Source organism: Denitratisoma sp. agr-D3, assembly GCF_054658675.1.
In genome coordinates this window covers 56,283-113,953 of record NZ_BAAGIA010000001.1, presented here as the reverse complement: position 1 = coordinate 113,953, position 57,671 = coordinate 56,283, and the positions used below count along the sequence as shown (strand labels likewise).

General features: G+C 64.7%; 46 protein-coding genes, 4 tRNA genes and 1 pseudogene (1 of these 51 only partly in view). 29 read left to right on the top strand and 22 right to left on the bottom strand.

Annotated elements, in window-relative coordinates; genetic code table 11:
* From ACYQ2U_RS00520 to ACYQ2U_RS00495, 6 genes are all read right to left on the bottom strand, one after another.
* On the bottom strand, positions 1-399 hold the 5' portion of the coding sequence (locus tag ACYQ2U_RS00520) for an NAD-dependent epimerase (protein ID WP_459948378.1). The gene continues 609 nt to the left of window position 1, outside the view; 399 of the gene's 1,008 nt are visible here — the first part of the coding sequence; the start codon lies at positions 397-399; the stop codon falls past the left edge of the window.
* A gap of 91 nt (positions 400-490) precedes the next feature.
* Positions 491-1,216 (bottom strand): tRNA (guanosine(46)-N7)-methyltransferase TrmB, encoded by a 726-nt coding sequence (gene trmB, locus ACYQ2U_RS00515; protein WP_459948377.1) that lies wholly within the window; start codon positions 1,214-1,216, stop codon positions 491-493.
* Positions 1,213-1,812, bottom strand: a complete 600-nt coding sequence (locus tag ACYQ2U_RS00510; protein WP_459948376.1) for a hypothetical protein — start codon at positions 1,810-1,812, stop codon at positions 1,213-1,215. The genes trmB and ACYQ2U_RS00510 overlap by 4 nt, the downstream gene beginning before the upstream one ends.
* The gene (locus tag ACYQ2U_RS00505; RefSeq protein ID WP_459948375.1) at positions 1,809-2,597 is read right to left on the bottom strand and encodes a thiazole synthase; all 789 of its coding nucleotides are present in this window, start codon (positions 2,595-2,597) and stop codon (positions 1,809-1,811) included. Before ACYQ2U_RS00505 ends, ACYQ2U_RS00510 begins: the two co-directional genes overlap by 4 nt.
* 61 nt (positions 2,598-2,658) lie before the next feature.
* Positions 2,659-2,862 (bottom strand): sulfur carrier protein ThiS, encoded by a 204-nt coding sequence (gene thiS, locus ACYQ2U_RS00500; RefSeq protein ID WP_459948374.1) that lies wholly within the window; start codon positions 2,860-2,862, stop codon positions 2,659-2,661.
* 55 nt (positions 2,863-2,917) lie between these two features.
* Positions 2,918-3,754: an ABC transporter substrate-binding protein gene (locus ACYQ2U_RS00495; RefSeq protein ID WP_459948373.1), complete on the bottom strand. Its 837-nt coding sequence runs from the start codon at positions 3,752-3,754 to the stop codon at positions 2,918-2,920.
* Between the two features lie 207 nt (positions 3,755-3,961).
* On the opposite strand from ACYQ2U_RS00495, the gene ACYQ2U_RS00490 reads away from it, so the two are divergent.
* The 5 genes from ACYQ2U_RS00490 to dapA all read left to right on the top strand — a co-directional run bounded on the left by ACYQ2U_RS00490 (position 3,962) and on the right by dapA (position 7,348).
* Positions 3,962-4,035 (top strand) — tRNA-Gly (locus ACYQ2U_RS00490).
* Positions 4,036-4,146: 111 nt separating this feature from the next.
* A tRNA-Lys gene (locus tag ACYQ2U_RS00485) sits at positions 4,147-4,222 on the top strand.
* Positions 4,223-4,271: 49 nt separating this feature from the next.
* Positions 4,272-4,347, top strand: a tRNA-Lys gene (locus tag ACYQ2U_RS00480).
* 343 nt (positions 4,348-4,690) lie between these two features.
* Entirely contained in the window at positions 4,691-6,370 is a 1,680-nt protein-coding gene (locus tag ACYQ2U_RS00475; protein WP_459948372.1) for a methyl-accepting chemotaxis protein, read from the top strand.
* Between the two features lie 99 nt (positions 6,371-6,469).
* A complete protein-coding gene (dapA, locus tag ACYQ2U_RS00470) occupies positions 6,470-7,348 on the top strand; it encodes a 4-hydroxy-tetrahydrodipicolinate synthase (RefSeq protein WP_459948371.1) in 879 nt (292 codons plus the stop codon).
* 94 nt (positions 7,349-7,442) lie between these two features.
* On the opposite strand, the gene ACYQ2U_RS00465 is transcribed toward dapA, so the two are convergent.
* A complete protein-coding gene (locus ACYQ2U_RS00465) occupies positions 7,443-8,615 on the bottom strand; it encodes an HPP family protein (RefSeq protein WP_459948370.1) in 1,173 nt (390 codons plus the stop codon).
* Between the two features lie 70 nt (positions 8,616-8,685).
* Positions 8,686-9,462 (bottom strand): ferredoxin--NADP reductase, encoded by a 777-nt coding sequence (locus ACYQ2U_RS00460; protein WP_459948369.1) that lies wholly within the window; start codon positions 9,460-9,462, stop codon positions 8,686-8,688.
* 102 nt (positions 9,463-9,564) lie between these two features.
* On the opposite strand from ACYQ2U_RS00460, the gene ACYQ2U_RS00455 reads away from it, so the two are divergent.
* From ACYQ2U_RS00455 to yjjJ, 7 genes are all read left to right on the top strand, one after another.
* The gene (locus ACYQ2U_RS00455; RefSeq protein WP_459948368.1) at positions 9,565-10,491 is read left to right on the top strand and encodes a LysR substrate-binding domain-containing protein; all 927 of its coding nucleotides are present in this window, start codon (positions 9,565-9,567) and stop codon (positions 10,489-10,491) included.
* Positions 10,488-10,859, top strand: coding sequence for a GIY-YIG nuclease family protein (locus ACYQ2U_RS00450; protein WP_459948367.1), 372 nt, complete (start codon positions 10,488-10,490; stop codon positions 10,857-10,859). The genes ACYQ2U_RS00455 and ACYQ2U_RS00450 overlap by 4 nt, the downstream gene beginning before the upstream one ends.
* A gap of 28 nt (positions 10,860-10,887) precedes the next feature.
* Positions 10,888-12,264 carry a sensor histidine kinase gene (locus ACYQ2U_RS00445; RefSeq protein WP_459948366.1) on the top strand — a complete coding sequence of 459 codons (1,377 nt, stop codon included), beginning with the start codon at positions 10,888-10,890 and terminating at the stop codon, positions 12,262-12,264.
* Positions 12,261-13,178: a LysR substrate-binding domain-containing protein gene (locus tag ACYQ2U_RS00440; RefSeq protein ID WP_459948365.1), complete on the top strand. Its 918-nt coding sequence runs from the start codon at positions 12,261-12,263 to the stop codon at positions 13,176-13,178. The genes ACYQ2U_RS00445 and ACYQ2U_RS00440 overlap by 4 nt, the downstream gene beginning before the upstream one ends.
* A gap of 153 nt (positions 13,179-13,331) precedes the next feature.
* Positions 13,332-14,651, top strand: coding sequence for a hemolysin family protein (locus tag ACYQ2U_RS00435; protein WP_459948364.1), 1,320 nt, complete (start codon positions 13,332-13,334; stop codon positions 14,649-14,651).
* A gap of 207 nt (positions 14,652-14,858) precedes the next feature.
* On the top strand, positions 14,859-15,800 hold the full coding sequence (locus ACYQ2U_RS00430; protein ID WP_459948363.1) for a DUF4238 domain-containing protein: 942 nt from the start codon (positions 14,859-14,861) through the stop codon (positions 15,798-15,800).
* A 309-nt stretch (positions 15,801-16,109) separates the two neighbouring features.
* On the top strand, positions 16,110-17,450 hold the full coding sequence (gene yjjJ, locus ACYQ2U_RS00425) for a type II toxin-antitoxin system HipA family toxin YjjJ (protein ID WP_459948362.1): 1,341 nt from the start codon (positions 16,110-16,112) through the stop codon (positions 17,448-17,450).
* Positions 17,451-17,521: 71 nt separating this feature from the next.
* Here yjjJ and ACYQ2U_RS00420 read toward each other — a convergent pair whose 3' ends face one another.
* The 4 genes from ACYQ2U_RS00420 to ACYQ2U_RS00405 form a co-directional block, all read right to left on the bottom strand.
* Positions 17,522-18,238 carry an ABC transporter ATP-binding protein gene (locus ACYQ2U_RS00420; protein ID WP_459948361.1) on the bottom strand — a complete coding sequence of 239 codons (717 nt, stop codon included), beginning with the start codon at positions 18,236-18,238 and terminating at the stop codon, positions 17,522-17,524.
* A gap of 11 nt (positions 18,239-18,249) precedes the next feature.
* Positions 18,250-20,205, bottom strand: coding sequence for a branched-chain amino acid ABC transporter ATP-binding protein/permease (locus tag ACYQ2U_RS00415; RefSeq protein ID WP_459948360.1), 1,956 nt, complete (start codon positions 20,203-20,205; stop codon positions 18,250-18,252).
* A 4-nt stretch (positions 20,206-20,209) separates the two neighbouring features.
* Positions 20,210-21,088: a branched-chain amino acid ABC transporter permease gene (locus tag ACYQ2U_RS00410; protein WP_459948359.1), complete on the bottom strand. Its 879-nt coding sequence runs from the start codon at positions 21,086-21,088 to the stop codon at positions 20,210-20,212.
* Between the two features lie 65 nt (positions 21,089-21,153).
* Entirely contained in the window at positions 21,154-22,395 is a 1,242-nt protein-coding gene (locus ACYQ2U_RS00405; RefSeq protein ID WP_459948358.1) for an ABC transporter substrate-binding protein, read from the bottom strand.
* Positions 22,396-22,584: 189 nt separating this feature from the next.
* Here ACYQ2U_RS00405 and ACYQ2U_RS00400 point away from each other — a divergent pair, with 189 nt between their 5' ends.
* Together ACYQ2U_RS00400 and ACYQ2U_RS00395 are read left to right on the top strand one after the other, a co-directional pair.
* Positions 22,585-23,940, top strand: a complete 1,356-nt coding sequence (locus tag ACYQ2U_RS00400) for a cache domain-containing protein (RefSeq protein ID WP_459948357.1) — start codon at positions 22,585-22,587, stop codon at positions 23,938-23,940.
* On the top strand, positions 23,937-24,566 hold the full coding sequence (locus ACYQ2U_RS00395) for a response regulator (protein ID WP_459948356.1): 630 nt from the start codon (positions 23,937-23,939) through the stop codon (positions 24,564-24,566). The genes ACYQ2U_RS00400 and ACYQ2U_RS00395 overlap by 4 nt, the downstream gene beginning before the upstream one ends.
* Before the next feature lie 16 nt (positions 24,567-24,582).
* On the opposite strand, the gene ACYQ2U_RS00390 is transcribed toward ACYQ2U_RS00395, so the two are convergent.
* The gene (locus tag ACYQ2U_RS00390) at positions 24,583-25,119 is read right to left on the bottom strand and encodes a shikimate kinase (RefSeq protein WP_459948355.1); all 537 of its coding nucleotides are present in this window, start codon (positions 25,117-25,119) and stop codon (positions 24,583-24,585) included.
* Positions 25,120-25,201: 82 nt separating this feature from the next.
* On the opposite strand from ACYQ2U_RS00390, the gene ACYQ2U_RS00385 reads away from it, so the two are divergent.
* Positions 25,202-26,425, top strand: coding sequence for an MFS transporter (locus ACYQ2U_RS00385; RefSeq protein ID WP_459948354.1), 1,224 nt, complete (start codon positions 25,202-25,204; stop codon positions 26,423-26,425).
* Positions 26,426-26,438: 13 nt separating this feature from the next.
* Positions 26,439-27,356, top strand: a complete 918-nt coding sequence (locus ACYQ2U_RS00380; protein ID WP_459948353.1) for a VTT domain-containing protein — start codon at positions 26,439-26,441, stop codon at positions 27,354-27,356.
* 72 nt (positions 27,357-27,428) lie between these two features.
* On the opposite strand, the gene ACYQ2U_RS00375 is transcribed toward ACYQ2U_RS00380, so the two are convergent.
* The 7 genes from ACYQ2U_RS00375 to ACYQ2U_RS00345 all read right to left on the bottom strand — a co-directional run bounded on the left by ACYQ2U_RS00375 (position 27,429) and on the right by ACYQ2U_RS00345 (position 40,451).
* Positions 27,429-30,872 carry a pyruvate carboxylase gene (locus ACYQ2U_RS00375; RefSeq protein WP_459948352.1) on the bottom strand — a complete coding sequence of 1,148 codons (3,444 nt, stop codon included), beginning with the start codon at positions 30,870-30,872 and terminating at the stop codon, positions 27,429-27,431.
* Between the two features lie 148 nt (positions 30,873-31,020).
* Positions 31,021-32,805: a methyl-accepting chemotaxis protein gene (locus tag ACYQ2U_RS00370; protein WP_459948351.1), complete on the bottom strand. Its 1,785-nt coding sequence runs from the start codon at positions 32,803-32,805 to the stop codon at positions 31,021-31,023.
* Between the two features lie 81 nt (positions 32,806-32,886).
* Positions 32,887-34,536, bottom strand: a complete 1,650-nt coding sequence (gene lldP / locus ACYQ2U_RS00365; protein WP_459948350.1) for an L-lactate permease — start codon at positions 34,534-34,536, stop codon at positions 32,887-32,889.
* 43 nt (positions 34,537-34,579) lie between these two features.
* Positions 34,580-37,462, bottom strand: coding sequence for an FAD-binding and (Fe-S)-binding domain-containing protein (locus ACYQ2U_RS00360; RefSeq protein ID WP_459948349.1), 2,883 nt, complete (start codon positions 37,460-37,462; stop codon positions 34,580-34,582).
* A 12-nt stretch (positions 37,463-37,474) separates the two neighbouring features.
* Positions 37,475-38,938: a LutB/LldF family L-lactate oxidation iron-sulfur protein gene (locus ACYQ2U_RS00355; protein ID WP_459948348.1), complete on the bottom strand. Its 1,464-nt coding sequence runs from the start codon at positions 38,936-38,938 to the stop codon at positions 37,475-37,477.
* A complete protein-coding gene (locus ACYQ2U_RS00350) occupies positions 38,935-39,618 on the bottom strand; it encodes a LutC/YkgG family protein (RefSeq protein WP_459948347.1) in 684 nt (227 codons plus the stop codon). Before ACYQ2U_RS00350 ends, ACYQ2U_RS00355 begins: the two co-directional genes overlap by 4 nt.
* Positions 39,615-40,451, bottom strand: a complete 837-nt coding sequence (locus ACYQ2U_RS00345) for a (Fe-S)-binding protein (RefSeq protein ID WP_459948346.1) — start codon at positions 40,449-40,451, stop codon at positions 39,615-39,617. Before ACYQ2U_RS00345 ends, ACYQ2U_RS00350 begins: the two co-directional genes overlap by 4 nt.
* Before the next feature lie 94 nt (positions 40,452-40,545).
* Between ACYQ2U_RS00345 and ACYQ2U_RS00340 the strand changes: the two genes are divergently transcribed.
* Positions 40,546-41,271, top strand: coding sequence for a FadR/GntR family transcriptional regulator (locus ACYQ2U_RS00340; protein ID WP_459948345.1), 726 nt, complete (start codon positions 40,546-40,548; stop codon positions 41,269-41,271).
* Positions 41,272-41,281: 10 nt separating this feature from the next.
* On the opposite strand, the gene trhA is transcribed toward ACYQ2U_RS00340, so the two are convergent.
* Positions 41,282-41,920 (bottom strand): PAQR family membrane homeostasis protein TrhA, encoded by a 639-nt coding sequence (gene trhA, locus ACYQ2U_RS00335; RefSeq protein WP_459948344.1) that lies wholly within the window; start codon positions 41,918-41,920, stop codon positions 41,282-41,284.
* A gap of 196 nt (positions 41,921-42,116) precedes the next feature.
* On the opposite strand from trhA, the gene ACYQ2U_RS00330 reads away from it, so the two are divergent.
* Positions 42,117-45,956, top strand: coding sequence for a DUF3683 domain-containing protein (locus ACYQ2U_RS00330; RefSeq protein ID WP_459948343.1), 3,840 nt, complete (start codon positions 42,117-42,119; stop codon positions 45,954-45,956).
* 75 nt (positions 45,957-46,031) lie between these two features.
* On the opposite strand, the gene ACYQ2U_RS00325 is transcribed toward ACYQ2U_RS00330, so the two are convergent.
* Positions 46,032-46,108, bottom strand: a tRNA-Arg gene (locus tag ACYQ2U_RS00325).
* 131 nt (positions 46,109-46,239) lie between these two features.
* Here ACYQ2U_RS00325 and ACYQ2U_RS00320 point away from each other — a divergent pair.
* The 11 genes and pseudogenes from ACYQ2U_RS00320 (at position 46,240) to ACYQ2U_RS00270 (ending at position 57,591) form a co-directional block, all read left to right on the top strand.
* Positions 46,240-47,475, top strand: coding sequence for a multifunctional CCA addition/repair protein (locus tag ACYQ2U_RS00320; RefSeq protein WP_459948342.1), 1,236 nt, complete (start codon positions 46,240-46,242; stop codon positions 47,473-47,475).
* Between the two features lie 49 nt (positions 47,476-47,524).
* Positions 47,525-48,355: an alpha/beta hydrolase gene (locus ACYQ2U_RS00315; protein ID WP_459948341.1), complete on the top strand. Its 831-nt coding sequence runs from the start codon at positions 47,525-47,527 to the stop codon at positions 48,353-48,355.
* Positions 48,356-48,452: 97 nt separating this feature from the next.
* Positions 48,453-48,767 carry a DUF1840 domain-containing protein gene (locus ACYQ2U_RS00310; protein WP_459948340.1) on the top strand — a complete coding sequence of 105 codons (315 nt, stop codon included), beginning with the start codon at positions 48,453-48,455 and terminating at the stop codon, positions 48,765-48,767.
* 233 nt (positions 48,768-49,000) lie between these two features.
* Positions 49,001-50,089 carry a hydrogenase small subunit gene (locus ACYQ2U_RS00305; RefSeq protein ID WP_459948339.1) on the top strand — a complete coding sequence of 363 codons (1,089 nt, stop codon included), beginning with the start codon at positions 49,001-49,003 and terminating at the stop codon, positions 50,087-50,089.
* A gap of 2 nt (positions 50,090-50,091) precedes the next feature.
* Positions 50,092-51,894 carry a nickel-dependent hydrogenase large subunit gene (locus ACYQ2U_RS00300; RefSeq protein ID WP_459948338.1) on the top strand — a complete coding sequence of 601 codons (1,803 nt, stop codon included), beginning with the start codon at positions 50,092-50,094 and terminating at the stop codon, positions 51,892-51,894.
* Between the two features lie 177 nt (positions 51,895-52,071).
* A complete protein-coding gene (gene cybH, locus ACYQ2U_RS00295; RefSeq protein WP_459948337.1) occupies positions 52,072-52,779 on the top strand; it encodes a Ni/Fe-hydrogenase, b-type cytochrome subunit in 708 nt (235 codons plus the stop codon).
* A 25-nt stretch (positions 52,780-52,804) separates the two neighbouring features.
* On the top strand, positions 52,805-53,194 hold the full coding sequence (locus ACYQ2U_RS00290) for a HigA family addiction module antitoxin (RefSeq protein ID WP_459948336.1): 390 nt from the start codon (positions 52,805-52,807) through the stop codon (positions 53,192-53,194).
* An 80-nt stretch (positions 53,195-53,274) separates the two neighbouring features.
* Positions 53,275-54,069, top strand: coding sequence for a hypothetical protein (locus tag ACYQ2U_RS00285; protein WP_459948335.1), 795 nt, complete (start codon positions 53,275-53,277; stop codon positions 54,067-54,069).
* 187 nt (positions 54,070-54,256) lie between these two features.
* Positions 54,257-54,466, top strand: a pseudogene (locus ACYQ2U_RS00280) (VF530 family protein); the annotation flags it as partial.
* Positions 54,467-54,555: 89 nt separating this feature from the next.
* On the top strand, positions 54,556-56,211 hold the full coding sequence (locus ACYQ2U_RS00275) for an ABC-F family ATP-binding cassette domain-containing protein (protein WP_459948334.1): 1,656 nt from the start codon (positions 54,556-54,558) through the stop codon (positions 56,209-56,211).
* A gap of 231 nt (positions 56,212-56,442) precedes the next feature.
* A complete protein-coding gene (locus ACYQ2U_RS00270) occupies positions 56,443-57,591 on the top strand; it encodes a YaaC family protein (protein ID WP_459948333.1) in 1,149 nt (382 codons plus the stop codon).
* Positions 57,592-57,671: the final 80 nt, after the last annotated feature.

Here is a 57,671-nt window from a genome sequence, read left to right as displayed (position 1 = left end):
GCCGCCATAGACGCTGGAACTGCTGGCATAGACCAGGTGGGCCACGCCGTTGTGGCGGCAACCTTCCAGCACGTTCACGAATCCGATCAGGTTGCTGTCGGCGTAGGCGTGGGGATTCTTCAGGGAATAGCGCACGCCGGCCTGGGCCGCCAGATGGATCACCCGCTCGGGCCGCTCCTGGGCGAACAGGTCGGCCATGCCGGCCCGGTCGGCGATGTCGAGTCGATGGAAGGCGAAGCCCGGTGCCGGACGCAGGCGGTCCAGGCGGGCTTCCTTCAGGGCCACGTCGTAATAGTCGTTCAGGTTGTCCACGCCGACCACCAGGTCGCCCCTGGCCAGCAGGCGCTCGCAGACGTGCATGCCGATGAAGCCGGCGGCGCCGGTGACGAGAATTTTCATGGCTCAACAGAATGGGAAAAGGAAGGGACGACGTCCCGGAAACCCGCCTCGGAACGCCGAATCGGGCGGCATTCTCGCATAGTCGTCCGGTTCATGGCCGGCGGCGGAAAACCAGGTCCCACACCCCGTGACCGAGACGGACGCCGCGCTGCTCGAACTTGGTCAAGGGACGATAGTCGGGCCGGGGCGCGTAATCCGCCGCGGTGTTTGCCAACAGGGGCTCCGCTCCCAGCACCGCCAGCATCTGCTGGGCGTAGTCCTCCCAGTCCGTGGCACAGTGAAGATAGCCACCGGGTGCCAGGCGCCGGGCCAGCTCGTGCACGAAGGGCCCCTGGAGCAGGCGCCGTTTGTTGTGGCGCTTCTTGTGCCAGGGATCGGGGAAAAAGACATGGATGCCCGCCAGGCTATCCAGGGGAATCATGTCCCGCACCACCTCCACGGCATCGTGCTGCACCACCCGTTGATTGGTGAGGTTGCGGGTGGCGATTTCCTTGAGCAGGGCGCCGACGCCCGGGGTGTGCACCTCGATGCCGATGTAGTCGTGCTGGGGATGGGCGGCGGCGATGGCGGCCGTGGTCTCGCCCATGCCGCAACCGATTTCCATGAAGACCGGGGCGTTGCGACCGAACACGGTGGGCAGGTCGAGCAATTGCGGGCGATGGGGCAGACCCCACTTGGGCATCTCGGCGTCGTAAAAACGCCGCTGGGCCTCGGAAACCCGGCTCTGGCGCAGGACGAAGCTGCGGATCGGGCGGTGGGGCGGCTCGCTGGCCGGGCTCGTGTCGGCGTCGGGCGCCTGCTTGTCGTGGTCGGTCATGGTTGTCCTTCGTTGTCCGGCGTGGCCCCGCTTGCGGTGGACGCGGATTCCGCTTCGGCGGGCGTCGCGATTGCGTCGGCGGGCTCCACCCAAATGGCGCCGGGGAAGTCCGGGTCGCCTTTTTCTATGGCGGCCCGACGGGCGGCGTAAAACTTTTCCAGGTCGTAGCGTTCCTGCTGCAAGGCCCGGGGCAGGGATGCGCAGGCCGCCGCCAGCAGTTCGGGCGGCGTGTCCAGGGTCGGCTTCAGCAACAGGGCCGCCGAGATGGCCTCGGCGGATGCCCGCTCGCGCTTGAAGTAGTGGCGGGCCAGATCCCGCTCGGCGGCGTGGATGCGTGCCTGCTGCCGCTCCAGCCACGCCACGTAGGCCTCCGCTGCGGTCGTGTCGCCCCGTTCCTGGCAGGCCAGGCCCAGCAGCCGCACGCCATGGAAGATGCCCCACACCAGTTGCTGGGCCAGTAATTGGGGATTGGCAAAAACGTAGCCGCTGGGCTGACCCGACGTCTCATCGCGGACTACCGGCCGGGGCGGCAACTCCCTGGCCAAGGCCGGTGCGGCCAGGCAAAGCAGGAGCAGGGAAAGCGCCCGCCCCCTCACGAACCGATCAGCCCGCCGGTGGGGGAGCTGGGGGAGGCGGTGTAATACTTCTTCGCCATGCGGCCCGCCAGATAAGCCTCCCGTCCGGCTTCCACGGCCTTCTTCATGGCACCGGCCATCAGCACCGGGTCCTGGGCCAGGGCGATGGCGGTATTCATCAGCACACCGTCGCAGCCCAATTCCATGGCGATGGCGGCGTCGGAGGCAGTGCCCACGCCGGCGTCCACCAACACCGGCACCTTGGCCTGGTCGATGATCAGCTTGAGGTTCCACGGATTGAGAATGCCCATGCCAGAACCGATCAGGCTGGCCAGGGGCATCACGGCGACGCAACCCAGGTCTTCCAGCATGCGCGCCTGGATCGGGTCGTCGGCGCAATAGACCATGACCTTGAAACCGTCCTTGACCAGAATCTCGGCGGCCTTCAGGGTTTCCGGCATGTTGGGGAACAGGGTATGGCTGTCGCCCAGCACCTCCAGCTTCACCAGATCGTGGCCGTCCAACAGTTCCCGCGCCAGGCGCAGGGTGCGCACCGCTTCCTCGGCGCTATAGCAGCCGGCGGTGTTGGGCAGGTAGGTGAACTCGCTGGGCGGCAGGGCGTCGAGCAGGGAAGGCTGACCCGGTTCCTGGCCGATGTTGGTGCGGCGAATGGCGACGGTGACGATGCTGGCGCCGGAGGCGATCACGGCCTCCCGGGTCTGGGTGAAATCCTTGTATTTGCCGGTGCCCACCAAAAGGCGGGAAGCGTAGGTCTGGCCGGCAATGGTGAGGGTGTCCTGGCTCATGGCTTGGTTCTGTCAACAAAAAGGGGGTCCGGCATCCGGCCGGACGGGAATCGGTCCGGCGTCAACCGCCGCCCACGGCCACCACGATCTCCAGCCGATCGCCGTCGTGCAGCGAGGTGGCGGCATGCTGGGACTTGGGCACGATCTCGCCGTTGCGCTCCACGGCAACGCGCTTGCCGACCAGGGACAACTGGCTGAGCAAATCGGCGACCGTCAGGGGAGCGACGAATGGGCGGGTTTCGCCGTTGACGCGGAGGAAAATCATGGCGGCGATTTTATCAGGCGCGACGCCATCCCTCCCACGCCCGTTTGCTGGGCCCTCAGTCCGGCACCACCAGCGGGTCCAGCCGATGGCGCCGGGCCGCCGTCAGCAAGCGGCCATCCTTCTTGACGCTGCTCATGAAATATTCGACCCGGGCGTACCAGCGATCGTCTCCGGGCTGGACGGCCCAGGCGTAAGGCGTCACGTGATAGGACGCCGGCGGGGAAATCAGGCGTGCCCAGTCCGTCAGTTCCAGCATGCGCAGGCTGTAGGGATAGTCGGTCATGAACACGTCGGCGCGGCCAGCCTCCACCTCCTGCTCCCGGGCGAAATGGGAATCCACCACCAGCAGGCTGGCGTGCTTCAGGCGTTCCCGCATCAAGGCTTCGTGCAAAGTACCCTTGGTGACCGCGACCACGTTCCCCTTGCGGTCAATATCCCCCCATTCCCGAATGCGGTTATTGCCGCGGCTGGCCACGGCGTACACATCGCTGCGCAAATGGGGCCGGGTAAACCGCAGCTTCTCCGCCCGGGCCGGGGTGATGCCGATGGCGAACATGGCCACGTCGCAGCGGTCCTGACCGAGGTCATCCGCCAGCTTGGCGAAGGAGGAATCCACGAACCTCACCGCTACCCCCAGGTCCCGGGCCAGTTCCCTGGCCAGGTCCGCATCGATGCCCGACACCACGCCGCTGCGGGGATTGCGATAGGAAACACTATAGTAATCAGGCCAGATGCAGACCCGCACTTCCCGGCTGACGCGAATCCGCTCCAAGTGCCCGCCCTCGTCGGCCTGGGCCGAAAGGCAAATACCCAGCATGGCCATGACGACCAGCCGCGCGCAATGCCCGCCGGCCAGAAGGACGGCCCTGGCCGCCCCGATTGTTCGCAACATGAAGAACCCCGGCAAAAAGCCCACCACGGCAGCCGCAAACGGCGACACCATGGACCAAGCTTAGGATATATAACGAAAGTTATCCAAGATTAATGCCTGGTGGATTTTTTGGCGACCCCGCATGCGTCACATTGCCAGGAAATCCATGACTGCACGGCGCCGCACTTCCTTCCGCGTCCGGTTACGCATAGAATCCGTGCCTCGATTGCGGGTGTAGTTCAATGGTAGAACGGAAGCTTCCCAAGCTTCATACGAGGGTTCGATTCCCTTCACCCGCTCCAATCGCCCTTCCCAGCCCGTTTCCACTCTGCCGCCCCACCCCGGTTGGCCTCATTGCCCGTGCGTTTGACAGGGTTAGGGGGGCTACCTATAATCCGCCCTCCTTTTTCTGGGGGTCGGTAGCTCAGTCGGTAGAGCAGCGGACTTTTAATCCGTTGGTCGCGAGTTCGAGTCTCGCCCGACCCACCAAGTCAGGAAATTGGCGCAAGTTTCAGCTATAATGTGCGCCTTCGCTTTTGGGCTGTTAGCTCAGTTGGTAGAGCAGCGGACTCTTAATCCGTAGGTCGAGTGTTCGAATCACTCACAGCCCACCAAAATCCAAACGGCTCTCCCTCGGGAGGGCCGTTTTCATTTCCGCCCCCCTCCCCTATTTCCATTTGCCGCACAGCAGCGCCAGGACGGATATCGTCCGCCGCTCCCCCGGCAAATGCCCTGGTGACGGTCGGCAGCGACACGCTGCGCCGCACCAATCCTGGGACAGAAGCCCACACCACCGTTGCCGTGCTATAGAAACAGTCAGCGGGCTCGCTGGGACGCTGCTAATATCATGACTTATATAAGACCAGACGATAGTCATAGCATGACAAATGCAGGTCAGAAACAAATACACGAGGAGACAATTCAATGAGCACCCCACCCAGAGGAGACGCATCCTTATTGCGATGGCTCCTGTCACCCCTCACCCTGGGCCTGTTGGCCGGGGGAGGCGCCATTCTGCTGTGCCGCCTAGCCGGTGCCGGGCTCGGACCCGAGGCCTGGGGCGGCGCGGCGCTGCTGGCCGTGTTGGTGGGATTGGCGGTGCGCGCCCAATACAAGCTGACCCTGGTGGGCCCCGGTGACCGTCTGCGCCAGACCATCAGCGCCACCTACGCCGACGGCGACCTGACCCGCCGCGCGCCCCTGGAGGGCCCCCTGGCGCCAGTGGCGGAGGAATACAACAAACTGATGTTCGCCCTGCAAGGCATCATCGGCCGGGTGATCTTCAACTCCCACCAAGTGGATTCGGTGGCGAAAAAACTCATCGAGGAAGCCCAGGTCACCGTCTCCGGTTCCGAGCAACAGAACTCCGCCGCCAGCGCCGCCGCCACGGCGGCAACCAGCATGGCCGACGGCGTTTCCGAGGTGGCGGTCAACACCGAGGAAACCGCCAATATCGCCGAGGCCGCGCGGGTCCATTCCTCCCGCGGCGCCGAGATCGTCCAGCAGGCCTCCGCCGAGATCCGCCGCCTGGCCGAGCTGGTGGAAAACTCCGCCAGCGTGGTGTCCGCCCTGGGCGAACGCTCGGAAGCCATTTCCGCCATCGTCCAGACCATCCGCGAGATCGCCGACCAGACCAACCTGCTGGCCCTGAACGCCGCCATCGAAGCCGCCCGGGCCGGGGAACAAGGCCGGGGTTTCGCCGTCGTCGCCGACGAAGTACGCAAGCTGGCGGAACGCACCACTGCCGCCACGGCGGAAATCGGCGGCATGATTTCCTCGATCCAGAGCGAGACCAAGAGCGCCATTTCCACCATCCGCGAGGGATCGGTCCAGGCCCGCCACGGCGCGGTGCTGACCGAGCAGGCGGCGGAGGCTCTGATCGAGATCAATCGGGGCGCCGACGAAACCCTGTCCAAGGTACGGGCCATCGCCGAGACCATGACGGAACAAAGTCATCAGGCCCAGCACATCGCCGACCAGGCCAACGACATCATTTCCCTGGCCGACCGCAACGCCCAGGGTGCGCGGGACACCCTGGCGGAAGCCAAGCAACTGGACGTGCTGGCCACCAACCTGGACGAAATCGGCCAGGTGTTCAAGCTGGGTGCCGCAGGCGAGGAAGCCCTGCGCATCCACGCCTCCATGCCCCAGGCGGTGGTGGCCATGGCAGCGGACATCACGCGCATTCTTGAGCAGGCGGTGGACAGCCGCCAGATCAGCCTCGACGACCTGTTCGACACCAATTACGTGCCCGTCCCCAATACCCGGCCACAGAAATACAACACCAAGTACGACGCCCTCACCGACCGGATCTTCCCGCCGGTGCAGGAATCCTGGCTGGAAAAGGTGCCGGGCTGCGTCTTCGCCATCTCCACCGACATCAACGCCTACGTCCCCACCCACAACAAGCGCTTCGCCGATGCCCCCACCGGCAACGACAAGGTGGACATGGTCAAGAGTCGCAGCAAGCGCCTCTACGGCGACAACGCGACCCTGAAACGGGCCAGCGTCAACACCCTGCCTTACCTCAGCCAAACCTATCGCCGCGACACCGGCGAGGTCATGCACTGCATTTCCGCCCCCGTATTCATCAAGGGCCGCCACTGGGGCGCGGTCAACATCGCCTACCTGGCCTGACGCCAAGCTCGGCCACCGCCTCCGTTTCCCCGGAGGCGGTCGGGGCGCGGTGGTAAACTGCGCTTTTGCTCACGCCATCACCATATTTCAGGAGTCACCATGATTCAGGGTTCCATCGTCGCCATCGTCACCCCCATGGCCGAGGACGGTAGTCTCGACCTCGCCGCCATGCGCAACCTGGTGGATTGGCACGTCGCGGAAGGCACCGACGCCATCGTCGTCGTCGGCACCACGGGCGAATCGCCCACGGTGAATGTGGAAGAACACTGCGCCCTGATCGAAACCGTGGTCAAACAAGCCGCCGGCCGCATCCCCGTCATTGCCGGCACCGGCGCCAACTCCACCAGCGAGGCCATCGAACTGGCCGAGTTCGCCAAGAAGGCCGGCGCCGACGCCCATCTGTCCGTGGTGCCCTATTACAACAAGCCCACCCAGGAAGGTCAGTACCGCCACTTCAAGGCCATCGCCGAGAAGGTGGAACTGCCCATGATCCTCTACAACGTGCCCGGCCGAACCGTCGCCGACATGCACAACGACACCGCCATCCGCCTGGCCGCCGTGCCCAACGTGATCGGCATCAAGGACGCCACCGGCGACATCAACCGGGGCACCGATCTGTTGCTGCGCGCCCCCGCCGACTTCGCCGTCTACAGTGGCGACGATCCCACCGCCGCCGCATTGATGCTGTTCGGCGGCAAGGGCTGCATCTCCATCACCGCCAACATCGCCCCCAAGCTGATGCATGAGATGTGCGCCGCCGCCATCGCCCGCGAGGTGGACAAGGCCGTGCAACTCAACTTCAAGCTGCTGCCCCTGCACCGGGCCGTGCTAGCCGAGCCCAACCCCATTCCCGCCAAGTGGGCATTGAACAAGATGGGCAAGATCCCCGCCGGTCTGCGCCTGCCCCTGGTGCCCATGACCGACGCCGCCGTCGGCACCGTCACCAGCGCCCTGGCCCACGCCGGCATCAAGATCTGACGTCAACAACGTACGCCCCAGACGACAAAGCCCGGCAATGCCGGGCTTTGTTTTTGGCCAAGGGGATGGGCCGCCCAAGGGGATGCCGCCACGACTAGGCCAGGCGCACTTCCTCCAGGGCCTGGCGGTGATAAAGGGCCGCCAAGATATCCCGTGGCCGCAGCAGGCCGACGAACTTGCCCCGCCCATCCACCACCGGCAGATCGGCCTGACCCGTCCCTGCCAGCAACAGACTGGCAGCCTGGGACAGATCGTCGTCCTCGCGCACCGTCGTGAACCGTTCGGTCATGATCTGGCCCGCCACCTCTGCCTTGGCGGAATTCGGCCCCGGCGTCGGCAACAGGAAACGCCGCAAACGCTCGGCCAGTGGCGCCTCGCCCACGGGCACGTGGCGCATCAGGCCTTCCAGCGTGACCAGGCCGATCATGCGCCCGGCCCGGTCCAACACCGGCAAGGCAGCTCCCGCCTCGCCCTGGAACAAGCGCCACAGGGTGTCAAGTTCGGTGGCGAACTCGACGCAAACCACCTCCCGCTCCATCAGGTCGCCGCAGGTCTGGTGATGGCGGCGGCGAAAGGCGTTCTCCGCGGCATGACCGAACACCGTCACCAGGTCGGACTCGGTGATGTCCAGATAACTGTCCACCCGGGCCAGGGCCACCGCCAGATCCTGGTGGTCGATCACCGTCGGCGGCGCACTCTCCGCCTCGCGGCGAAATACCGGCCTGGCCGGCTGCGGCGCCGCGCACTGGGGATACTGGCGGCGCCCGACGATATTGTTGAGCATCATCGCCGCCAAGAGCAGGCCCAGCACATTGAACGCCACCGCGCCCATGGCCTCCCAACCGGCGTGTTGACTGGCCATCACGATGGCCAGGGCGCCACCCGGCGGATGCAGGCACCGCAGCGCCGCCATGGCCCAGATGGCGATGGCCACTGCGCAGGGAATGGCCAGCCAGGAAGGGTGCAGCCAGCGGCCGCAGGCGATGCCGGCCGCGGCCGACAGCAACAGGCCGCCGGCAACGGACCAGGGCTGACCCAGGGGGCTGTGGGGCAGGCAGAAGAGAATGACGGCGGAAGCCCCTGCCGGTGCCAACAGGCGCCGGGTCTCGGCATCCACCGGCACCACCGTCAACAGGGCCTGCATCAACAGCAGGCCGAACAGGCCGGCCAGGGCGGAACGCCAACGCTCCCGCGCCGAGAGGGGCGCCGCGTCGGCGATCAGGTAGCTACGGGCGAAACGGGCAAGGGCGTGGGCTGGGGCGATCATGGACAATCCTGAAAACGGACCGCGCCCTGGCGCGGCCCCGGCCCGCATTATGGCCGGTCCAGCGCCGATCCTACTTCTCGACGAAGGCCCGTTCGATCACGTAGTCACCGGGAACGCCGATGCGGGGTGACACCTGGAAGCCACGCTTGTCCAGCAGGGCGCAACTGTCCTCCAGCATGGCCGGGCTGCCGCAGATCATCACCCGGTCCACCGCCGGATCCAGGGGCGGCAGACCGATGTCGGCGAACAGCTTGCCGCTTTCGATCAAATCGGTCAGGCGGCCCTGGTGGCGGAAGGGCTCCCGGGTCACGGTGGGGTAATAGATCAACTTGTCGCGCACCTCTTCACCGAAAAACTCGTTGTGCGGCAACTCGTGCTCGATGAAGTCGGCGTAGGCCACCTCGCTCACGGTGCGCACGCCATGGATCAGCACGATCTTGTCGAAACGCTCGTAGGCCTCCGGGTCCTGGATCACGCTCATGAAGGGCGCCAGGCCGGTGCCGGTGGCGAACAGATAGAGGTGCTTGCCGGGACGCAGGTCGTGCAACACCAGGGTGCCCGTGGGCTTGCGGCTGACCTTGATCTCCTGGCCCGGTTGCAGATGTTGCAGGCGGGAAGTCAGCGGACCGTTGGGCACCTTGATGCTGAAGAACTCCAGGTGCTCCGCGTAGTTGGCGCTGGCGATGCTGTAGGCCCGCAACAGGGGCCGGCCCGCCACTTCCAGCCCGATCATGACGAACTGGCCGTTCTCGAAGCGCAGGCCCGGATCGCGGGTAGTGCGGAAGCTGAACAGGTTGTCGTTCCAGTGATGGACGCTGAGGACGGTTTCGGTGTTGAGGTTGCTCATGGCACGCTCCAGGGATGACAGGCCGATTGTAGGAAGCCCCGGTTTATCCGTAAAATGGGTAATCTTGAATTAATTATTCACCTGATTGAATATAAGCCGGATATGAAATTCAGCCTGCGCCAAGCCGAGATCTTTGCCACCGTCGCCCGCCTGGGCAGCGTCACCCGTGCGGCAGAAACCCTGTCTCTGTCTCAGTCGGCCACCAGTACCGCCCTGGCCGAGTTCGAGCGGCTCTATGACTGCCGCCTGTTCGACCGCATCGGCAAGGCCTTGCGCCTCAACTCGGCGGGGGAGCAATTGCTGCCCAAGGTGGTGGAATTGCTGGACCGGGCCGCCGAAGTGGAGGACATTCTCTCCGGCCGGGCCGGCCTCGGTCCCCTGCACATCGGCGCGACGCTGACCATCGGCAACTACCTGGCCACCCTGATCGTGGCCGACCTGCTGCAAAAGCACGGCGAGGCCCGCATCCAACTGACGGTGCACAACACCGCCGCCATCATCGAGCAGGTGGCCGGCTACAGTCTGGACATCGGCCTAGTGGAAGGCGCCTGCCACCATCCGGACCTCCACGTCGAGCCCTGGGTGGACGACGAGCTGGTGGTGTTCTGCCCACCGTCCCATCCCTTCGCCCGCAAGCGCAAGATCGATCTGACAGCGCTGATGGCCGAGCCCTGGATCCTGCGCGAACAGGGCTCCGGTACCCGCGCCCTGTTCGACCAGGCGGTGCATCAACTGGGCCTCGAACCCCGGGTACGGCTCGAACTGGAACATACCGAGGCCATCAAGCGCGCCGTCGAGTCGGGCCTGGGCCTCGGCTGTCTGTCCCGCCTGTCCCTGCGCGAGGCCTTCCGCCGCGGCAGCCTGGTGCCGATCAAGACGCCGGAATTGTCGCTGCACCGCCGCTTTCAATTCGTCTGGCACAAGGACAAGTACCACACCGCCGCCCTGCGCGAATTCGTCGCCGCCTGCCGCGCCATGACCGCCGGTGCCAGCCGCAGCGACCAGATTCCCCTGCCCTACATTCCGTGAGCGAAGCACGCACCTACCAGTTGCTGATCGAAGTGACGCGACCGCTGACCGTGGTCGTCGGCAGCCTCGGCCCCTGCCGCTTCCCGGCGGGGCGCTACATTTACACCGGCTCGGCCAAGCGCAATCTGCAGGCCCGTATCGCCCGCCATCTGCGCCAGGACAAGAAACTGCACTGGCACATCGACTACCTGCTGACCCAGCCCGGGGTGCGGGTGGCCGGGGTACGGCGCTACGCCGACGCCGAGTGCGACCTCAACCGCCGCACCCCCGGCATCCCGCTCCTGCCGGGGTTCGGCGCCAGCGACTGCAAGGCCGGGTGTGGCAGCCACCTCAAATTCATCGACGCGGACGCCACCCGGACGGCATGAAACCCGGGAAAGGACCTAAAATCGGCCCATGAGCGCCCATGCCGACCCCTTGCCCCTCGAAGATCGCGTGCGAGAACAGCAGTCCGCCCTGCTCTTCGCCAATGTGGGCATCTCGCAGTTGGTCAGCATCGTCAACGCCTCCATCCTCGCCGGCGCCACGGTGCTCATGTCCGGTCTCAGCCCCACCGTCATCACCTGGCACCTGCTCACCTTGCTGGTGGCCCTGTTGCGCTGGGGCATCGCCCAGCGCTACCGGCAGGATCCCGCGCGGCGGACGAACGCGGCGAAATGGACCCGCTACTTCCTCTGGGGCAGCATCGCCGCCGGCCTGACCTGGGGCCTGGGCGGCGCCATCCTCTCCTACCATGCCGAGCAAACCCAGCGCTTCTTCACCGGCCTGGTCATCCTCGGCATGGTGGCCGGCGCCGTGCCCCTGCTCTCGCCCCGGCTGGAAACCTTTCGCGGCTACGCCTACCCCGCCGTGCTGTTCCCCTGCGTCTTCAGCTTTGTCGAAGGGGGCAGCGGTCTGGTCTGGCTGTACGGCTTCCTGGCCATCGTCTTCCTCACCGCCATGGACCGCAGTGCCACCCTGTCCCACCAGAACCTGATCGAATCGATCCGCCTGCGCATCCAGGCCGAGGAACACGCCGCCGACCTGGAACAGGCCCGCGCCGCCGCCGAGGCCGCCTCTGTCGCCAAGAGCCGCCTGCTGGCCAACATGAGCCACGAACTGCGCACCCCCCTCAACGGCGTGCTCGGTTTCGGCACCCTGCTGGAAAGCACTGAACTCTCCGAGGAACAGAAGGAATACGTGGCCATGCTGCGCCTTTCCGGCGAGCAGTTGTTGCAACTGATCACCGACGTGCTGGACCTGTCGCAACTGGAGGCGGGCATGGTCAAGGTCGCGGCGGAGCCCGTGCAGCTCATCGCCCTGCTCGACCACCTGCTGGAACGCCATCAGGCCAAGGCGAAGCAAAAGGGTCTGCGCCTCAACCTGTCCTGGGACTCCGCCCTGGCGTCCGACCTGGTCGGCGACCAGGGCAAGTTGCAACAACTGTTGGGCCACCTCACCGACAACGCCATCAAGTTCACCGAGCGCGGCCAGGTGGACGTCGCCCTCAAGGTGCTGGAAACCACCCCCTCCGCGCAACGCATCGCCTTTTCCGTCAACGATAGCGGCATCGGCATTGCGCCCGAGCGGCAAGCCGAGATATTCCAGATCTTCACCCAGGCCGACGACTCCTCCACCCGCCGCTACGGCGGCTCCGGCCTGGGCCTTGCCATTTGTCGCAAACTGGTGGATCTGCTCGGCGGCGAAATCCGCGTGGACAGCCAACCCGGCCAAGGCAGCCGGTTTACCTTTATCCTCAGTCTGCAACGCCATCAAGGAAGCATCGCGCCATGACCCTCACCGAACTCCGCTACATCGTCGCCCTGGCCCGCGAACGCCATTTCGGCCGCGCCGCCGACAAGTGCGCCGTGTCCCAGCCCACCCTGTCCGTGGCCGTGAAAAAACTTGAGGACGAACTGGGCATCGCCCTGTTCGAGCGTGCCCCCAACGAAGTGCGCGTCACCGAAATCGGCGGCCGCATCGTCTCCCAGGCCGAGAAGGTGCTGGCCGAGGCGTCCCGCGTCGCCGAACTGGCCACCGCCGGCAAGGATCCCCTGGCCGGCCCCCTGCGGGTGGGCTGCATCTACACCATCGGTCCCTACCTGCTGCCCAAGCTGGTGCCCCTGCTCAAGGAGCGGGCACCCACCATGCCCCTGATCATCGAGGAAAACTTCACCCACCGTCTGCTGGAAAAAGTGAAAAATGGCGAGTTGGACATCGCCGTTCTGGCCCTGCCGGTGGAAGAACCGGGCCTGGTGGCCCAGCCGGTGTACGACGAACAATTGCGCGTGCTGCTCCCCGTCGGCCACGAACTGACCAAGCTCAAGTCCATCGATCCCGCCGTCCTGCTGGAAAGCCAGCTGCTCATGCTCGGCCCCGGCAACTGTTTCCGCGACCAAGTGCTGGACCTGTGCACCCGGGCCAACAACGAAGCCGGCCAGTCCTCCCACATCCTGGAGGGCAGTTCCCTGGAAACCATCCGCCACATGGTGGCCTCCGGCGTCGGCGTCACCGTCATGCCCGCCTCGGCGGTGGACGGCATCACCGCCCGCGATCCCCTGCTGCGGGTACGACCCTTCACCGACCCCACCCCCACCCGACGCGTCGGTCTGATCTGGCGCGCCAGCTACCCGCGCCACAAGGCCATCGACGTGGTGCGCAAGGCCCTGCTCGACTGCAAGCTGCCGGGTACCAAGCTGGCAAAATAAACCGCCACACCAGACGCACCCTTGCCCAGGCCGCTGCCCATCGCAGCGGCCTTTTCATTGGGCCATGAGCGGCCACGGGACAAACCCGCCGACTTACTGGACAATGGCGCTTCATCCATTCAAGGAAAGGCTCGGGGGCGTTCCGCCCCTGCTATGGGAAGCAACGCCCTCTTGCTGCTGGTGGCCCTGCTGCTGGTGGCCCTCAACGGTTTTTTCGTGGCCGCCGAATTCGGCCTGGTCAAACTCCGCCAAACCCGCGTCAAGGCCATCGCCGAGGCCCACGGCCTGCGCGGCCGCATCCTGCGCAAGGTGCACGGCCAACTCGACGCCTACCTCTCCGCCTGCCAACTCGGCATCACCCTCGCCTCCCTGGGCCTGGGCTGGATCGGCGAACCCGCCTTCGCCGAACTGCTCTCGCCGCTGCTGACCCTGCTCGGCATCGACAACCCGGAACTGGTGCACGGCATCTCCTTCTTCTTCGCCTTCTTCACCATCTCCTTCCTCCACATCGTCGTCGGCGAACTGGCGCCCAAATCCCTCGCCATCCGCCAGCCGGAGACCGTCGGCCTGTGGACCGCCGCGCCCCTCTACGCCTTCTACTGGCTCATGTACCCCGCCATCTGGGTGCTCAACACCAGCGCCGCCCGGGTGTTGCGCCTGCTCGGTCTGGCTGGGTCCGGTGATGGTCACGGCCACGATGCCAACTACTCCGCCGACGAACTCAAGCTCATCCTGCGCAGCAGCCGCGCCTCCAGCCACCTGACCAAGGACGAATGGAACGTGCTGGCCCATTCCCTGGACTTCAGCGAACTCAACGTAGCCGACCTGATGCGGCCCTTCAGCGAAGTCGTTTTCCTCTCCGCCGCCCACAGCATGGAAGAAAACCTGGCCATCGTCAGTCGCCACCGCTACAGCCGCTACCCCTACCTGGACCAGGACGGCAACGTGCTCGGCGTACTCCACCTCAAGACCCTGCTCTTGGCCCGGCTGCGGGACGAAGCCGAGGACGACCTGACCGCCCTGCTCACCCCCATCAAACTCATCGATCCGGACCTGCCGGCGCGGGAACTGTTTCGCCAGTTCCGCCACGGCGCCCCCCACTTCGCCGTGGTCGGCCGCAAGGGCGTTCCCCCCGTGGGCTTCCTCACCTTGGATAACCTGCTGGGTGCCCTGGTGGGCGAAATCCGCGACGAATTCCGCCAGACCCACAACGACTGGGCGCGCCTGGAAGACGGCAGCCTCATGGGCAAGGGCAGCCTGCCGGTGTTCACCCTGGAACGGGCCCTGGGTGTGGAACTGGAAACCGAAAGCGCCGACTCCGTGGGCGGCCTGATCATGGAAAAACTCGGCAGCCTGCCCAAGGAAGGCGACCGCATTGAATTCGATCAGTTCGACATCGTGGTGAAGAAGATGAACGGGCCGCGGATACTTTGGTTGCGGGTGATGCCAAAGCAGGAAGTGCATTCGAGATGAACTACTTGCCGTATCCGGCCAGAAGCAACCACAGGCAATAATCATTGACAGAGCCATAGCATCAACGTGCTTCCGATATATTGGAGATGCTGTGTTGGCTAGCAGGGCACTAAATGACTGAAAACAATGAACCTAGTTTTTTGCCAATTTCAATCTCTATACGGCCTTCTAAGTCCGTTTAGACACTCCTAAGCCCCCCCGAGCGCTATGCCACTCGATCATTACGTATCGCAAGTTCATCTCAAGAATTTTTATTCGCCCCTGCTTGGCAATTTGATGTTCGCTCTACGCAAAACGGACATGCGAGCGTTCACCCCGGATGCTCAATCTGTATGTCGCATCGAGAAAGGGAGTACCAACAGCTATCTACTTGAGCCGCGCGCAATTGAGGATTTTCTAAGAGATATAGAACCAAGGTACAACGAGGCAGTAAAAAATGTCGTTGAGGCAGATATAAGGCCGCAAACGATCTACGTTCTCGCCGGATTCATAGCCTATGTTCTTAGCTGCTCACCGGCGGGGATGCGAATCCAATCTGGGCCATTGAAAGGTGTAGTTGAGGAAACAACTCGCATGCTTGACGCCAAAGGAGAGATCAGTGCTCCGCCCCCTGCCCTAGGAGCAACGTCACTTGCTGATCTCTTGGGGAATGGCAAGGTTCGTGTAGAAATTGACCCCAAGTACCCACAAGCCATCGGTATCGCCTCGATACTCCAGAACACTAATACCTTTGGTAATTTTGCATGGGAAATTCTGGTGAATGAAACTGATAGCCTTTTCTTTACCAGTGATTTCCCAATTGCAATCGAGCCGACAGCTGACTTACGAATTATCAATAGAATCGTCCCGCTTACCCCTAGGCTAGCTATGCGCTTGCATCCAGATATTGCGGCGGGAACGAGTGCTGTTGATTTCTCCTTTAAAGGATTTCGCCGAAGAATTCGCCGTATCTCTCGGGAAGAAGTAGTAAGGATCAATACACTGCTTGTTCGATGTGCAGAGAGTACGGTGTTCTTTTCAAAAAACGAAGACTGGGTTGAACGATTTGTTCGCAAGAACTCGTCCTTTCGCATAGAAAGCCGAACTCAGCGCATTCCCTACCAGAGTGGTTCTCTTCTGTTCAGCTCATTGAGAATTGAGCCAACATAAATCTCTCGGCGCTTTACCCCTTCGCGTGAGTCGCCTGGACGACAAGATTCACAGATACTTCCCCTCCTCGTTTCTGAGCGTTCACATCCTCAACCTACTTACTTCCATTTAGAGTCAGCATCTATTGTTTATTCTCTAACAAAAGGCGCCATGTCGTTAGAAACGATTAGACACTTAGAATAGTGCGGTCATACCATCAGATTGCACAGCCTCTCATACCCTGGATTCTCCTCTATTCCGCCCCCTTGCCAAGCCCCACGCCCCACTGTAGGCTGCCGCAATTATCTATTCACATTTCAATTCACCGCCATGGCCTCCCAAGACGACATGCTTCGCCGCCTGCTCGCAGTCGGGCCGGTCACTACCAAGCAACTGATTGAATCCACTAGATTAAGTCAGCCGACGATCTCCCGCGCCTTGGCCACCCTGGGGGAGGCGGTAGTTCGCATCGGCGCCTCCCGATCTATTCAGTACACCCTGCGCGACGAAGGCCGGGGTTTGCCGAACATAGCGGTTTACCGGGTGGACGGCGAAGGCCGGGTGAGCCTGCTTGGCTTTCTCGTCCCGGTGCGCCCGGAAGGTTTCGTGATGCGCGCCGTGGATGGCAGCACCCTATACAGCGAGGGTCTGCCCTGGTGGTTGCTGGACATGCGGCCCCAAGGGTATCTGGGCCGGGCCTACGCGTCCCGCCATGGCGCGGCGCTGGGCCTGCCGGCGCGGCTTGTGGATTGGAGCGACAGCCATGCCCTGCGCGCCCTGTTGGCACAGGGCGACGACCCAGTGGGCAATCTTTTATTGGGCGACTTGGCCCGGGATCGCTTTCTGGCCCAGGCCGTACCCACTCCCTTGCCCAGCAAAGGCAAGGGCAAGGCCTACGCCCGCCTCGCCGATGAGGCAGCCCGGGGTGAGGCGGCAGGCTCCTCGGCAGGGGGAGAACAACCGAAGTTCACCGCCTATGCCGACACCGATGACGGCCCGCGCCACCTCATCGTCAAGTTCAGCGAGGCCATGGACAGCCCCATCAGCGAACGCTGGCGCGATTTGTTGCGGGTGGAACATCTGGCCCTGGAAACCCTGCGCGCAGGGGGCATTGCCGCCGCCCGGAGCTGGGTGGTGGATCATGCTGGCCGCCGCTTCCTGGAGGTGGAACGCTTCGACCGTAGCGGCGCCCTGGGTCGGCATGGCCTCTTCAGTCTGACGGCCCTGGATGCGGAGTTTGTCGGCTCGGGCGCCAATCACTGGCCCTCGGCGACCCAGCGCCTTGTCGCGGAGAAGTTGGTCCTACCCCAGGCGGCGGCGGATGCAGCCCTGCTGTGGGCCTTCGGCACCCTGATCGGCAACAGCGACATGCATGGCGGCAACCTGTCCTTCACCACCGACCAGGGCCGGCCCTACGCCCTGGCGCCGGCCTACGACATGACGGCCATGGCGTTCGCTCCCCGCGCCAGCGGCGGCATGGCGGATACCCTGCCGGCGGCGGTCATCCAGGGCACGGTGGACAATGAAACCTGGCGGCGGGCTCATGGCCTGGCGATAGACCTCCTGGCCCGGCTCAGGGTGACTGACCTGAGCCCCCGCTTCGGTCCCTGCCTGAGCGCCTTGGAAAGCCATCTCGGCACAGCCGGCCAGAAGATTGCTCGCCTGGGCTGAGGACGCACCTCTCTGAAACGACAAGGCCCGCAATCGCGGGCCTTGTCTTTGGTGCGGTGTGCGCTGGCCAACTAGCCCAAATACGCCGCCAGCACCCGCTCGTCCTGCTTCAGTTCCGCCGGGGTACCCGCGACGGCGATGCGGCCCCGTTCCATCACGTAGGCGTAGTCGGCCACTTCCAGGGCGCTCTTGGCGAACTGTTCCACCAGCAGCAGGGTGATGCCGGCTTCCTTGAGGCGGCGGATGATGGCGAACACTTCCTGCACGATCACCGGGGCAAGGCCCATGGAGGGCTCATCCAGCAGCACCACCTTGGGTTGCGCCATGAGGGCGCGACCGATGGCGAGCATTTGCTGTTCGCCGCCGGAGAGGGTGCCGGACTGCTGATGGCGCCGCTCTTCCAGGCGGGGGAAGAGTTCGTACACCTTCTTCAAATCGGCGGCAGCCTTGTCGCGGAAGCCGAGGAAGCGCGGCAGGCGACGGTAGGCGCCGAGCAGCAGGTTGTCTTCCACGGTGAGGGGACCGAACACCTTGCGTCCCTCGGGGGAGTGGGCCAGGCCGAGGCGGGCGATGCGCGACGCGGGCAGGCCGGCGACGGCCTCGCCGTCCACCGTGACTCTGCCCTGGCTGGGCTTCACCATGCCGGAAATGGCGCGCATGGTGGTGGTCTTGCCGGCGCCGTTGGCGCCGATCAGGGCCACCACGGCGCCGGCCTTGACTTCGAGATTCACGCCATTGAGGACTTCGGCGCCGCCGTAGCCGGCGTGGAGGTTTTCGACTTTGAGCATGATCGTTTCCTTCAGGCCGCCGCGGGGGCGGGGGCGTGGTCGTTTTCCTCGGCGGCCATGGCGCCCAGGTAGGCTTCCACCACCTTGGGGTCGCGCTTGACGACCTCGGGGTCGCCCTCGGCGATGATGCGGCCGCCGTCCAGCACGGTCACCGTGTCGCACAGCTCGGACACCACGTCCATGTGGTGCTCGATCAGGATCATGGTGATGCCGCGACCGTGCACGCGCTTGATGATCTTCACCAGTTCCTGGGCGTCGGGGTGGGCCAGGCCGGCGGCGGGTTCGTCGAGGATCAGCAGGCGCGGCTTGCGGGCCAGGGCGCGAGCGATTTCAAGGAAGCGCTGGGCGCCGTAGGTGAGGTCCTTGGCCTTGGTCCGGGCCTGGTCGGCCAGACCCACCAGTTGCAGCAGGGCCAGGGCGTCGGCCTGGGCCTTGCGCTCCTCGTGGCGGGCGAAGCCCATCAGCACCAGTTGCCAGGGCATGCGGTAGGTGTCGCGCAGGGCCACCATCACGTTGTCGAGGGCGGTCAGTTCACCGAACAGTTGCAGGTTCTGGAAGGTACGGGCGATGCCGGCACCGGCAACGCGGAACAGGTTGCCCTTGGGCAGGGGCTGGCCGTCGAGCAGGATGTCGCCGTCGCTGGGGGCGTAGAGGCCGGAAATCACGTTCACGGCGGTGGACTTGCCGGAACCGTTGGGACCAATCAGGCCGTGGATGTGGCCGCTGCGCACGGTGATGGAAACGCCATCCACCGCCTTGACCCCGCCGAAGTAACGTTTGAGTTCCTTCAGCTCGAGCAGGGTCTGTTCGCTCAGAGGCTGTTGCGGCAGCACGTCGTCCAGGGCCGTCGCATCGGGCAGGGGCGCGGGAGGCACGCGGAACAGCCGCGCCAGGGCGCCGGCGGCGTAACCCATGAGACCTTCGGGCAGGCCAACCACGACCGAGAACAGCATCAGGGCGAAGATTGCCTTGCGCCAGTCCTCGGTGTTGCTGACGACGAAGCTACCCACCGCCAACAGGCCCATGGCCGCCACCGGCGCCAGCAACTGGAAGGAGGTGGCGCGCTCCCGCAGCCAGGTGCGGCCGGCGGCGAACAGGGCCACCAACAGACCGGCAACGGAAAACAGTTGGAACAGACTGCGGTTGGACAGTAGGTTGGGCAGCAGCACGATCAGGGCGGCGCCGACGCAGGCACCCCACAGGCTCTTGCGCCCCCCCAGCACCACGCCCAACAGCAGGATCACCATGAGTTCATAGACGAAGCTCTGGGGTTGCAAGTACTGGAAGTTGAAGGCGTAAAGGCCGCCGGCCAGGCCGCCCAGGCCGGAGCCGAAAGCGAAGGCGATGACCTTGTGGCGGTAGGTGCCGACGCCCATGGCGTCGGTGGCGATGGGGCTGTCGCGCAGGGCCTCGAAGGCGCGTCCCCATTGGGAGGACAGCAGGTTGCGCATGCCGAACCAGACCAGGGCCATCAAGCCCAGGCACAGCCAGTAGAAGCCGTCGGCGTTCAGGGTGATGCCGAACAGGGGCGGCCGGTTCAATTGCAGACCCTCGGCGCCCTTGGTCAAGCCTTCCCATTCGTTGAGCACGGTAGTGGTGAGGGCGAGGAAGGACAGGGTGGCCAGGGCGAACTGGGGGCCTTCCAGGCGCAAGGCCGGCAGGGCCAGGATGGAGCCGATCACCATGCAGAGCAGGAAGGCCGCCGCCAGGGCCGGCAGCAGGCCGACGTCGAGTTTCATCACCAACAGCGCCGCCGTGTAGGCGCCGATGCCGAGGAAGGCCGCCTGGGCCAGGTTCACCTGTCCTAGATAGCCGACAGTGACGTCGAGGCCGATGAGCAGGATGCCGTAGATGGCGAGCAGGGTCAGCAGGCCGAGAGCAAAGGGATTGGTGACCAGCAGCGGAATGGCCGCCAGTACCAGCAACGCCAGAAGTTCGGCGCCGCGGATCAGGAGAAAGCGTTTCATGATGTCAAACCTTCCGAATGCTGGCTTTGCCGAAGATGCCGTTGGGCCGCAGGGCCAGGGCCAGGATCAGCAGCACCAGACCGGGCGCTTCGCGCCAGCCGCTGCCCAGGTAGAGACTGGCCAGGTTTTCCAGGCCGCCCAGGGCGAGGCCCACCAGCACCACGCCGAAGCCGGATTCGAGACCGGCCACCACGGCCACCGAGAAGGCCTTGAGGATCAAGGCCGAGGCCATGGTGGGACCGACGGTGGTGATGGGGGAAACGAGAATGCCGGCCAGGGCCGCCACGGCGCCGGACAGGGCGTAGGACAACATCACCGTGCGGGTGGAGGAAATGCCCATCAGCTCGGCGGCGTCGCGGTCGGCGGAAACGGCCTCGAAGGCCTTGCCGAGCAGGGTGCGACGCTTGAACAGTTCGATCAGGCCCATGATGCCGAGCACGCCGATGGCGACGGAAATTTCCAGGGGCGTGATGTCCACGCCGAGGAAGTGGATCGGGTCAGCGGAAATGGGCGTGGGGAAGGGCTTGTCGTCCCGGCCCCAGATGTTTTCAGCGGAAGAAAAACCGAGCAGGCCGAGGATGATGGTGAGCAGGATCCAGCCCTCGCTCTTTTGTTCCAGGGCGAGGCGCACGCCGGCCCGCTCCACCACCAGTCCCAGCAGGGCGCCGAACAGCAGGCCGCCGGGAATCATCAACCAATAGGGTGCGCCCCAGTCGAGCAGGGTCAGACTGAAGAACGCGGAAAGCATCACCAGCTCGCCTTGACCGAAATTGATGGTCTTGCTGGTGGCAAACGTCAGTTGGAAGCCGTAGGCGATGAGGGCATACACCAGCCCCATCAGGGCGCCGCTGACGACGATCTGGGCGACGACGGAAAAATCCATGGGAAAACCTCTTAGACACGGCGGGGACGGACATCCGCCCCCGCCGGATTGAGCGGCGTGCCGCCTTACTTCTTGACCTTCTTGCCGCCTTCGGCCTTGGCCAGGCGGGCCCGGTCGGCTTCGTTGGCGAACACCACGCGGCCGTCCTTGACCATGCCCATCACCGTCTGTTCGCGACGGAAGGCTTCATGAGTGGTGTCGTCGGCGGGATCCCACTTGCTGAAGGGCTTGTTCCAGGTGGCGATCACGCCGGGCACGGGGTCCTTCAGGTCTTCCAGCGCTTCCTTGATCTTCTTCGGATCGGTGCTGGCGGCCTGCTTGACGGCGGCGGCGAAGATCAGCACGGCGTCATAGCCCTGAGCGGCGGAAACCGGGGAGGGAATGCGCTGCACGCTGTAGGCCTTGTGATAGGCGTCGATGAAGGCCTTGGCCTTGGGCGTCACCGGTTCCTCGATGAAGGTCTGGGGCATCAGGGTGCCGTTGCCGTTCTTGCCGGCGTTGTCGATGTAGTTGGCCATGGACAGGGTCCAGCCGCCGATCAGGGGAACCTTGTAACCGATCTTGGCCATGCCGTTGGCGACGGCGGCCAGCTCGGGTCCGATACCCCAGATCAGCACGGCCTGGGCACCGGCGGACTTGGCGTGGAGCAACTGGGCGGTCATGTCCTTGTCGCCGATATTGAATTTCTCGGTGGCGACCACTTCCAGCTTGTTGCCCTGCTTGGCGATCTGGTCCACCAGATCGTTGCGACCGGACACGCCATAGTTGGTGGCGTCGTGCAGGATGGCGACCTTGGTGTATTTGCGGTTGATCGCCTCTTCCACCACCATCGCGGCTTGGATGCCGTCATGGGCGGCGAAGCGGAAGATGGACAGCTCCTTGTTCTTGGGGTCCTTCCATTGGGTCATGGAAGCGGAGCCGGCGGCGGGGGTGATGATCTTGACGATGCCCTTTTCTTGCAGGTGCTTGTCGCCAGCCAGCACGACGCCGGTGTTCACCGAGCCGATGACGCCGGACAGGCCGTCCATGGCGGCCAGTTCCTGGGCGATCAGGGCGCCACGGTCGTTCTTGGCTTCGTCGTCCCGTTCGATGATCTCGATCTTCAGCTTCTTGCCGGCCACGTCGATGCCGCCCTGGCCATTGAGGGTGTTGATGGCCAGCTTGGCGCCGTCGCGCATGGACACGCCCATGGGCGCGGAACCGCCGCTGAAGGGGCCGGTCAGGGCGATCTTGACGGTGTCGGCCGCCAGGGCTGTGGTGCTACCGAGCATGGCGACCAATAGGCCGCCGATGAGCGTCTTCTTCACGGTGTCTCCTCCGTTTAGTTGTGGGTTGAAGCTTTAAGTCTAAGCTAGTCCGGCATGCTATGCGCGACGATCGGTGCTGTCATCCGTAAAACTACGCATCGTCCCTTGGCGTCCCACGGCGGCGGCGATTACACTGCCGGCCAAACAAACGAACGCCGCCGGCCCCGCCGGAAAACCAGGAGGAGACCCATGCTCAGGCTTCAGTACCGAATTTTTCTGCTCACGGTACTGCCCATGCTGGCCGTCATCGCCGCCCTGGCCTGGGTGGTGAACCACCAGGCCGACCTGCTGGCCGACCGCCAGGCCGAATTGATCGAGGAACGCTTCATGGCCCAGCGCCGGGCCGAGCTGACCAACTACGTGCACATGGCGGTGACCGCCATCGACCACCTCAACGACGACAACGGCGGCGGCCAGGACGCCCGCGCCCGGGCCAAGGCCCTGCTCAAGGACATGAACTACGGCGACGACGGCTACTTCTTCGTCTACGACTACGCCGGCAACAACCTGGTCCATCCGCGCCAGCCGGAACTGGTGGGCAAGAACCTTTGGGAATTCCGCGACCCCCAGGGCCTGCCGGTGATCCAGGGCCTGATCGGCCAAGCCAAGCGGGGTGGCGGCTATCTCAGCTATTTGTGGGCGCAGCCATCCAACCAGCAGATCGCCGGCAAGCTCGGCTACGTGGTGCCGGTCAAGCGCTGGGGCTGGGTGCTGGGCACCGGCCTGTACGTGGACGACGTGGAACGCACCATCGGCAAGGTACGCGACGACGTGGCCGCCAACATCCGTTCCACCATGGTCACCCTGGCCGGCCTGGCCGTGGTGGCGGTGCTGCTGGTGTTCACCGGCGGGCTGATGCTCAACGTGCGCGAGCACCGCCTGGCCGACAGCAAGCAGAAGGAGCTAACCCAGCGCATCGTCACCTTGCAGGAAGAGGAACGGTCCCGGGTGGCGCGGGAACTCCACGACGGCATCAGCCAATTGCTGGTGTCCATCAAGTTCCAGTTCGAACTGGCGGAGCACAAGCTGCAAAGCGGCGAAGGCGCACCCCTGGAGGATTTGCGCAAGGGCCTGCACAATCTGGGCGGCGCCATCGCCGAGGTGCGACGCATCTCCCACGATCTGCGCCCCACCCTGCTCGACGATCTGGGCCTGGTGGTGGCCCTGGAACACCTGCTCACCGACTGCGCCGCCCGCACCGGCATCATGGTCAATCTGCGCTTCGATCCGGTGCCCGACCCGCTGCCGGAAAACACCGCCCTCACCCTGTTCCGCATCATGCAGGAAGCCCTGACCAACATCGAGCGCCACGCCCACGCCAGCCAGGTGGAGGCCAACCTGGAAGCCGGTGCGGACAAACTCCGCCTGGTGATCAGCGACAACGGCGTCGGCTTCAACACCGACCGCCTCGGCCAGGGCGGCCACGGCATCGGCCTGCGCAACATGCGGGAACGGATCGAGTACCTGGGAGGCAGCTTCCAGGTGGAATCGGAACCGGGCCACACCCGCCTCACCATCACCCTGCCCTCGGTCATGCCGTCATGAACACTTCCCGCGACCCCATCAAATTGCTCCTGGTGGACGATCACCCCCTGGTACGCGACGGCCTGCGCGCCCGTCTCGACGCCACCCATCATCTCTGCGTGGTGGGCGAGGCGGGCAGCGGCGAAGAGGCCCTGGACCTGGCCCAGCGGCTGCAACCGGACCTGGTGCTGGTGGACGTGAGCATGAAGGGCATGAACGGCATCGAGTTCACCCTGCGCCTCAAGGAGCGCCTGCCGGCCATGAAAACCATGATCCTCAGCATGTACGACAAGGCCGAGTACGTGGCCAGCGCCATCCGCGCCGGCGCCAGCGGCTACGTGCTCAAGGACAGCCCAGTCACCGACATCATCGCCGCCATCGACGCCATCGCCGAGGGCGGCAGCCAGTTCGACCCCGCCCTGCTGGCGGCCCTCGACCAGCCCGCCACGGACAAGGACCCAATCACCAGCCGCGAGCGGGAAATCCTGCTGCTGCTGGCCCAGGGCCTGTCCAACAAGCGCATCGCCCAGCAACTGGACATCAGCGTGCGCACCGTGGAAACCCATCGCCTTAGCCTGCGCCGCAAGCTGGGCATCACCACCCCGGCCGGCTTCGTCAAATACGCCATGGACCAGGGCTGGATGTAGCCCGGCGGTCCCGGGCTCAGCGCGGGGCCGGGCGCACCAGGGCCAGCACTTCCGCCGCCACCGCCGCCGGCGTCTTGCCGCGACTGTCCACGGTGAAGTCGGCGTGGCGCCGATACAGGGCTTCCCGTTCGCGGAACAGGTCCTCGAAGCTCTGCTCGGGGCGCTTGAGGATGCCCCGTTCGCTATGGTCGCCGATGCGTTGCAGCACGGTCGCCAGGTCGCAATAGAGATAGACCAGGGGCAGCCGCGCCCGCAGCCATTCCATGCCCGCCTCGCTATAGACCGCGCTGCCGCCAGTGGCAATCACCGCGGCGAAATCCCGGATGCCGGTCAGGGCTTGCTCCTCGGCCTGACGCAGGCCGGCCAGGCCTTCGCCGTCGATGGTGGCTTGCAGGGGCCGGCCGGTCGCGGCGACGATCAACTGGTCGGTATCGACGAAGGGCAGGCCGAGCCGCTCGGCCAGTTGATGACCGATGGTGCTCTTGCCAGCGCCGGGCATGCCGATCAGGGCGAGACCGGGGATGGCGGTAATCGAAGAAACAGGACGGGTCACGGTGCGCGTTGGAAATGGGTATATCCGCAATACTACCTGCCGTTACAGCCACACCCCACGCCCTAGCGCCGCCATTGCTAACATGGCCGCCATGCCCACCTACCTGCGCGCCCTCGACTCCCGCAATTACCGGCTGTATTTCATCGGCCAGCTGATTTCCCTGGCCGGTACCTGGATGCAGCAGATCGCCATGAGCTGGCTGGCCTACCGCCTCTCCAATTCGGCCCTGGTGCTGGGCCTGATCGGCTTTGCCAGCCAGATTCCCATCCTGCTGCTGGCGCCCCTTGGCGGCGTCTGGATCGACCGCCTCGACCGGCGCCGCCTGCTGTTGTGGACCCAGGCCCTGGCCCTGGTCCAGGCCCTCCTTCTGTCCCTGCTGGCCTGGCGACTTTGGGTGACGCCGGCGCTGATGGTGGTGCTGGCCTTTTTCCTCGGCTGCATCAACGCCATGGACATGCCGGCGCGGCAGGCCATCGCCGCCCAATTGGTGGACGACCCCGAACACCTGCCCAACGCCATCGCCCTCAATTCCTTCCTGATGAACGCCTCCCGCTTCGTCGGTCCGGCCCTGGCGGGCTTCGTCGTCGCCACCGCCGGCGAGGCCCTGTGTTTCCTGTTCAATGCCTTTTCCTATCTGGCGGTGCTGGCGGCCCTGGCGGCCATGCGCCTGCCGGCCCGTCATGCCGACACCCGCCACGCCCCGGCCCTGGACGCCCTGATGGAGGGCTGGCGCTATGTGCGCGGCCATCGTCAGATCCGCCACGTGCTGCTGCTGGTGGCCTGCGTCAGTTTTTGCGCCACGCCCTACGCGGTCATGATGCCGCTCTTCGCCCGGGAGATCTTCGGCGGCGACGCCGGCACCTATGGTCTGCTGATCGGCAGCGCCGGCGCCGGCTCGATGCTGGCCAGCATCTTCCTCGCCACCCGCGACGATGTGGGCGACCTGGGCCGCCTGATCGGCCGTGCCGCGCCCATCAGCGGACTATGTCTGGCCCTGTTCGTCCTCACCCCGAACTACTATCTGGCCCTGCCGGTGCTGGCCTGCCTCGGCTGCGCCATCATCTTCACCATCGCCGGCAGCAACACCCTGATCCAGACCCGGGTGGACGACCGTTACCGGGGCCGGGTGATGGCGATCTTTTCCATGGCCTTCCTCGGCGTCGCCCCCATCGGCAGCCTGATCGTGGGCAGCCTGGTGCATCATCTGGGCATTCGTCCGGTGCTGGTGACCTGCGGCCTGCTGACCCTGCTCGCCGGCCTGGCCTACGCCCGCGCCGTTGCCCGCAGCCCTTCCCCCACCGCCTGAATCGCCGCCCGCCATGGATGCCAACCAACTCGCCCTCACCCTGCAACAGGACGCCCTCTGGATCGTCTTCCTCAACGTGCTGTTGCAACAGATCGGCCTGCCGGTGCCAGCGGTGCCCACCCTCTTGCTGGCCGGCAGCCTGGCGGCGACACCGGGACACTTCGGCAAGCTGCTGGCCGTCGCCGTGGCCGCCTCGGTAATCGCCGATTGGGTCTGGTACCGGGCCGGCCAGTTGTTCGGCTATCGGGTGCTGTCGGGCCTTTGCCGCCTGTCCATCAATCCCGGTTCCTGCGTCAGCCAAACCGAGGCCCGCTTCCTGCGCTGGGGCTTGAAGTCCCTGGTGGTGGCCAAGTTCCTGCCGGGTTTCGCCATCGTTGCGCCCCCCATCGCCGGCGCCCTGCGCCTGGGCCTGTCCCGCTTCCTGCTCGCCGCCGGCGTCGGCGCCGGACTATGGGCCGGACTCGCCCTGGCGGTGGGTCTGCTCTTCCGCGACCGGGTGCAACAAGTGGTGGCCCTGCTCAGCGCCCAAGGGGAAACAGCGGCCCTGGCCGCCCTGGTGCTGGTGGGATTGTGGCTGGCCTGGAAGTTCTGGCAGAAATACCGCTTCCGCCAAACCTGCGACCTGCCCCACATCGCCGTCGAAGAGCTGATGCTACTGCGCCGCAGCGGCCAGCCCCTGCTCTTGCTCGACCTGCGCGGCGCCACCATGGTGAGGGAAACCGGCCCCATTGAAGGCGGCACCGTGGCCGAGCACGACCGCCTGCTGGACGCCGTGGGCACCTGGCCCAAGGAGCAGGCCATCGTCACCCTCTGCGCCTGTCCCGAGGATGCGGGCGCCATTCAGGCCGCCCATCGACTGCGGAAGGCGGGCTACCTGTCGGTGCGTCCCCTGCGCGGCGGCTACGAGGCCTGGGTGCAGGCCGGCAACTGACGAAACGAAAACGTATGCAGCAAAGACAAAGGCCCGCATCTGCGGGCCTTTGTCTTTGTTACAGCGCCGGTTTTATTCCAGCACCACCAGCAGGTCCTTCGGGTCCACCCGGTCGCCGGGGGAGACCAGCACCTTGGCCACGGTGGCGTCCCGGTCGGCGGTGATGGCGGTTTCCATCTTCATGGCTTCGATGGAGACCAGGGGGCTGCCCTTGCTGACCTTCTGGCCGGGCTTCACCGCCACGGTGGCGACGGCACCGGGCATGGGCGCGGCCACGTGGTTGGCATTGCCTTCCTCGGCCTTGGGGCGGGACTTCTTGGCGGACTCCAGGCCGGCCCGGGCCACACGCATCGGACGTGGCTGACCGTTCAACTCGAAGAAGAGCCGCACTTCGCCTTCGTCCGCCACTTCGGTCTGGCCGGTGAGGCGCACCACCAGGGTCTTGCCCTTGTCGATCTCGACGGCCATCTCGTCCTTCTCGGAGAGGCCGTAGAAGAACACGGGGGTGGGCAGTACCGACACGTCGCCGTACTTGCGCTGGTGGTCGGCGTAGTCGGCGAAGACCTTGGGATACATCAGGTAGCTGGCCAGGTCGGTGTCGTTCACCTGGTGGCCCACCGCCTTTTCGGCCTTGGCCCGTTCCGCTTCCAGGTCCACGCTGGGCAGGTGGGCGCCGACGCGGCCCTCGATGGGCTGCTGACCCTTGAGGATCTTGGCTTGCAATGCCTTGGGGAAACCATCGGCGGGATAACCCAGTTCGCCGCGCATCATGGACACCACGGAGTCGGGGAAGGAGATTTCCTTCTCGGGGTTCTGCACATCCTCGGGGGTCAGGTCGTTGGCCACCATGAACAGGGCCAGGTCCCCCACCACCTTGGAGGAGGGCGTCACCTTGACGATGTCGCCGAACAATTGATTCACGTCGGCGTAGGCCTGGGCCACTTCGTTCCAGCGGTGTTCCAGACCCATGGAGCGGGCCTGTTCGCGCAGGTTGGTGTACTGGCCGCCGGGCATTTCGTGGCGGTATACGTCGGAAGTGCCGGAGCGGATGTCGGCTTCGAAGGGGCTGTAAAACTGACGCACGCCTTCCCAATAGCGAGCGAAGGGGGCGATGCGGCCATAGGTGAGGCCGGAGTCCCGTTCCGTATGTTCCAGGCCGGCGATGATGGCGCCCAGGCTGGGTTGGGAGGTGAGGCCGCTCATGGAGTCCATGGCGCCGTCCACCGCATCCACGCCGGCTTCCACGGCGGCCAGCACGCTGGCCACCGCGCCGCCGCTGGTGTCGTGGGTGTGGAAGTGGATGGGCAGGCCCACCTCTTCCCGCAGGGCCTTGACCAGGGCCTTGGCCGCGGCGGGACGGCAGACGCCGGCCATGTCCTTGAGACCGATGACGTGGGCGCCGGCTTTCTCCAGTTGCTTGGCCATGTCCACGTAGTACTTGAGGTTGTACTTGGGGCGGGCCGGGTCGAACAAGTCGCCGGTGTAGCAGATGGTGCCCTCACAGACGGCACCGGCTTCGATCACCGCATCCATGGCGACGCGCATGTTCTCCACCCAGTTGAGGGAGTCGAAGACGCGGAACACATCCATGCCGTTGGCGGCGGCCTGCTGCACGAAGTAGCGCACCACGTTGTCGGCGTAGTTGGTGTAACCCACGGCGTTGGACGCCCGCAGCAACATCTGGAAAAGCACGTTGGGCACGGCTTCCCGCAGTTGCTGCAGACGGGCCCAGGGGTCTTCCTTGAGGAAGCGCATGGACACGTCGAAGGTGGCGCCGCCCCAGCATTCCAGGGAGAACAGTTCCGGCAGCAGGCGGGCGTACTGGGGCGCTACGGCCACCATGTCCGCCGTCCGCATGCGGGTGGCGAACAGCGACTGGTGGGCGTCGCGCATGGTGGTGTCGGTCAGCAGAATGCGCTTTTCGTTGCGCATCCACTGGGCGAACTTCTCCGGCCCCAGTTCCTTCAGTTTGTCGCGGCTACCGGCGGGGGGCGGTGCGCAGACATCCACCTTGGGCAGCAGGGGGCGGGACAGGGGGTGGGTCGGCTTGGCGCGACCCTTCATTTCCGGATTGCCGTTCACCACCACGTCGCCGACGAACTTGAGCAGGCGGGTAGCCCGGTCGCGGCGGGGTTTGAAGGTGAACAACTCCGGTGTGGTGTCAATGAAGCGGGTGGTGCATTCGCCGTTCTTGAACAGGGGATGGGCGATGACGTTCTCGACGAAGGCCAGGTTGGAGGACACACCGCGGATGCGGAATTCCCGCAAGGCGCGGTCCATGCGACGGATGGCTTCCTCGGGGTCGTGACCGCGGGCGGTGATCTTCACCAGCAGGGAATCGTAGAAGGGGGTGATGACGGCGCCGGTATAGGCGGTACCCGCGTCAAGGCGAATGCCGGCACCGGCGGCGCTGCGATAGGCGGTCAGCTTGCCGTAGTCGGGAGTGAAGCCCTTCTCCGGGTCCTCGGTGGTGATGCGGCATTGCAGGGCATGGCCAGACAGACGGATGTCGGCTTGCTTGGGCAGGAAATCGTTCTTGCCGATTTCAGCACCCTCGGTGACCTTGATCTGGGCCTTGACGATGTCGATGCCGGTCACTTCTTCGGTGACGGTATGTTCTACCTGAATGCGGGGGTTCACTTCGATGAAGTAGAACTTGCCGGAATCGGCGTCCATCAGGAATTCCACGGTACCGGCATGGGTGTAGTTCACCCCGGCGGCCAGTTTGAGGGCGGAGTCGCACAGTTCTTGGCGCTGGGCGTCGTTCAGATAGGGTGCAGGGGCGCGCTCGACTACCTTCTGGTTGCGCCGTTGGACAGAACAGTCCCGTTCGAACAGGTGCACCAGATTGCCGTGGGTGTCGCCCATGACCTGCACTTCTACGTGGCGGGCGCGGACCACCATCTTTTCCAGATAGACCTCGTCGTTGCCGAAGGCCGCGGCGGCCTCGCGGCGGGCTACCTGGATGGCGGGCAGCAGTTCATCTTCGTTGTTGATAGCGCGCATGCCGCGACCACCGCCGCCCCAGCTGGCCTTGAGCATGATGGGGTAGCCCACTTTCGCGGCTTGCTTGCGGCACTCCTCATCGTCATAGGGCAGGGCGCCGGTGGCCGGCACCACGGGCACGCCAACCCGCTCCGCCAGGGCGCGGGCGGCCACTTTGTTGCCCAGTTCCCGCATCACGTCGGACTTGGGGCCGATGAAGGCGATGCCAGCCTCGGCACAGGCATCGGCGAAGTCCGGATTCTCGGAAAGGAAACCGTAGCCGGGATGGATGGCGTCCACCTTGGCCAGCTTGGCAACGCGGATGATGTCGGCGATGTCCAGATAGGCGCCGATGGGCTTCTTGCCGTCGCCTACCAGATAGCTTTCGTCCGCCTTGAAACGGTGCAGGGCGAAACGGTCCTCGTTGGAGTAGATGCCCACGGTGCGAATGCCCAGCTCGCTCGCCGCCCGCATCACGCGGATGGCGATTTCGCTGCGGTTCGCGACAAGAATGCTGCGGATGGTCTTCATCAATGGTTTCCTTATTACCTGGTGACGCCCCTGGGGGCCGCCATGCTATGCAAAACACGCCCCCACGATCCAATGCCAATTGGGACGACTTTTCATACCGACAAGGTATAGCCCCGCCTTTTGTACCCGGCGGGGCGGACAGCGGGCCCTACTTCGCCAACACGCTCATTTCGCACCCCACCCGCACATTGCCCCACAAGCGGCCGCCCACCTGGATCGGCATGGCCAGATCGCAGAGGATTTCGCCCGTGTCGCGGCGATAGGTGCGCACCAACAGAGGCAGGGTATTGCGCGCGGCCCGCAGCTCGCCGGGGTTCTCGAACTTGCGGCAGGTCCGGTTGCCCACCAGATCCTGGGCGTCGTCGCCGGTCAAGGGGCGGGAGAACTTTAGATTGTGGGCGGACAGATAGCCATCCGTATTAACACCGACGGCATAGGCAGCCGGGAAACTGGCCATGCAGTGCTCCATATACCCCTGGCAACGGCGGGTGTATTCCTCGCCCCAGGACACCTTGTACTTGGGCGGCACGGTCTTGCCGAAGGGGATGTAATTGTGGTCGAAGACGTTGATGCCGCCCTTGGCCATGGCCTCCAGTTCGGCCTGGATGCCGTCGCGCAGGGTGCGGACGATGTCCACGGTGCGGTCGAAGCTGCCCTTGCCGATCTTGAAGCGGGACACCAATTCCAGCACCCCTTCCGTCGCCTGGGAGAGTTCGCCGGTGCGCTTTTCCGAGTTCCGCATGTGGGCGGCGACGGCGGCGGAAAGGTCATGGACCCGGGTCACGTTCTCGTGCACCGAGTTGTTGGTGGCGGACAACTGCTCCATGGCCGAGGCGATGTTGAGCAACTGGGCGCTGGTACGCTCGAAATCCCCCACCATCACCTCGAACTGGGCGGCGGAACGTCCCACCACGTCCTGGGTCTGCTGCACGTCGGCGTTGATGGCCTCGTTCTCGGCCCGGGTGTTGCTCACCAGTTCCAGCATGGAACCGATGTTGCCGGTGATCTCGGCCGAGGCGGTATTGACCCGCTCCGCCAGCTTGCGCACCTCGTCGGCGACCACGGCAAAACCGCGTCCGGCCTCGCCGGCCCGGGCGGCCTCGATGGCGGCGTTGAGGGCCAGCAGATTGGTCTGCTCGGCCACCTCGCGGATCAGGGCGGCGATCTGGTTGATGCTCTGGGAGCGTTGGGAAAGGTCGTCCACCGTCAGGTTGAAATGGAGCACCTTGTCGCCGACGCTACCGATCTTGCTGGCAATGGCGCGCATCTCTTCCAGGGAAACCCGGGCGCTTGCCAGGTTGCTGGCGGTGGAATCGGAAATGATCTGGGTGCTGCGGGATACGCCGTCGATGGCACGGGTGGCCTCGCCGCTGGCGGTGAACACCAGGTCCGTCAGATCGCCCTGCTGCTGGGCGCTGCTGCCGCTGTCGTCCACGATGGACTTGACCTGCACGGCTTCGCTGGCGATGGTGATGCTGGCCTGACGCACCTCGCTGATGATCTGGCGCATCTTTTCGGCGAAGCGGTTGTAGCTCTCGGCCAGGCTGCGGAATTCGTCCCAGGTGATGAGGGGCAGGTCGCGGGAGAAGTCCCCCTCGCCCCGGGCGATTTCATTGAAGATGGCGGTGATGGTGCGCACCGGGCGGACCACCAGGTGTCGCATGTAGGCCACCTGGGCCAGGCTCCAGACCAGGACGAACAAGGTCAGTCCGATCATGGCGTAAAGGCCGGTATCCAGGGAGCTGGAAAGTTGTTGCGCCAGGGCGGGGTCGGTGCCGGCGGCAAGGGATTCGATGCGGCTTTTCTGGCTGAGATAGATCAGCAGATAGCCCAGGTTGAAAAAGGAAAGCAGCAGGAAGCTGCACAGCTTCTTGGTCAGGGAGTTCCAGAAGGTCTTCTCCGACCACTCGTACAAGGCGAGGAAATTATTCATAGTGCCGTCCCATCAAGGGAACCAGACAGAAAACCGCCCGGCCCCGGAAGGGGGGCGGGCGGGGAAGGTCGTGGCCTTGCCTTAGTGCACCAGCATGCCGGTGAACACGTAGGCCTGGAGCATCGTGATGACGCCGACCAGGGCGGCGAAGCCCAGGCTGTGCTTCACGGTGAAGCGGAACAGGTCGGACTCCTTGCCCACCAGACCCACGGCGGCGCAGGCGACGGCCATGGACTGGGGAGAGATCATCTTGCCGGTCACGCCGCCGGTGGTGTTGGCTGCCACCAGCAGGGTGTCGTTAACGCCGATCTGCTGCGCGGTGGTGGCTTGCAGGGAGCAGAACAGGGCGTTGGACGAGGTGTCGGAACCGGTGAGGAACACGCCCAGCCAACCCAGGAAGGGGGAGAAGAAGGGGAACAGCGCACCGGTGCCGGCCAGCAGCAGGGCCAGGGTAGCGGACAGGCCGGAGTAGTTGGCGACGAAGGCGAACGCCAGCACCATGCCGATGGAGTAGATGGGACGCTTGAGTTCCACCACGGTCTCACCCAGGGCCTTGATGCCGTCGGCGGGCTTCATCTTCAGCACCAGCATCGAGATGATGGCAGCCAGGAAGATGGCGGTGCCGGTGGCGGACAGCAGGTCCAGCTTGTACAGGGCCTCGTAGGGCTTCACCGCGGTGACGATGGGCGGCACCTTGGACACCAGCTTGTCCAACATGGGCACGGAGAACTTGATGATGGTGCCTTCCAGGGCGCCGGCCTTGGCGAACAGCGCCTTGAAGGGCTTGATGCTCCAGATGGTGACCATGATGGTGAGGATGACGAAGGGGGACCAGGCCTTGATGATCTGGCCGGCAGTGTGCTTGTCGTCCTCGCCGGCTTCGGGATGGTGTTGCTTGTCGAAGCGGAAGATGTTCTTGGGCTTCCAGAACTTGAGGAAGGTGGCCAGGCAGATCAGGCTCACCAGGGCGGAAGTGATGTCGGGCAGTTCTGGGCCGATGAAGTTGGCGGTGAAGAACTGGGTGATAGCGAAGCTGACGCCGGCCACCAGGATGGCGGGCCAGGTTTCCTTCACGCCCTTGACGCCGTCCATGATCAGCACCAGCCAGAAGGGCACGATGACGGACAACAGGGGCAGCTGACGGCCGGCCATCTGGCCGATCTTGAAGGGGTCGATGCCGGTCACCTGACCGCCGACGATGATGGGAATGCCCATGGCGCCGAAGGCCACCGGTGCGGTGTTGGCGATCAGGCAGAGGCCGGCGGCGTAGAGGGGGTTGAAGCCCAGGCCCACCAGCAGCGCGGCGGTGATGGCCACGGGAGCGCCGAAGCCGGCTGCGCCTTCAAGGAAGGCGCCGAAGGAGAAGCCCACCAGCAACATCTGCAAGCGCTGATCCTCGGTGATGGACACCACCGACGCGCGGATGATCTCGAACTGGCCGGTCTTCACGGTGATCTTGTAAAGGAACACGGCGGCGATGATGATCCAGGCGATGGGCCAGAGGCCGTAGGCGAAGCCGAAGCCCGCGGAGGCGAAGGCCATTTCCACCGGCATCTTGTAGAAGAAGATGGCGACGGCCAGGGCGATGGCGACGGTGATGGTGCCCGCGATATGCCCCTTCATGCGCAAAACGGTCAGCGCGAAGAAGAAGAAGGCGATGGGCAGGACGGCGACCAGCGAGGACAACCAGAGGTTGCCCGCAGGGTCATAGACTTGCAGCCAGGGTTGCATGGGTGTTGTCTCCTTGAGGATAGGACGTTGTTGGTACTACGGGTTAAACGCAAGAATCCTGGGGACGGCTGCACTGCTCCAGCAGCCAGGCGATGGAACGGTAGGGACGGCCGGTCTCGGCGCTGAGCCCCACTTCGCAGGTCCGGTTGGAGGAAACGCCGCAACCGCAGTGGTCGGGCAGGGCCTCGTGGATGTGGCGCAGGGCGTGGCGGTTCAGCTCTGGCACGGCAAAGCCCCGGTCGCCGCCGAAGCCGCAGCACTTCACCTCGGCGGGCACGACGACTTCCTCGGCGCAGGCGGCGGTGAGCTTGCGCAGCAGGGCCTCCTCGCCCTGGCGGCGGGCGCTGCAATTGAGGTGCAGGGCCACGGCGCCCGGCTGTTTGACGATGCGCAGGCGCGGCAGCAGCGCCGCTTCGGCGAACTCGGGGAAATCGAGGACGCGGATCTTGTCCTTGAGCTTTTCCTTCATGCGGGCGGCGCAGGGGCTGGCGTCCATTACCACCGGCAGCTTGCCGTTGTCGCTGGCGGCCAGCAGGGCGGCTTCCAGCTTGGCGGAGGAAGCGTCGGCAGCCTCGGTCTGGCCCTTGCTGGCCAGGGCCTGGCCGCAACACAGGCCATCGTAGTTTTCCGGCAAGCGCGGCGCGTAGCCGGCCCGTTGCAGCAGGGTCAGCACGGTGTCGGGCAGGCTGGTGCTGCCGTCCTCCGCCAGCACGCGACCGGCGCAGGTAGGGAAATAGACCACGGGGTCGGCGGACTTGGATAAATGGGCTCCGTTCGGGCTGAGGTATCGAAGCCCCGGTGTAGTATCAGTTCGCTCGCCCTTCGATACGTGGAACGTACCCTGCCCTGAGCTTGCCGAAGGGTCAGGGCGAACGGCAACCAGAGAAGCTTCGACTTTGGCGGCCTGGGGCATGTCGTGGCGCCAACTGCCGCCGCTGACGCGGCTGACGAAGCCCTCGCCGACGATCTCCGACGCCAGTTGGCCGGCCTTGAGGGCGGTGCGGGCCAGGCCGGTCAGGGTGCCGAAATGATCCACGGAAAAGTTGCCGACGGCCTTGGCCACCGCGCCCTGGCGCTGGCCGCGCAGGTCGCGGATCAGTTCGCCGGTGTCGATGCCCACCGGGCAGGCGGTGGAGCACAGGCCGCAGGCGGCGCAGGTGTCCATGCCCATGTACACGTAGTCGTCGCCCACGCTGCCGGCGGCCTCGCCGGCACGGTCGCGGCGGGACAGCTCGCGCCAGGAGGTGATGCGCTGGCGCGGCGACAGGGTCAGTTTGTGGGAAGGGCACTGGGGTTCGCAGAAGCCGCATTCGATGCACTTGTCCACCACTGGGGCGGCGGCGGGCAGGGGCTTGAGGTTTTCCAGGTGGGCGTGGGGATTGGCGTTGATGATGACGCCGGGATTGAGCATGCCCTTGGGGTCGAACAGAGCCTTGATGCGACGCATCAGGTCGGTGGCCTCGCGGCCCCACTCCAGCTCGACGAAGGGCGCCATGTTGCGGCCCGTACCGTGCTCGGCCTTGAGCGAGCCTTCGTACTTGCCGGCCACCAGCTGCGCCACGTCGTCCATGAAGCGGCTGTAGCGGGCCACCTCGGCGTCGTTGCCGAAGTCCTGGGTGAACACGAAGTGCAGGTTGCCCTCCAGGGCATGGCCGAAAATGATGGCCTCGGTGTAATCGTGCTTGACGAACAGGGCCTGCAAATCCAGGGTGGCTTCCGCCAGACGCTCGACGGGGAAGGCCACGTCCTCGATGATGACGGTGGTGCCGGTTTCGCGCACGGCGCCGACGCTGGGGAAGGTGCCCTTGCGCACGTTCCAGAACACCTCGCACTCGGCGGGGTCAGTGGAGAAGCGCGGCGCTTCCACGGTGGGGAAGGCGGCCAGGGCGCCCACCACGGTGGCCATCAGGAACTGCAGGCGCTCGGCGTTCTCTTCCCGCACCTCGATCAGCAGGGCCGAAGCGCCGCCGCCCAGGGTCTTGATGATGGCGGGCAGGCCGGCCTTGTTCTCCACGGAACGAAGGGAGGCTCGGTCGAGGATTTCCACGGCGGACACGGGGAGCTTCTTCAACTCGATCACCGCTTCGCAGGCGGAGGCGATGTCGGGGAAGAAGACCAGGGCGCTGGCCTTGTGGGCGTGGTCCACCACGGTGTGATAGCTGATGCGGGAAAGGAAGCCCAGGGTGCCCTCGGAGCCGATCATCAGGTGGGCCAGGATGTCCACCGGGTCCTCGAAATCCACCAGGGCGTTGAGGCTGTAGCCGGTAGTGTTCTTGATCTTGTACTTGCGCTTGATCAGGGCCGCCAGGTCGGCGTTGTCGCGGGCGCTGCGGGCGATGGCGTCCACCTCGGCCAGCAGGGCGCCGTGGCTGACGCGGAAGGCGGCAATGCTGGCCGGATCCTCGGTGTCCAGCACGGTGCCGTCGGCGAACACCACGCGCAGGCCGAGCAGGGTGCGATAGCTGTTCTGGGCCGTGCCGCAGCACATGCCCGAGGCGTTGTTGGCGGCGATGCCACCAATCTTGCAGGTGGCGATGGAAGCGGGATCGGGGCCGATCTTGCGACCCAGGGGCGCCAGGCGGCGATTGACTTCACCGCCGATGATGCCGGGGCCGAGACGCACGCTCTGGGCATCGGCGGCGATGTCGCAGGTGGCGAAACCTTCGCCGATCAGCACCAGGATGCCGTCGGTCACGGCCTGGCCGGACAGGCTGGTGCCGGCGGCGCGGAAGGTCAGGTGCATGTCGAAGCGACGGGCGATGGCCAGCACCGCCAGCACTTCGGCTTCGTTTTCGACCACGGCCACCACCTGGGGCACCAGGCGGTAGAAGCTGGCATCGGTGCCCCAGGCCAGGCGACGCAGTTCGTCGGTGATGACTTGGGACGCAGGGAGGGCCTTCCGCAGGGCGGAAATCATTTCACTCATGACGGTTCCTACTCAGTGATTCTGGCGTTGCGACCGGCTGGCCATCAGGTCGTGGAGGCTTCTGCGCGCCGGTTTCAGCGGTGTGCGGAAGCGGGTCCAGCCCATTTGTTTTTTCGGGGCGAAGGCGCGTAGGCGCGTCGCCAGCCAACGGAAAATTCGGTGCAAGGCGGGGTGGGCGTAAGTGCCGGTCCAGAACTGCCAGACCAGTTGTTCGCCCATGGTGTAGTTGGCACCTTGGCCCTGAAGCCGGTGCTCCACCGCCTCGCCGGGATTGCGCTGGGCCTCGGTGCGCAGGCGCACCAGCATTTGCGGAATGGGGATGCGTACCGGGCAGACTTCGGCGCAGGCGCCGCACAGGCTGGAGGCCGTAGGCAGGTCGCGGGTGTCGTCGAGGCCCAGCAGATGGGGGGAAATGATCTGGCCGATGGGACCGGGATAAACGGTGCCGTAGGCATGGCCGCCGAGGCGGGCGTACACCGGACAGTGGTTCATGCAGGCGCCGCAGCGAATGCATTGCAGGGTGGCGCGCAACTCCTCGTCGGCGAAGGCCTGGGTGCGGCCGTTGTCCAGCAGCACCAGGTGCACTTCGCGGGGACCGTCCAACTCGCCGCCGCGGCGCGGTGCGGAAATCAGGTTGAAGTAGGTGGTGATGGCCTGGCCAGTGGCGGAACGGGTGAGCAGGCTGGAGAGGGGAATCACGTGCTCCAGCTTTTCCACCACCTTCTCGATGCCCATGATGGCGATGTGCGTGTCGGGAATGGTGGTGCTGAGACGGCCGTTGCCCTCGTTTTCCACCAGCCACAGGGTGCCGGTTTCGGCGATGGCGAAGTTCACGCCGGAGAGGCCGACGTCGGCGTCCACGAACATCTGGCGCAGGGTCTTGCGGCCGATCTGGATCAGCTCGTCCACATCCTCGGTGTAGGGCGTGTCGGGAATTTCTTCGTGGAACAGCTCGGCGATGTCGCCCTTGGTCTTGTGGATGGCCGGCATCACGATGTGGGACGGCTTCTCGTGGGCCAGCTGGACCACGTATTCGCCCATGTCGGACTCGACGCAGGTGATGCCCCGTTCGCCCAGGTAATCGTTGAGTTCGATCTCCTCGCTGGCCATGGACTTGCCCTTGATCACCGACTTGGCATGGCGCCGCTGGGCGATGCCGTGGATGATGGCGTTGGCTTCCTCGGCGGTTTCCGCCCAGTGCACCTGGACGCCATTGGCGGTCAGTTGGCTTTCCAGTTTTTCCAGCAGGGTCGGCAGATGGCGCAGGGCGTGCTGGCGGATGGCCTCGCCCAGGTCACGCAAGCGTTGCAGTTCATCGTCGTCGGGAAACTGGGCGCTGCGCTTGCCGCGCAGGAAATCCATGGCGCCACGGAAGTTCTGGCGCAGCTTGGCATCCTCCAGGGCGGCGCGGGAGCGGGCCTTGAAGTCCACGGAGGGATGGTAGTGCAAGGGCTGTGTCGTGACTGGGGCGTTCATGCCGCACCGCCTTCTTGCACGATCACCACCAGCATCTGCTTGGGCCCGTGGGCGCCGTAGGCCAGGGTCTGCTGGATATCGGAAGTCTTGGACGGCCCGGACACCATGATCAGGTTGGTGGGCAGGCCGGCGGCCCAGGATTCGTCGCGGGCGGCGTCGAACAGGTGGTTGTGGATGTCGGCCTGGCGCACCAGGGCCACGTGCAGGGGCGGCACCAGGGACAGGCTGCGGGGCTGGGACGGCGAGGACTTCAGCACCAGGGCGCCGGTGGCGGCGATGGCGCTGTCGGCCACGGTGAAGCCGGCATCCACCCGGTCGAACAACTCCTGTTTCCAGGTCTCGATGGGACGGTCGAAGGAAATCAGGGTCAGGTCCTTGGCGACGGCGGCCAGTTGGCGGGCCTCGGCGGAGGTGGTGTCGAGCACCAGGCGCTGGGCACCCAGCGCGGCCAGGCGTTCCACCACCAGGCGCGGCCAGGCGCCTTCGTCGGTCACGATGACCTCGGCGTGGGCGGCCTCAAGCAAGCTGGCGAGGCGCGCCACGCGCTCTGGGCCATCCAGGGTTGCGGGACCGTGGGCGGCGTAGTAGTCGGCCACGGCGGGCACCGGCGCGGCCGCGATGGCGCCGGCATCGGGCAGGGCCTGGCGCAGTTTGGCCAGGATGTTGGCGCGGGCGCTCATGCCTCGCCTCCGCACATCCGGCGGGCGACGAAGCTGGCCAGGTGCTCCACCTTGATCGGCTTGCCCTGGTGCTCGGCAGCATGGCCGATGTTGAGCAGGCAGCCGCAATCGGCGGAAACCAGTTGCTCGCAGCCCGTATCGCGCACGCTGGCGGACTTGTCGGCCACCATGGCGCCGGAGATTTCGGGATGCTTGAGGGAGAACACGCCACCGAAACCGCAGCATTCGGATTCGTTCTTGTGCTCCACCAATTCAACGCCGGGCAGGGCCTTGAGCAGGGCCAGGCCGTGGTCGCGGGTGCCCATCTCGCGTCGGGCGGAACAGGAGGTGTGCAGGGCGACCTTGATCGGCGCGGCCTTGAACTTGGAAAAATCCAGCTTGAGCACTTCCACCAGGAACTCGGTCAGTTCGAAGGTGTTCTCCGCCAGCTGGCGGGCGCGGGGGCCGAGCACGGGATCCTTGGCAAACAGCTTGGGCCAGTGGTGGCGCATCATGCCGGCACAGGAACCGGAGGGCACGACGATGGGCCAGTCCTCCTTGAACAAAGCCATCTGGGCGGCGGCCACGGTACGGGCCGACTCCTCGTTGCCGCTGGTGTAGGCGGGCTGACCGCAGCAACTTTGACCCATGGGGAAGTCCACGGCGACCCCGGCCTGCTCCAGCAAACGCAAGGCGTCCATGCCGGCCTCGGGCACGAAAAGGTCGATCAGGCAGGTGCCGAACAGGTAGGCCTGTCGCGGCGCCGCCGGATAGCAGCGGGCTTCCATGATGGTGTTGTCTCCTTGGTGTCGATCCCGTCGCGGGCACTCGGCCCGGCGGAAATTGACGGGCATGATGAAGAAATCTAGACTGCTGCTCAAACTGGCCTGACCAATTTTTTATTTCGACCTGAATCTTCCTTGCCGCAAGGGTTTACCCAAATCGCCCATGACAATTCGACAGAACCGCAGCATTGTTGATGCAGTGCAAAAACGCCTGGAAACACGGCTGGTGGACGGCAGCTGGGCGCCCGGCAGCCGAATTCCGGCGGAACGCACCCTGGCCGAGGAGATGAACGTATCCCGGGCGACGGTGCGGGAAGCCATCTCCCGCCTGCGCGCCCGGGACATGCTGGTAAGCCGCCAGGGCAGCGGCGTCTACGTCACCGACCGGCTTCAGGCGGGCCTCGCCTCGCCCTGGCGCCAACTGTTGGCGGACCACCCCGAGCTGCGTTGGGACACCCTGGAATTCCGTCTCGAACTGGAATGCGCCACCGCCCACTTCGCCGCCCAACGGGCGACCCGGGCCGATTTGAAGAACATCGGCGACGTGGTCAAGCGCCTCACCACCGCCTACAAGGACGACGATCGCAAGGAGGAGGCGCGGGCCGACGCCGACTTCCACGAGGCCATCGCCGAGGCTTCCCACAACAGCATGTTCCGCTTCCTCCACGCCGGCCTGATCCGCATGCTGCGGGAACACATCGCCCTCAACCTGCATCGCATGCATGACCTGGAGGGGGCCATGGCCATCAATCTGATGGAACAGCACCTCGCCATCTGGGAGGCCATCAAGGGTCGTAAGCCGGAGGAGGCCCGTGCCGCCATGCGGCGCCACATCGAATTCACCTGGGGTGAATTACGCCAACGGGAAAGCAACGCGTCGAAGCGATGACCCGCGGGACCTAGGCCGAATAACCCACCACCGCGAAGAAATGGCAGACACTTCCGGCCATGACGAACAAGTGCCAAATAAAGTGGCCGAAGCGAATCCGCGCATCGGTGATAAAAAACACGACGCCAACGGTATAGGCCACCCCTCCCGCCACCAACCAGGCGATGCCAGCGCCGGAGACCCTCTCTAGCAGGGGCACGGCGGCGATCAGCACCAGCCAACCCATCAACAGATACAGACCGGTGGACAACCAAGGATGGCGCAGGCGGTCGAAGGCCTTGAGCAACACCCCCGTGACCGCCATGGCCCAGACCAAGCCGAACAAGGTCCAACCCCAAGCACCATGCAGCACCCCCAGGGCGAAGGGGGTATAGCTCCCGGCGATGAACAGATAGATGGCGCTGTGGTCAAACTTGCCCCATAGCCGCTTGGCCCAGCCCGGAGGCAGGGCATGGTAAAGACAGGAAGCCAGGTAAAGCAGGATCATGGTGACCACGAAGACGCTGGAGCCAACGATATCCGCGGCATCGCCCCGGCGCACTGCAAAAACGATGGCCACCGGGGCCGCCGCAACGGCAGCCAGCAGCCCCAGGCCGTGGCTCAGGCTATTGGCGACTTCTTCTGGAAAAGATTGGGGACGGTCATTCATCGGGTCATGGTCTCCCTTGCAAGAGGGAACGCGGCAAGGGGCATTTCCCTGATCCATCCTGCGCCTATCGTAGGGTTTACGCAAGGGGACGTCGAGCGGGCCCCCGGCAAAGTCCTATCTGAAACAGGGCCTTTCTCTTCGGCGCGGACAGGGCCGATCTTTTACAATAGCGTTCTTTGCTTCACGGCCTCACATCATGACCGCCCGCCTGCGCGAAATTCCCTACAACTACACCTCCTTCTCCGATCGGGAGATCGTCATCCGTCTGCTCGGCAAACCCGCTTGGGATGCCTTGGCCGAATTACGCGGTCAGCGCGTCACGGGCCGTTCCGCGCGGATGCTGTACGAGGTGCTGGGGGACATCTGGGTAGTGCAGCGCAACCCCTACCTGGAGGACGACCTGCTGGCCAACCCGGACCGGCGCGACGCCCTGGTGGGCGCCCTGCGTCATCGCCTGGCCGAGATCGAAAAGCGCCGCGCCGGCAACGAGGCCGTGGCCCAACTGCTGGCCGCCGCCGAGAAGGCCGTGGCCCGCTTCGAACAGCACTTCATCGACACCCTGAGCCTGCGCAAGAAGGTGATGCGCGTGCTGGCCAAGCACACGCGCAAGGACAACATCTGCTTTGACGGCCTGGCCCGGGTCTCCCACGTCACCGATGCCACCGACTGGCGCGTCGAGTACCCCTTCGTGGTGCTCACCCCCGATACCGAAGCCGAGATCGCCCCCCTGGTGCGGGGCTGCATCGAGCTCGGCCTGACCATCATTCCCCGTGGCGGCGGCACCGGCTACACCGGCGGCGCCGTGCCCCTCACCCCCCAGTCCGTGGTGATCAACACCGAAAAGCTGATCGACCTGGGCGAAGTGGAAATGCAGACCCTGCCCGGCGTGGATCGTCCCTACGCCACCGTGCGCACCGGCGCCGGCGTGGTGACCAAGCGGGTGATGGACCGGGCCGAGGACTCCGATCTGGTCTTCGCCTGCGATCCCACCTCCGCCGAAGCCTCCTGCGTGGGCGGCAACATCGCCATGAACGCCGGTGGCAAGAAGGCCGTGTTGTGGGGCACCGCCCTGGACAACCTGGCCTCCTGGCGCATGGTCACCCCCGACGGCCACTGGCTGGACGTGGAGCGGATCAACCACAACCTGGGCAAGATCCACGATCAGGAAACCGTGAGCTTCCGCCTGCGCACCAGCGACGACAACGGCAAGCTGCTCAAGGAAGAAACCCTGACCCTGCCCGGCCGCCTGTTCCGCAAGACCGGCCTGGGTAAGGACGTCACCGACAAGTTCCTCGGCGGCGTACCCGGCGTGCAGAAGGAAGGCTGCGACGGCATCATCACTTCCGCCGTCTGGATCCTGCACAAGATGCCCCCCGTGGCGCGCACCGTCTGCCTGGAGTTCTTCGGCCAGGTGCGCGAATCCGTGCCCGCCATCGTCGAGATCACCGACTATCTGAAAACCCGTCCCGGCGGCGCCATTCTGGCCGGCCTGGAACACCTGGACGAGCGCTACGTGCGCGCCGTGGGCTATGCCACCAAGGCCAAGCGCCACGGTCGGCCCAAGATGGTGTTGATCGGCGACATCGTCGGCGACAACGAAGATGCCGTGATGGCCGCCACCTCGGAAGTGGTGCGGATGGCCAACGCCCGGGGCGGCGAGGGCTTCATCGCCGTCAGCCCGGAAACCCGCAAGAAGTTCTGGCTCGACCGTTCCCGCACCGCCGCCATCTCGCGCCACACCAATGCCTTCAAGGTGAACGAGGACGTGGTGATCCCCCTGCCGCGCATGGGCGACTACTGCGACGGCATCGAGCGCATCAACATCGAACTGTCCATTCAGAACAAGCTGGAACTCTGCGCCCGCCTCAAGGAACTGCTGGAGGGCGACCTGCCCCTGCGCAGCGGCGACGCCGCCCTGGACAAGGACGTGCTGCTCGGCGACCGCCGCCAGTCCGCCCTGGACTACGTGGAAGCGGTGCGTTTGCGTTGGGAGTGGCTGTTGGAAAACCTGGACCTGCCCCTGGCCGAGGCCGAATCCCGCTTCGCCTCCTACGGCGTGGTGGCTGGCGAGCTGACCAACAAGGCTGCCAACCCCATCCTCTTCCACCGCTTGCAGGACTACTCGGTCCGCGTCTCCTGGAAGACCGAACTGCGCGCACGCCTGGCCAAGATTTTCGACGGCGTGGTGTACGCCCCGGTGCTGGAAAAGATCGACGCCCTGCACAAGGAAGTGCTGCGCGGACGGGTCTTCGTCGCCCTGCACATGCACGCCGGCGACGGCAACGTGCACACCAACATCCCGGTGAACTCCGACCATTACCAGATGCTGCAAACCGCCTACAAGGCGGTGGATCGCATCATGGGCATTGCCAAGCAACTGGACGGCGTCATCTCCGGCGAGCACGGCATCGGCATCACCAAGCTGGAATTCCTCAGAGAGGAAGAAATCGGCCCCTTCCGCGCCTACAAGAACAAGGTGGACCCCAACGGCCACTTCAACCGGGGCAAGCTGATGCCCGGCGGCGACCTGTCCAACGCCTACACGCCGTCCTTCGCCCTGCTCGGCGTCGAGTCCCTGATCATGGAGCAATCCGAGATCGGCAAGATCTCCGACTCCATCAAGAACTGCCTGCGTTGCGGCAAGTGCAAGCCCGTCTGCTCCACCCACGTGCCCCGGGCCAACCTGCTCTACTCGCCGCGCAACAAGATCCTCGGCACCGGCCTGCTGGTGGAAGCCTTCCTCTATGAAGAGCAGACCCGGCGCGGCATCAGCCTGCAACACTTCGACGAGTTCAACGACGTGGCGGACCACTGCACCATCTGCCACCGCTGCGTGAAACCCTGTCCGGTGGACATCGACTTCGGCGACGTCTCCGTGGCCATGCGCAACTTCCTGCGGGAACAGGGCAAGAAGAACTTCATCCCGGCCAAGGCCCTGACCATGGCCTTCCTCACCATCAAGGACCCGGCCACCATCAAGGCCATGCGGCTGGGCATCACCGGCGTCGGTTTCAAGCTGCAACGCCTGGGCCACGCCGTCGGCAAGGCCCTGGGCCTGATCCAGGATTCCGTGACGCGGCCGGCGGCCACCCTGGGCAAGCCCACGGTGAAGACCCAGATCATCCACTTCATCAACAAGCCCCTGCCCAAGGGCGTGCCGTCTCGCACCTCGCGCGGCATGCTGGACATCGAGAACGACGAGATCATCCCCGTCATCCGCGACCCGAAAAAGGCGACGGACGATTCCGATGCCGTGTTCTACTTCCCCGGCTGCGGCTCCGAGCGCCTGTTCTCCCAGGTGGGCCTCGCCACCCAGGCCATGCTCTACGAGACCGGCGCCGTCACCGTGCTGCCCCCGGGCTACCTGTGCTGCGGCTATCCGCAGACGGCGGCGGGTGAAGAGGACAAGGGCCAGCAGATCACCACCGACAACCGGGTGCTGTTCCACCGGGTGGCCAACACCCTGAACTATCTGGACATCAAGACGGTGATCGTCTCCTGCGGCACCTGCATGGATCAGTTGCAGAAGTACGAATTCGAGAAGATCTTCCCCGGCTGCCGGCTGCTGGACATCCACGAATACCTGATGGAAAAGGGCCTCAAGCTGGAAGGCGTGACCGGTACCCGCTACATGTACCACGATCCCTGCCACACGCCGATGAAGGTGCACAACCCGCTCAAGGTGGCAAACACCCTGCTGGGCGGCGGCGTGGAACTCAACGACCGCTGTTGCGGCGAGTCCGGCACCCTGGCGGTGACCCGGCCCGACGTATCCACCCAGGTCCGCTTCCGCAAACAGGAGGAACTTGAAAACGGCGCCGCCAGCCTGCGTAAGGATGGCTATACGGGCGACGTGAAGATCCTCACTTCCTGCCCGTCCTGCCTGCAAGGCCTGACCCGCTTCCAGAACGATGCCGGCGGCCTCGACGCCGACTACATCGTGGTGGAAATGGCCAAGCACCTGCTGGGCGAAAACTGGATGGAGAAGTACGTGCAGGCCGCCAACAACGGCGGCATCGAGCGGGTGCTGCTGTAAGCCCGGCGGGCCCTCGCGGCCCGTCCAGGCAAGAAAAAACGGGCCAGGTGGTTTCACCTGGCCCGTTTTGCGTTTTGGCGCGCCCGAGACGATTCGAACGTCCGACCCCTGCCTTCGGAGGGCAGTACTCTATCCAGCTGAGCTACGGGCGCGAAGGGGGCGGATTCTATCGGGTTTCGCCGGGGGAGTCCATGGCGCGGGCACCCGGCTCAAGGGGCCGACCGTGGCGGGATTGGCAGCGGCGCGCGGGGCAGCGGCGGTGGGGCCTGATAAGCTACGGCCCATGAAGATTTATTCCGTCGGCGGCGCGGTCCGCGATGAACTGCTGGGCCTGCCAGTGCAAGACCGGGATTGGGTGGTGGTGGGTGCCACGCCGGAAGCCATGGTGGCGGCCGGCTATCTGCCCGTGGGCAAGGACTTCCCGGTTTTCCTCCACCCGGAAACCAAGGAGGAATACGCCCTGGCCCGCACCGAGCGCAAGACGGCGCCCGGCTACAAGGGCTTCGTCTTCCATACCGACGCCTCGGTCACCCTGGAGGAAGACCTGGTCCGCCGCGACCTGACCATCAACGCCATCGCCAAGGACGAGGCGGGGCATTTCCACGATCCCCACGACGGTCGCCGCGACATCGCCGCCCGGGTGCTGCGTCACGTCTCGCCGGCCTTTGCCGAGGACCCGGTGCGCATCCTGCGCCTGGCCCGCTTCGCCGCCCGCTTCACCGATTTCACCGTCGCGCCGGAAACCACGGCCCTCATGGCACAAATGGTCGCCGCCGGCGAAGTGGACCACCTGGTGGCCGAGCGCATCTGGCAGGAACTGGCCCGGGGGCTGATGGAAAAGCAGCCCTCCCGCATGTTCGAGGTGTTGCGCGCCTGCGGCGCCCTGGCCATTCTGCTGCCGGAGGTGGACGCCCTGTGGGGCGTACCACAACGGGCCGACTACCATCCCGAGATCGACACCGGCGTGCATGTGATGATGGTGATCGACATGGCGGCCCGCCTCGGCCTGCCCCTGGCCGCCCGCTTCGCCGCCCTGACCCACGACCTGGGCAAGGGCACCACCCCCGCCGACGTGCTGCCGCGCCACATCGGCCACGAGCAGCGCAGCGTGGCCCTGCTCGAACCGCTCTGCGAGCGCCTGCGGGTACCGACCGAATGCCGCGAGGTGGCCCGCCTCACCGCGCGCCACCATGGCGAGATTCCCCAGATCGACAAATTGCGGCCGAGCACCGTCGTCAAATTGCTGGAACGCTGCGACGCCCTGCGCCGCCCCGACCGTTTCGGCCTGATCCTGCAAGCCTGCGAGGCCGACTACCGGGGCCGCCTGGGTTGGCAGGACAAGCCCTATCCCGCCGCCACCCGCTGGCGCGCCGCCCTGACCGCGGCCCAGGGCATCGACGCCGGTGCCGTCGCCAAGGCCTGCGCCGAGCCGACCCAGATTCCCGACCGCATCCACCAGGCCCGGGTCGGCGCGGTGGAACAGGTATTGCACGCGGACAAAAACGAACCGTCCGATTAAGACGCGGGATGTCCCCCGCCCCACCCTTTCATCACCGTCGCCCCTTACCGTGAAAACCAACGTCTCCCTGGAAGTCCTCCACCGCAAAGCCGAATCCCCCAGCGGCGATCATCCGCCCCTGCTGTTCATCCACGGCGCCTTCTGCGGCGCCTGGTGCTGGGACGAACACTTCCTGCCCTGGTTCGCCCGCCACGGCTGCGACGCCCACGCCCTGTCCCTCTCGGGCCACGGCGGCAACCCCGACCACGACCACCTGGACAGCCTGTCCATCGCCGACTACGTGCGCGACGTGCGCAGCGTGGTGGAAAGCCTGGACCGCCCGCCCGTGCTCATCGGCCATTCCATGGGCGGCTTCGTCGTGCAGAAATACCTGGAGCAATACAGCGCCCCGGCGGCGGTGCTGATGTGCTCGGTGCCGCCCCAGGGCCTGATGGGCTCGGCGATGAGCATGCTGTTCTCCCGCCCCACCCTGCTCGGCGACCTCAACACCATCATGGCCGGCGGCCAGGCCTCCTACGAAAGCCTGCGGGAAGCGCTGTTCGCCCAGGACATCCCCCTCGACGACCTGATCCGCTTCTACAAGCTGTCACAACCCGAATCCCACCGGGCCATCTGGGACATGATGCTGTTCAGCCTGCCGAGGATTCAGCAGGTCCTAGCCAACATCCAGGGCGGACGGAGCCACCTTTTGGTCCAAGGGGCCGAGTTCGACCATCTGGTGCCCGTCTCCGCCGCCGAAATGACAGCCCGCAGCTATGGCGTGGCACCCCTTATCTATCCCGCCATGGGCCACGGCCTGATGCTGGAAAAAGACTGGGAAAAGGTCGCAAGCGGTATCCTGTCCTGGCTGCATGCCTTGGGACTAGCAACAAAACCATAAAGGAGATACGGACCATGATTGAGCGTAGCGAACAAAGCAGTCGCCCCCTTACGCGAGCAGGGGGTACGGGGTCGATACTTGTCGGGCGGGCACACCCATGATCATCACCTTCCGCTCCCCCGCTTCAGGCGACGTCATCATGTTCGGCGACGTGGCCAAACAAATGATGACCCTGATGGGCAAGGCTGTCACCGACGAAGGCATCGTCACCGTCGAGCAACTGCCGGACGCCATCGCCCGCCTGCGCGCCGCGGTGGAGGAAGACAAGGCCCGCCGCCAGGGACACACCGACGACGACGAAGACACCAAGCCCGGCATGGGCGGCCCCGTCAGTTTGGCCCAGCGGGCAGCACCCCTGCTGGATTTGCTCGACTGGAGTCTGCGCAAACAAAAACCCGTCACCTGGGGCTGAGCTTGGTATTAAGCCCGGCGCACGCCCCCACGGGCGCGCGTTGTGCGCCGCAACAGACGGCCATGGCGCTTTATGCGTGGCAACCAGCTTTACCCCACGAGTGGAAAGCCACTTTCCACTTGGGGCTTAGTTGAGAATTAAACAACCCTCGGAGAAAAAAGGGATTTTCCCGATCCCGCACCAGTGGCACGGTTATTGATCATTCCCCCGACTTATTCCAACAGGAGGGGGCGATGACCGAAACCTTTTACGATGTGCTGCGCCGCCAGGGGATTTCCCGCCGCAGCTTCCTCAAATTCTGTTCCCTGACCGCCACGTCCCTGGGCCTGGGCGCCGCCGCCGCGCCGAAGATCGCCCACGCCCTGGAAACCAAGCCCCGCACCCCGGTGCTGTGGCTGCACGGTCTGGAATGCACCTGCTGCTCCGAATCCTTCATCCGTTCCGCCCACCCGCTGGCCAAGGACGTGGTGTTGTCCATGCTGTCCCTGGACTACGACGACACCCTGATGGCCGCCGCCGGTCACCAGGCCGAGGCCATCCTCGACGAGATCAAGAAGAAGTACAAGGGCAACTACATCGTCGCCGTCGAAGGCAACCCGCCCCTCAATGAAGACGGCATGTACTGTATCCACGGCGGCCGTCCCTTCGTCGAAGTGCTGCGGGAAACCTGCGCCGACGCCAAGGCCATCATCTCCTGGGGCTCCTGCGCCTCCTGGGGCTGCGTCCAGGCCGCCAAGCCCAATCCCACCCGCGCCACGCCGGTGCACAAGGTGATCACCGACAAGCCCATCATCAAGGTGCCCGGCTGCCCGCCCATCGCCGAAGTGATGACCGCCGTCGTCACCTACATGCTGACTTTCGAAAAGATTCCCGAGCTGGACCGCCAGGGTCGTCCCAAGATGTTCTACGGCCAGCGCATCCACGACAAGTGCTACCGCCGCCCCCACTTCGACGCCGGCCAATACGTCGAGCAATGGGACGACGACGGCGCCAAGAAGGGCTACTGCCTCTACAAGATGGGCTGCAAGGGTCCTACCACCTACAACGCCTGCTCCACCACCCGTTGGAACAACGGCGTCTCCTTCCCCATCCAGTCCGGCCACGGTTGTATCGGCTGCTCCGAGGAAGGCTTCTGGGACAAGGGCGGCTTCTACGACCGCGTCACCGACATCAAGCAATTCGGCATTGAATCCAACGCCGACAAGGTGGGCGGCACCGCCGCCGCCATCACCGTCGGCGCCGTGGCTGCCCACGCCGCCGTCACCGCACTGGCCCGGGCCAAGAAGAAGACCGGCATCGACATTCCGCAGGGGGATAAATAATCATGGGCGCAAGCTACGAAACCCAGGGCTTCAAGCTCGACAACTCCGGTAAGCGCGTCGTCGTCGACCCGGTCTGCCGTATCGAAGGCCACCTGCGGGTGGAAGTGAACCTGGACAGCAACAACGTGATCCGCAATGCCGTGTCCACCGGCACCATGTGGCGCGGCCTGGAAGTGATCCTCAAGGGCCGCGACCCCCGCGACGCCTGGGCCTTCACCGAACGCATCTGCGGCGTCTGTACCGGCACCCACGCCCTGACCTCGGTCCGTTCCGTGGAAAACGCGCTGAACATCCAGATCCCCGAGAACGCCAACACCATCCGCAACCTGATGCAACTGAACCTCTACGTTCACGACCATCTGGTGCACTTCTATCACCTGCACGCCCTGGACTGGGTGGACGTGGTGTCCGCCCTCAAGGCCGACCCGAAGAAGACCTCCGAACTGGCCCAGAGCATTTCCAATTGGCCCCTGTCTTCCCCCGGCTACTTCCGCGACCTGCAAAACCGCCTGAAGAAGTTCGTCGAGTCCGGCCAACTGGGCCCCTTCACCAACGGCTACTGGGGCAATCCCGCCTACAAGCTGCCGCCCGAAGCCAACCTGATGGCCGTGGCCCACTACCTGGAAGCCCTCGACTTCCAGAAGGAAATCGTCAAGGTGCACACCATCTTCGGCGGCAAGAACCCCCACCCCAACTGGCTGGTGGGCGGCATGCCCTGCGCCATCAACCTGGACGGCACCGGGGCCGTCGGCGCCATCAACATGGAACGCCTGAACCTGGTGAAGAGCATCATCGACCGCACCAAGGAATTCGTCGAACAGGTCTACATCCCCGACCTGCTGGCCATCGCCTCCTTCTACAAGGGCTGGCTCCACGGCGGCGGTCTGTCCTCCAAGGCCATCCTGTCCTACGGCGACATCCCGCAAAAGGCCAACGACTACACCGCGCCCAACCTGCTGCTGCCCCGTGGCGTCATCCTCGACACCAAGCTGGACAAGATCCACGCGGTCAACCTGGAAGACCCCGAGGAAATCCAGGAATTCGTCACCCACTCCTGGTACAAGTACCAGGACGAAACCAAGGGCCTGCACCCCTGGGACGGCGTCACCGAGCCCAACTACAAGCCCGAGGGCCCCAACTTCAAGGGCACCCGGACCAAGATCGAGGCCCTGGACGAATCCGCCAAGTACTCCTGGCTCAAGGCGCCGCGCTGGAAGGGCCACGCCATGGAAGTGGGCTGCCTGTCCCGCATGGTGCTCGGCTACGCCCAGCCCAAGCAATACCCCTTCATCAAGGACACCATCGACGCCGTGCTGAAGAAGCTCGACGTGCCGGTGACCGCCCTCTTCTCCACCCTGGGCCGTACCGCTGCCCGCGGCATCGAAACCCTGTACTGCGCCGACCTGCAACAACAGCAGTTCGACAAGCTGATCGCCAACCTCAAGGCCGGCGACCTGAACACCGCCAACGTGGACAAGTGGGATCCCTCCACCTGGCCCAAGGAAGCCAAGGGCGTGGGCTTCACCGAAGCGCCCCGTGGCGCCCTCGGCCACTGGATCAAGATCAAGGACGGCAAGATCGACAACTACCAGTGCGTGGTGCCCACCACCTGGAACGGCAGCCCCCGCGATCCCAAGGGCCAGATCGGCGCCTTCGAGGCCAGCTTGATGGACACCCCCCTGGCCAAGGCCGACCAGCCCCTGGAAATCCTGCGCACCCTGCACAGCTTCGACCCCTGCCTGGCGTGCTCCACCCACGTCATGAGCCCGGACGGTCAGGAGATGACCTCGGTGAAGGTGCGCTGAGGCGACTGGCCCTACACGACGACCCTTCGACTCCGCGCCGTCGGCGCTACGCTCAGGGCGAACGGTATTTGGAAACATCCAACGCCGTTCGTCCTGAGCGTAGGGGCAAAGCCCCGAAGTCGAAGGATGAGTGACACACCCCTGCTCGCATCCCGAAGATGCGGAAAGGAAAACACCATGCTTGCAGAACAAGATGCATTTGAAGCAGAGCGGGAAGCCCGGCTGGTCAAGGCGATCTACGTGTATGAGGCCCCCGTGCGCCTCTGGCACTGGGTCAACGCCCTGGCCATCACCGTGCTGTTCATCACCGGCTACCTGATCGGCAATCCCCTGCCCTCCCAACCGGGCGAGGCCAGCGCCAGCTACGTGATGGGCACCATCCGCCTCATCCATTTCACGGCGGCCTACGTCTTCGCCATCGGCTTCCTCGGCCGCATCTACTGGGCCTTCGTCGGCAACCACCACGCCCGCCAGATCTTCATCCTGCCCATCCTCGACAAGGGCTGGTGGGGCGAGATCCTGCACGAGATCAAGTGGTACCTGTTCCTGGTCAAGGAGCCGAAGAAGTACGTGGGCCACAACCCCCTGGCCCAACTGGCCATGTTCCTCTTCTTCACCGTGGGCGCCGTGTACATGATCTGCACCGGCTTCGCCCTCTACGGCGAGGCCCAGGGCATCGACAGCTGGACCTACAAGCTGTTCGGCTGGGTCATCTCCGCCGTCGGCGGCAACAGCCAGCAGGTGCATTCCTGGCACCACATGGGCCTCTGGGTGACCGTGATCTTCGTCATCCTCCACGTCTACGCGGCCATCCGCGAAGACATCATGAGCCGCCAGAGCATGATCTCCACCATGATCTCCGGCTGGCGCATGTTCAAGGACTGACGCTGTCGGACATTACGGGGCGGCCATGACCCACACGCACAACGCAACGGGCGCGGCGCAGGAAGGCAACAAGGCCACCGGCCGCCCCGCCCCCCGGCCCGCAGCGCCGCGCAGTCCCCTCGCCGGACGCCACACCCCGCCCCATCCCGGCGCCTTCCTCGACACCCGTTTCCTCAAGCCCCTCGGTATTTCCCAGGAAGCCCTGGCCGAGGGCCTGGGCATTTCCCGCCGTCGGGTCAACGAACTGGTGCGCGGCCGCCGCGCCATCAGCCCCGACACCGCCATCCGCCTCGGCCGCTATTTCGGCACCGGGCCGGAATTCTGGCTGAGCCTGCAACAGGCCTGGGACAACTACCTGGCCTGGCGCGCCTGGCGCGCCACCCCGCTGCGGGTGCTGCCGCCGGCGGCGGAGTAAGCCCGCTTAGGCACCCCTAGCCCCCAACCGCCGCCCAGGCAGAAATCGGGCGCGCCCCGGGCTTTCTATAGAATTCGCCCATGGAATCCCGTCACGTCCGGGCGAACCGGTCAACGGGCTTCGCCCTCCTTGCCTCCCTGATCCTGCACGCCCTGGTGCTTTGGCTCGGCCCGAGCGAGCCGCCCTACGCCAAAGGCTCGTCGTCCCCCGCCCGGGTCAGCCGCCTCGACGCCACCCTGGCCTCCCCCGCCGCCAAGCCGAGCAAGCCGCAAGCGCAAGCGCGCAAAACGCCGACGCCCCGCGCCCGCGCCAAGGTGCTCACCGCCCCCGGCCCGGGGCCCCGCACCTGGTCCCTGCGGGAGAAGGACGAGATGGACCGCTTCCTCAAGGAACTGAAGCCAACCCCCGCCGCCAGCGGCAAGGAACTGGCCCAGCGCGGCCTGGCCATGGCCCGCGACCTGGGCCGCCAGGGCAGCGACGACGCGGGCGGCGAAGCCCCTGGCGTCAGCACCGGCGGCAAGGGCGTGGACGGCCTCAGCCTGGAACTGTATTTCGACGCCTTCGTGCGCAAGCTCAACCGCAGCGCCGCCTTCGTCAAACGGGAAAACCGCGGCAATGGCCGGCGCAAGGCCCTGGTGCAGATCATCCTCAACGCCGACGGCAGCCTGCAAAGCTACAAGGTGCTGCGGGCGGCGGACCAGGAACTGGAAATCGCCTACATCCGCAGCGTGGTGGAACGGGCCGCCCCCTTCGCCGCCTTCCCGCCGGACATCAAGAACGCCACCAAGTCCCTCACCGTCAACATGTGCATCACCCCCCAAGGCAGCGGCGATGGCTTCGTCCGCATGGGCGGCAGCGAGGCCTGCCGGGATTGACCCCCTGAAAACCTGGGGAAGGCAGATCAAATCACCACCGTTCGGGCTGAGCCTGTCGAAGCCCAGTATCCATGCACCACGCCTTTCGACAGGCCTGTCCTGAGCCGGACAAAGGGCTCAACGCGAACGAACTTATTCAGATATTCCCTAGACCCAATGAACCCGCCTACCTCCCAGCCCCCGCCCCCAAGCCAACAATCCCCTCCACGGCAAAACCCTCGAAGCCATCCTCAAGGAACTGCTGTCCTACTACGGCTGGGACGGCCTCGCCCGCCAGATCGACATCCGCTGCTTCACTCACGACCCCAGCCTGACCTCCAGCCTCAAATTCCTGCGCCGCACCCCCTGGGCGCGGGAGAAGGTCGAAGCCCTCTATCTCCGGCTGCTGGAGCACTAAGCGCCGCGAAGAGGTGAGACCACTGAAATATCCCTAGGGCAGCGGCGCTGCGCTGGCTATCATGCGCATCCTTCAAAGAAGTCGCTGCCATGATCATCCTGAAAAACATCACCTTGCGCCGAGGCGCCAAGGTGGTCCTCGACAACACCTCCGTCACCATTGCCCCCGGCGAGAAAGTCGGCCTGGTGGGCCGCAACGGCGCGGGCAAGTCCTCCCTGTTTGGCCTGCTCAACGGCACCCACCATGAAGACGGCGGCGACTATTCCATTCCCAAACAGTGGCGCATGGCCCAGGTGGCCCAGGACATGCCCGAGACCGAGCAAAGCGCCACCGCCTTCGTCATCGAGGGCGACACCGTGCTGCTGGCCGCCCAGGCCGAAGTGGACGCCGCCGAAGCCAGCGACGACGGCATGCGCATGGCCCACGCCTACATGGAACTCAACGACGCCGGCGCCCACGACGCCGAAGCCCGTGCCCAGGCCCTGATCCTCGGCCTTGGCTTCAAAGTCTCCGAGTTGAACAATCCGGTGAACAGCTTTTCCGGCGGCTGGCGTATGCGCCTGCAACTGGCCCGGGCCCTCATGTGCCCCTCCGACATCCTGCTGCTGGACGAACCCACCAACCACTTGGACCTGGACGCCCTGGTCTGGCTCGAAGCCTGGCTCAAGCGCTACCCCGGCACCCTGATCATGATCAGCCACGACCGGGAATTCCTCGACGCCATCACCCAGGTCACCATCCACATCGACAACGCTCGGCTGGTGCGCTACGGCGGCAACTACAGCACCTTCGAGGATATGCGCGCTGAGCAGATGCTGCTGCAACAGGCCGCCATGGCCAAGCAGCAGGAAAAGATCGCCCACCTGCAAAAGTTCATCGACCGCTTCAAGGCCAAGGCCAGCAAGGCCAAGCAGGCCCAGAGCCGGGTCAAGGCCCTGGAACGTATGGAGAAGATCGCACCCGTCCTGGCCGACGCCGAGTTCAGCTTCGAATTCCAGGAACCCCTCAACCTGCCCAATCCCATGCTGGCCATGTCCAACGCCAGCATCGGCTATCCGCCCCTACCAGATGCGCCGGCAGGCACGCCGCCCACCGTCATCGTGCGCAACATCAACCGCTCGGTGCATGCCGGCCACCGCATCGGCATCCTCGGTGCCAACGGCCAAGGTAAGTCCACCCTGGTCAAAACCATCGCCCGCGCCCTGCAACCCATCAGCGGCGAAGTCACCGAAGGCAAGGGCCTCAACATCGGCTACTTCGCCCAGCAAGAGCTGGACGTGCTGCGCCCGCAAGACACCCCCCTGGAACACATGATCCGCCTTGCCAAGGAAACCATCGCCGCCGGTCGCAGCGGCTACGTGGCCGGGCGGGAGCAGGACCTGCGCAACTACCTGGGCACCTTCAACTTCAGCAACGACATGGTCAAGCAACCCGTGGGCACCATGAGCGGCGGCGAGAAGGCGCGGCTGGTGCTGTGCATGATCGTCTGGCAACGACCCAACCTGCTGTTGCTGGACGAACCCACCAACCACCTGGACCTCTCCACCCGCGAAGCTCTCAGCGTGGCCCTCAACGAATTCGAAGGGACGGTGATGCTGGTCAGCCACGACCGGGCATTGCTGCGGGCGGTGTGTGATGAATTCTGGTTGGTATCCCGGGGCGGCATCGGCCCCTTTGACGGTGACCTAGATGATTATCAGCGGTACTTACTGGAAGAAGCCAAGCGGGCGCGGGAAGCAGCTTGAGAAGGAAAAACGCCAGAGACATGCTCTGGCGTTTTTGTTTGAGGTGGGTGACTGTTATCGATCAGATGCAGCTCTCGATTACTTTTCCCCAAAGTGAGCAATCGGCTGATCTACGGGTATGCTTTCGGCGTTTCCTTGTTCGACCGGTAGCATGACGTAAGCCTGGCCCCTTTAATTCATTTAGCTCGGCATCACAGTTTCACATTCAATCTATCAAAGGTTCGGAAACCCATGGTTCTTCCAGCAGCGCGTGTAGGCGAACGACTTCGAGTCAACGGAAAGTTGATCCCGTTTAGCTTCTGGCCAACAAAGATTGGCGCTAAAGGCAACGCCAGCCTTCAGTCACTTCTCTTTTCGCTTGACCCGTGGGCCATCATCGACCAGACCATTAAGACGTCGTGCCCGGCAGCCGCACGACCGGAGGCTCTCGCGTGCATGAATCAGGCACGCGACTTCTTTGAAGGTGCAATTGATGCCCAGAGAGTGTCGGCGAGACCTTTGACGCTGTATTACTGCTTCATGAATCTTGTGAAGGCCTTCTGCCTAACGAGAGCAACACAACCGACATTTAACAAGGCTCAACATGGCCTATCTGAGATGCTCCGGGCAGGCAACCATGAACTCACTGATGCGTTCCTGCGCGCATTCGTCAGTCCAAATCAACGTGGAGAATTGCAGAACTTTTCTGAATTCATGTCGGCACTTACCGGGAATGCTCTTGTTGGGAATCAGGATTATGATGTGCCGGTCCTTCTGCCCCAGATTCTTCCCGGACACAGACTTTGGTCGTCAGCCGCGAATAAGAAAGAACGCTTCATCGCAGTCCACGATATCCGGCCCTACATCAATAAACACACTCGTGAACTTTGGCTAAATCTCTACTTCATCTCGGATGACCTTTCTCGGATCAGCGTGTCTATTGCAAGGTTCCTCTCTGAGTCGAAACTCGGCCTGTCTTTTGAGCAAGTTGCATGCAATGAAAAAGATAGTTCCGCTAGAGACCTAATCTGCCTTCAACAAGTTGCGCCAATCGTCTGCCCCAACACCAAATATGCGAATTCTCTCCAATCCCTTTTCGACTCGATTCGAAACAACTTATGGGCGACCGTAGCAACCGTACCGCCCTATCGAAGACACTACGTTTACCTCCGCCCCGTAGCAGAGGATGCTCAGACACTGCCTCAGTTGCTGTCCATTTACATATTGTCGTATTACTTGGGATCAATTACGCGATACCGACCACATCACTTTCCCGCAATCAACGACGGGCCCTTCGGACCGAGAATTCAGGACTTCATTTCCGGTCAACCACAGCAGTTTTTGTATCTCCTAGCCTCTGAGTTTGCACACCGCGAGATTGCCAAGCCCTCTATTCTCTGATGGCAATGCCGCTAGTGGTTGATTGCAACCGAGACGGCCTACGATTGCAACTGAATCCGACCCTCAACGTCAGCTTTTGA

What these genes read in the sequence shown, in the direction of transcription:
- ACYQ2U_RS00420 (WP_459948361.1), bottom strand. Translation starts at nt 18,238, where the DNA reads ATGCTCAAAGTCGAAAACCTCCACGCCGGCTACGGCGGCGCCGAAGTC.
- lldP (WP_459948350.1), bottom strand. Translation starts at nt 34,536, where the DNA reads ATGCAACCCTGGCTGCAAGTCTATGACCCTGCGGGCAACCTCTGGTTG.
- ACYQ2U_RS00395 (WP_459948356.1), top strand. Translation starts at nt 23,937, where the DNA reads ATGAACACTTCCCGCGACCCCATCAAATTGCTCCTGGTGGACGATCAC.
- ACYQ2U_RS00440 (WP_459948365.1), top strand. Translation starts at nt 12,261, where the DNA reads ATGACCCTCACCGAACTCCGCTACATCGTCGCCCTGGCCCGCGAACGC.
- ACYQ2U_RS00345 (WP_459948346.1), bottom strand. Translation starts at nt 40,451, where the DNA reads ATGCCCGTCAATTTCCGCCGGGCCGAGTGCCCGCGACGGGATCGACAC.
- ACYQ2U_RS00305 (WP_459948339.1), top strand. Translation starts at nt 49,001, where the DNA reads ATGACCGAAACCTTTTACGATGTGCTGCGCCGCCAGGGGATTTCCCGC.
- ACYQ2U_RS00320 (WP_459948342.1), top strand. Translation starts at nt 46,240, where the DNA reads ATGAAGATTTATTCCGTCGGCGGCGCGGTCCGCGATGAACTGCTGGGC.
- ACYQ2U_RS00435 (WP_459948364.1), top strand. Translation starts at nt 13,332, where the DNA reads ATGGGAAGCAACGCCCTCTTGCTGCTGGTGGCCCTGCTGCTGGTGGCC.
- ACYQ2U_RS00290 (WP_459948336.1), top strand. Translation starts at nt 52,805, where the DNA reads ATGACCCACACGCACAACGCAACGGGCGCGGCGCAGGAAGGCAACAAG.
- ACYQ2U_RS00310 (WP_459948340.1), top strand. Translation starts at nt 48,453, where the DNA reads ATGATCATCACCTTCCGCTCCCCCGCTTCAGGCGACGTCATCATGTTC.
- ACYQ2U_RS00270 (WP_459948333.1), top strand. Translation starts at nt 56,443, where the DNA reads ATGGTTCTTCCAGCAGCGCGTGTAGGCGAACGACTTCGAGTCAACGGA.
- ACYQ2U_RS00375 (WP_459948352.1), bottom strand. Translation starts at nt 30,872, where the DNA reads ATGAAGACCATCCGCAGCATTCTTGTCGCGAACCGCAGCGAAATCGCC.
- ACYQ2U_RS00330 (WP_459948343.1), top strand. Translation starts at nt 42,117, where the DNA reads ATGACCGCCCGCCTGCGCGAAATTCCCTACAACTACACCTCCTTCTCC.
- ACYQ2U_RS00415 (WP_459948360.1), bottom strand. Translation starts at nt 20,205, where the DNA reads ATGAAACGCTTTCTCCTGATCCGCGGCGCCGAACTTCTGGCGTTGCTG.
- ACYQ2U_RS00340 (WP_459948345.1), top strand. Translation starts at nt 40,546, where the DNA reads ATGACAATTCGACAGAACCGCAGCATTGTTGATGCAGTGCAAAAACGC.
- cybH (WP_459948337.1), top strand. Translation starts at nt 52,072, where the DNA reads ATGCTTGCAGAACAAGATGCATTTGAAGCAGAGCGGGAAGCCCGGCTG.
- ACYQ2U_RS00410 (WP_459948359.1), bottom strand. Translation starts at nt 21,088, where the DNA reads ATGGATTTTTCCGTCGTCGCCCAGATCGTCGTCAGCGGCGCCCTGATG.
- ACYQ2U_RS00350 (WP_459948347.1), bottom strand. Translation starts at nt 39,618, where the DNA reads ATGAGCGCCCGCGCCAACATCCTGGCCAAACTGCGCCAGGCCCTGCCC.
- trmB (WP_459948377.1), bottom strand. Translation starts at nt 1,216, where the DNA reads ATGACCGACCACGACAAGCAGGCGCCCGACGCCGACACGAGCCCGGCC.
- ACYQ2U_RS00370 (WP_459948351.1), bottom strand. Translation starts at nt 32,805, where the DNA reads ATGAATAATTTCCTCGCCTTGTACGAGTGGTCGGAGAAGACCTTCTGG.
- ACYQ2U_RS00355 (WP_459948348.1), bottom strand. Translation starts at nt 38,938, where the DNA reads ATGAACGCCCCAGTCACGACACAGCCCTTGCACTACCATCCCTCCGTG.
- ACYQ2U_RS00430 (WP_459948363.1), top strand. Translation starts at nt 14,859, where the DNA reads ATGCCACTCGATCATTACGTATCGCAAGTTCATCTCAAGAATTTTTAT.
- ACYQ2U_RS00445 (WP_459948366.1), top strand. Translation starts at nt 10,888, where the DNA reads ATGAGCGCCCATGCCGACCCCTTGCCCCTCGAAGATCGCGTGCGAGAA.
- thiS (WP_459948374.1), bottom strand. Translation starts at nt 2,862, where the DNA reads ATGATTTTCCTCCGCGTCAACGGCGAAACCCGCCCATTCGTCGCTCCC.
- ACYQ2U_RS00460 (WP_459948369.1), bottom strand. Translation starts at nt 9,462, where the DNA reads ATGAGCAACCTCAACACCGAAACCGTCCTCAGCGTCCATCACTGGAAC.
- ACYQ2U_RS00360 (WP_459948349.1), bottom strand. Translation starts at nt 37,462, where the DNA reads ATGAGTGAAATGATTTCCGCCCTGCGGAAGGCCCTCCCTGCGTCCCAA.
- ACYQ2U_RS00385 (WP_459948354.1), top strand. Translation starts at nt 25,202, where the DNA reads ATGGCCGCCATGCCCACCTACCTGCGCGCCCTCGACTCCCGCAATTAC.
- ACYQ2U_RS00400 (WP_459948357.1), top strand. Translation starts at nt 22,585, where the DNA reads ATGCTCAGGCTTCAGTACCGAATTTTTCTGCTCACGGTACTGCCCATG.
- trhA (WP_459948344.1), bottom strand. Translation starts at nt 41,920, where the DNA reads ATGAATGACCGTCCCCAATCTTTTCCAGAAGAAGTCGCCAATAGCCTG.
- dapA (WP_459948371.1), top strand. Translation starts at nt 6,470, where the DNA reads ATGATTCAGGGTTCCATCGTCGCCATCGTCACCCCCATGGCCGAGGAC.
- ACYQ2U_RS00505 (WP_459948375.1), bottom strand. Translation starts at nt 2,597, where the DNA reads ATGAGCCAGGACACCCTCACCATTGCCGGCCAGACCTACGCTTCCCGC.
- ACYQ2U_RS00455 (WP_459948368.1), top strand. Translation starts at nt 9,565, where the DNA reads ATGAAATTCAGCCTGCGCCAAGCCGAGATCTTTGCCACCGTCGCCCGC.
- ACYQ2U_RS00380 (WP_459948353.1), top strand. Translation starts at nt 26,439, where the DNA reads ATGGATGCCAACCAACTCGCCCTCACCCTGCAACAGGACGCCCTCTGG.
- ACYQ2U_RS00275 (WP_459948334.1), top strand. Translation starts at nt 54,556, where the DNA reads ATGATCATCCTGAAAAACATCACCTTGCGCCGAGGCGCCAAGGTGGTC.
- ACYQ2U_RS00285 (WP_459948335.1), top strand. Translation starts at nt 53,275, where the DNA reads ATGGAATCCCGTCACGTCCGGGCGAACCGGTCAACGGGCTTCGCCCTC.
- ACYQ2U_RS00495 (WP_459948373.1), bottom strand. Translation starts at nt 3,754, where the DNA reads ATGTTGCGAACAATCGGGGCGGCCAGGGCCGTCCTTCTGGCCGGCGGG.
- ACYQ2U_RS00465 (WP_459948370.1), bottom strand. Translation starts at nt 8,615, where the DNA reads ATGATCGCCCCAGCCCACGCCCTTGCCCGTTTCGCCCGTAGCTACCTG.
- ACYQ2U_RS00300 (WP_459948338.1), top strand. Translation starts at nt 50,092, where the DNA reads ATGGGCGCAAGCTACGAAACCCAGGGCTTCAAGCTCGACAACTCCGGT.
- yjjJ (WP_459948362.1), top strand. Translation starts at nt 16,110, where the DNA reads ATGGCCTCCCAAGACGACATGCTTCGCCGCCTGCTCGCAGTCGGGCCG.